This is a genomic window from Bacillus sp. FSL K6-2841, assembly GCF_037976435.1.
Classification (GTDB): Bacteria; Bacillota; Bacilli; order Bacillales; family Bacillaceae; genus Bacillus; species Bacillus pumilus.
Genome location: NZ_CP150266.1, coordinates 170841 through 228511 on the forward strand (window position 1 = coordinate 170841; position 57671 = coordinate 228511).

Sequence of the window (57671 nt, forward strand, 5' to 3'; positions counted from 1 at the left end):
CAGGGACGAAAGTCGGGCTTAGTGATCCGGTGGTTCCGCATGGAAGGGCCATCGCTCAACGGATAAAAGCTACCCCGGGGATAACAGGCTTATCTCCCCCAAGAGTCCACATCGACGGGGAGGTTTGGCACCTCGATGTCGGCTCATCGCATCCTGGGGCTGTAGTCGGTCCCAAGGGTTGGGCTGTTCGCCCATTAAAGCGGTACGCGAGCTGGGTTCAGAACGTCGTGAGACAGTTCGGTCCCTATCCGTCGCGGGCGCAGGAAATTTGAGAGGAGCTGTCCTTAGTACGAGAGGACCGGGATGGACGCACCGCTGGTGTACCAGTTGTTCTGCCAAGGGCATCGCTGGGTAGCTATGTGCGGACGGGATAAGTGCTGAAAGCATCTAAGCATGAAGCCCCCCTCAAGATGAGATTTCCCATTCCGCAAGGAAGTAAGATCCCTGAAAGATGATCAGGTTGATAGGTCTGAGGTGGAAGCGTGGTGACACGTGGAGCTGACAGATACTAATAGATCGAGGACTTAACCTTTATTCTAATGTGAAGTTTGAACATTGTTATCTAGTTTTGAGAGAACATTCTCTCCATCAGGTTTGGTGGCGATAGCGAAGAGGTCACACCCGTTCCCATACCGAACACGGAAGTTAAGCTCTTCAGCGCCGATGGTAGTTGGGGGTCTCCCCCTGTGAGAGTAGGACGCCGCCAAGCTTTTTGTTTATATCCTTCCAATGGAAGAAGTTACTTTATCATTCCGCAGTAGCTCAGTGGTAGAGCTATCGGCTGTTAACCGATCGGTCGTAGGTTCGAGTCCTACCTGCGGAGCCATGCTTCCATAGCTCAGTAGGTAGAGCACTTCCATGGTAAGGAAGAGGTCAGCGGTTCGAGCCCGCTTGGAAGCTTTCCTCTAAATTATAATGATGAATGTTTAAGGTTTCTCGATGATGAGAAGGCTTTTTTTGTTTGTTTTAAAAATGTTGAACTTGCTCAGTGACAAGTAGACTCATGAAAATGGAATAAATCGATTGATAAGGAAGCTTTGTATCAATTTTCTACGCATTCCTTCTTTTTGTTCTTGATTCCTTAGTTCCTTTCTTATATTCTTACTAAAGTGATGATATCCTCTCTAACAAAAGACTCTGTACGTTCCTCTTTTTCCCCGAAAGTGAAGCATTTTTTATTTTCCTTTCTTCATCCCAGGTTTGATTGATCTTCTTTTCCGTGTACGGTATGTATATAAAAAGGAGTAGATGGTTTGAAAGATTTATTTGTAAAGCAAGAATGGTTTGGGCATGTGCGTCAGGATGTGCTTGCGGGTATTTTAGTGGCTCTCGCTTTAATTCCTGAGGCGATTGCGTTTTCGATTATTGCGGGCGTTGATCCGAAGATTGGGTTGTATGCTTCGTTTTGTATTGCCATTGTGATTTCGTTTGTTGGTGGACGACCTGGTATGATTTCGGCCGCTACAGGGGCTATGGCTCTGGTTATGGTTAATTTGGTAGCCGATCACGGACTACAGTATTTGTTTGCGGCTACAATTTTAACAGGTCTGATTCAAATAGTGTTTGGACTTTGCCGAGTGTCTCGTCTGATGAAATTTATTCCGAGGTCCGTGATGGTTGGTTTTGTGAATGCGTTGGCTATTATGATCTTTATGGCTCAGCTTCCGCATTTCGTTGGGGAATCGATGGCTATGTATATCATGACGGGTGGTGCTTTGCTAATCATTTATTTATTGCCGATGGTGATAAAAGTGATACCTTCTCCTCTCATTGCCATTATTGTCATGACGATCATTGCTGTATTTGGACATATTGATGTGAGGACGGTTGGAGATATGGGAGAGCTTCCTAGTTCTTTGCCTGCTTTTCTGATTCCTCAAGTACCGTTTAGCTGGGAGACACTTGCTATCATTTTTCCTTATTCTTTAGCGCTAGCGATGGTTGGTTTACTTGAGTCTCTTTTAACTGCACAGATTGTTGATGATATGACGGAGACGTCTAGTCGTAAGAACAAGGAAGCGAGAGGTCAAGGGATTGCCAATGTGGTTGCAGGATTCTTTGGTGGTATGGCTGGTTGCGCGATGATTGGTCAATCAGTGATTAACACGAAGGCAGGCGGGCGTGGCCGTCTTTCTACCTTTGTGGCAGGTGCATTTCTAATGGTACTGATTTTTGTACTCGGAGATGTGGTGGTTCAAATTCCAATGGCTGCTCTTGTAGCTGTGATGATCATGGTCTCCGTTGGGACATTCGATTGGAGTTCCTTTCAGCAGCTAAAAAAGAATCCGAAAACAGATTCTATTGTGATGATTGTCACGGTGGTGACGGTGGTGTTAACTCATGATTTATCAAAAGGTGTTTTTGCAGGTGTGCTGCTTAGTGCGGTATTCTTTGTGGCCAAAATATCGAAGCTTCATATTACCTCTACAGAAAGACAAGCAGAGACTTGGGTTTATCGAATTAAAGGGCAAATTTTCTTTGCTTCTGTCACTGATTTCATTCAGGCGTTTCATCAGGGGACAGATCTCCAAGCCGTTGTGATTGATTTATCTGAAGCGCGTATATGGGATGAATCTGGCGTGGCAGCGATAGAACGTATAAAGGAGAAGTATCAAGCAGCTGGCGTACAAGTAGACATCGTTGGAATGGATACACAAAGTCGAAAACTTGTGAATCAGGTAAATGGTTCATAATAAGTTCTTTCTGTTTGTTACAATAGAAAAGGTAAGAAAGTGAAGGATGGGGGTGGCCGGCATGCTTGTGCGTTTGAACCAAGTGCTCGGCCGGATGATGCCGCTTATTACGCCCATTAGTGTGTTACTTGGTGTTTTATTAGCGGCTTATTTAAAGGATTTTACGTTTATGGTGCCTTGGGTATTTGCCATTATGACATTTTCAGGGAGCTTATCGTCTACTTTTTCATCTTTAAAACATACGGTGATGCATCCATTGCCTTTGATTTTATCGTTTATGATTTTGCATGTGCTGATGCCTCTTTATGCATGGTCAGCGGGGCATTTGATCTTTGCGGGTGATTCCATGACGATCACCGGTTTGACGCTTGCGATGGTGATTCCGACAGGTGTGTCTAGTTTAATATGGGCGGCGATGTATAAAGGAAATGTCGGGTTAACGTTATCTATTATTTTAATTGATACGTTGCTTTCGCCATTGATTGTGCCAGTAAGCTTGTCACTCTTCGTTGGTACACAGGTCCATATGGACATGTTTGCCATCATGAAAGGGCTGTTCGGTATGGTGGTGCTGCCCTCTATTTTAGGGATGCTCGTTCGTCAGTATGCAAAGCCATCGGTGACGAAAACATTGAGTCAGACCTTGGCTCCCTTTTCAAAATTAGGCTTGTTTGTTGTCGTATCGATTAACAGTTCTGTTGTCGCCCCATATTTGCGTGAACTGGATGCTGCATTTTTTAGCAAAGCAGCGACTGTCTTTTTCATTGCGATGAGTGGGTATGCTTTTGCGTGGTTGATTGGAAAGGTAATGAAATGTACTCAAGGAGAGATTGTGGCCATTGTGTATACAGGCGGCATGAGAAATATTAGTGCGGGAGCTGTGCTTGCTATTAGCTTTTTCCCGCCTGCTGTTGCGGTCCCTGTTGTGATTGGTATGCTGTTTCAGCAAGTGCTTGCTGCCTTGTTTGGTTTCTTACTCAATCGCTTTGAGCTGAAAGCACCTGCTGTGACTAAATCTTTATCATGAAAAGACCTCCATCCTATGAGATGGAGGTCTTTTTTCGAATTAATAGATGAGATATTTCTTCCGTGTCTTTTCGAATGATTTGAGGTCATGATGATAGTGCTTCATGATGTGTTTGACAGAGTTACCTTGATTGATTTCTTCTTTGATCCAACCATTTCCAATGAGTTTATCAAAGCTGCCAGTTTGAAGGAACTGAAAGTCTTTTGGATATAAATCATGTATGGCTTTGATGATGGATAACCCTGTTTTTACCGATTCAAATGAAGAGCGGTCTGTGACGTATAGCTGCACACCGTGTGATAGTTTCCCTGCATGTTTAGAAAAAGTGGGGGTGAATGATACAGGTCTAAATTTTACACCCTTTAGTTTTAATTGATTTAAATGATCTGCTAGCTCATTGCTATTGATATATGGAGCGCCAATGAGCTCGAACGGTTTTGTTGTTCCTCTTCCTTCAGAGACATTTGTGCCTTCAATTAATCCTGTGGCGGGATATACAAAGGTACTATCCACTGTCGGCATATTAGGTGAAGGAAGGACGAATGGCAGCTTCGTGTCTTCAAACGTCATGGAACGCTTCCAATTTTTCATTTTGATGACTGTGACATCAGCATTGATATGAAACTCTTTGTTAAAGAATGTTGCTAGTTCACCAGTTGTCATCCCATGTCTTAATGGTATTGGATAGAGCCCTACAAAAGAAGCGTGCTCAGGTTCTAAGACAGGGCCTTCTACTTTTAGTCCGCCAATGGGGTTTGGACGGTCTAGGACAACAAAGGGAATGTTGTTTTCTTTCGCAGCCTCCATCGCATAGGCCATCGTGTAAATATAGGTGTAATAACGAGCGCCAACATCTTGGATATCAAACAGCAAGACATCTACATTTTTAAGCATGTCAGGCGTTGGTTTTCTTGTTTTTCCATAGAGAGAGTATACAGGAAGACCTGTTTTTTCATCGGTATAGGATTCGACGCCTTCTCCTGCTTGTGCATCTCCGCGCACACCATGTTCAGGTCCATATAGAGCAGTAAGCTTGATATTTGGATGCTCAAATAGGAGATCGACACTGCTTTTCATATTTGCATCAATACCAGTTGGGTTCGTAATGAGGCCGACCCTTTTCCCTTTTAACCATGAAAGATTGCCTGAGAGCAGTGTTTCAATCCCTGTTTTAACTGTTGCTTTTCTTCCTTTTGTATCTGTTCGTTCTTGGTTTGCGGGGGAGGCGGCAGTCAATGTACTCATTATGAGAATGCTTGCGAGTATGAAGCTTGCTGTTTTTTTCAAGAGAATCCCTCCTATTTGATCTGTTTCCCTTTCAAGTTAAGTCCATAGCCGAATGGATACAGGATTTGATTTTGATGAGTGACAGATGGGATATCTACGGGTAGTTTGCCTTTAGGTGATGCAGTGCCAAATATGACTTCTAACCCAGCAGGAATATTTGGCTGGTTAAATTGTCCATTTGAGTAGCCTTTAAAACCGTAAACAGCTAGTAAGGCATCCGCCTCCTCAAAATTTGCCGCATCGTAAGGGTTTCTTAGGCTCATGATGACCATTTTTTTGTTTTGTGCTGCAGCTTCTTTCATGACAGCACGCGGGAAAGCAGTCGCCCATTTTTTCGGGTCCTGTACATTGTCATCAATCACACCATCATTCACAGCTGGATCATTTTGGACAACGTAAGAGCCAGTAATCACATATTCAGCACCTTGTATGAGTTTGGCTGTTTCTTTGGTGAAGGTCTTTTCCGCAAAAGCATATGATTGGATACGTACAGGCTTGATCTTTTTTTGTTTGATCAGAGATTCAATTGTGACAGACATAGCTTTTGTCTGATCTTCGTAAGGTGCCATGACCAAGATTTTGTCATTCTTTTTAGGCTTGAAAGGGAGGGTCTTATTGTTGTTTTTAAGCAGGGTGATCCCTTCACGTGCCATTTTTTGTTCTGCGTTCCGGTGCGACTTTTTCCCAACGACTTGAGTAGCTTTTTTGATTTTTTTCTCAAGGGTGATAGGTTTTTTGGAAGAGATGATGCCTCGTTTGATCTTCAATTGAAGGATTTTTTCAACAGATTCGTTGATTTGAGACATCGGAATTTCTTTCTTTACAATTGCCTGTTTTACAGCATTGAACACATTCTCAAGGTTTTTCTCTGTTTTAAGAGAAGTGACTGGTGCTGGCATGAGGGCGATGTCGACGCCAGCCTTAATGGCCATCACTACGGCTTCTTCCTGTCCGAAGTTATCTGCAATCGCTTTCATATTTAGGGCGTCTGTTACGACAACTCCTTGAAAGCCCATCTCTTCTTTTAATAAGTTTGTGATGACTTTTTTTGATAAGGTTGCTGGAACCATGATGTCCTCGCCATCTTTTTTGCTTTTATACGTTGTATTATCAATAGCAGGAAATTGAACATGAGCGGTCATGACCATATCCGCACCAGCGTTGATCGCTTGTTGAAACGGATACAGCTCCACCTTTTTAAGACGATCGAGATCATGTTCTACGAGCGGCAAGCCGTAGTGACTATCGACGGCTGTATCACCATGTCCCGGGAAATGCTTAAGTGTCGAAATGGTCTTTTCCTTTTGAAGTCCCTTCATGGTTTGAAGACCAAGCCTTGTGACAAGAGCAGGATCGGAGCTAAAGGAACGGACACCGATGACGGGGTTGTTTGGGTTATTATTCACATCTAGAACAGGAGAGAAGTTTGTATTGATCCCTAGTGCGTTTAATTCTTTACCGATGATTTTTCCTGTGTCGTATGCGTTTTTCTTGCTTCTTGAGGCACCAATCGACATATTTCCTGGGAAATGTGTTCCCTTTTGTAATCTTGTGACGATTCCACCTTCTTGATCAATTGAAATGAGTAATGGAATCTTTGGTGATGCTTTTTGAAATTCATGGGTGAGTTTGACGGTTTGTTTCGTATCAACGACATTCTCCGCAAATAAGATGACACCGCCCAGATGATATTTTTCTACAAGATGGGATACTTCTTTATTCATCTTTGTTAAGCCTGTAGGTGCGGATTCATCTTTTGTCTGCCAATTACGAAAGTCTGGCATAAGCATTTGACCTATCTTTTCATCCAAAGACATGTTTTGTACCATTTGTTTTGCGGTTGGAAGAGGCGCAGAGCTAACCTTTTCCGTTGGAAGGGAAGAGGTTAGTAGAGCTAAAACCAAAGCAGCGGGGAAAAGTGCTTTTAACATCGAATTCCTCCTTTTACTTAAAAGATTCGTAGATGGCGGTCATGATGCTTCCGTAAGTGCCAGTTGGGAAAAGGTCACCTTCAAATTGATTTGGGTTGGTTTCAGGTGAAACGACAGGCGAATGTTTCTTATTTGTCAGCAAGATGATACCTAGATTATGTTTTGGATCAATCAAAGTCATGGTTCCGGTCCAGCCAGTATGTCCATAGGCTTCGTTACTAGCATATTTTCCAAACATCCATTCCATGTCAGTATGACCGTTTTTACGCCAGCCTAGCCCGTATGTTGGGTTTGTATCAGAAGAGGCTGTAAAGAGATCGATAGAAGCTTGATCAAAGATGGTGGTTTTTCCATAGCCTCCTTTGTTCAGCATGAGCTGGAGCAGCACGGCCATATCGGATATGTTAGAGAAAAGTCCAGCATGACCAGAAATTCCTGCCATTGAGTAATATGCTTTCTCATCGTGGACTTCGCCTAGCAGGGTGTACCTGCGAATGTTTTCAAAATCAATGACACCATCTCGCGAATTACCTAAACGTTCGGTTGCTGCAAAATGCTTCGGTTTGAATCCTTTTTGCAGTGGATTGAACATTGTGTGTTTGAGACCTAGCGGCCGATAGATTGTCGACTCTACATATTGATCAAGAGGCATACCTGTTTTTTTCTCAATGATCATGCCTAACAGCATGTAATCAATGTCACTATAAATGTGCTGGGTGCCTGGTTTGTATTGTAGAGGCACCTTCGGCAGCCATTTCATCGTTGTCTTTCTATCTTGAGAGTAAAAGGTGCCGGCTGCTTCTTTGCTATAAAATAAGACACTGGAAGGGAGTCCGGCAGAATGGGTCAGAAGATCTTTTACACGGAGCTGATCTTTGCCGGTTACCTTTGCATCTGGTTCATCTTTAAAATCTGGCAGGATGGCTTGTATTTTTTCGTTCACATTCAGTTTTTTCTCGTAGACAAGCTTTTGCAGGGCATAGTTGGTCGCATACATTTTGGTATTGGATGCTAAGTCGAACAGAGTATTCTTTTTCATTTTCTTATAGGATTTGAGTTCCGTTGTGCCTTCGTATTTTTGCCTGTAGCCATAGGCTTTTTGATGAACGATTTTTCCGTCTTTGATAATGATGAGTGCAGCTCCTGGAAAACCTGCTTTGATATCGTTTTGAATCATGTGATCAACCTTCCTAAGCTGCCTAGAAGAAAAACCAACTTGTTCCGGTCGTTTTGCCTTTTTTAAGACGGGATATTCTTCAGGTGCTGTTTTAGACAAAGACGATACAGGATGGGAGCTAGTTGCAAATGTTTGTGCTGGTAATCCAAGGAGCATGAGCAGACTTGTTATTAAGAGAAAGTATTTCTTCAAGAGTTAGACCTCCTATTGCTTATTTTTCCTCAAATTCAACAGCCATATCATCATGAAAACCAAATAAGTATGTGAAAATAAATCCAGCGACATAAGCAATGAAGAGTCCGATTAAGTAAAGAAGCATTTGATGTGTGTGAACAATAAAGGTTAATGGAAGACCTGATACACCAATCGCTTTGGTTGCAATTTGGAAGTAGGCTTGAAATGCTCCCCCGATTCCAGCGCCAAGACAAGCGGTGAGAAATGGCCGTCCCAGCGGGAGTGTGACACCGAAAATGAGTGGTTCACCAATGCCGAGCATCCCTGAAGGAAGTCCACCGGCGATAGCTCTTTTGAGTTTTTTCTTTTTTGTTTTCATATAAATGGCGAATGCGGCACCTACCTGTCCTGCACCGCCCATAGCGAGAATCGGCAAAAGCGGGTCATCTCCTATGGAATTGATGAGTTCCATATGAATCGGTGTCAGTCCTTGGTGAAGTCCTGTTACAACAAGTGGAAGGAAGGTCGCACCAAGAACAAATCCAGCGAAGATTCCGCCCATATTTAATAGATAAGTTAATCCTGAGGTAATGGCATCCGATATAAATCCGCCGACTGGCATGAAGACAACGTACGTAAAAATGCCTGTAATAAGTAGTGTGATGGTTGGTGTGACGATGATATCAAGTGATTGCGGGACGAAGCGTCTGATTCTTGTTTCCACAAGTGCCATAAAGATGGCGGCTAGAAGAACACCGATAAGTCCGCCTCTGCCTGGTAGAATATTTGTGCCAAATAGCATAATGTCTGCGGAGGCTGGGTTAATAATGAGGATTCCAGCTAATGCGCCTAATGCAGGAGAGCCCCCAAACTCCTTTGCGGCATTTGTTCCGACTAATATACCGAGATATGCGAACAACCCTGAACCAATAACGGTTAAAATGATCGCCGCTTGAGATTTTTCATCAAGCCAGCCCGCTTGCACGATTGCTTTTGTAATCCCAGTAATAAGACCTGATGCAACAAGTGCTGGAATGATAGGAATAAAAATGCTGGCAATTCGTCGTAAGAACAGCTTGAACGGTGTGCGGTTCTTTTGTGAAATGGCTTGCTTGTTTTTTTGTGCTTCGTTGTTTAAATCATAGGAGCCAGAGGCATTTAGCAGTTGTTCAAATGCACTTGATACTTGGTTGACAACACCAGTACCTAAAATAATTTGCAGCGTTTCTGCCTCGACGACTCCAATGACGCCATCGAGTTCTTTGATTGCATTGATCTGAACTTGTTCATTGTCAATCGGTGTAATTCGGAGACGCGTCATACAATGTGTATGGGAAGAAATGTTTTCAGAACCACCACAGAGAGAAAGAATGTCTTTCGCCAACTGCTGATATTTCGTTTGATGACTCATGTTGAATCCCCCTTTGTTTTTCGTTTCATGGAGCGGATGGCATGTCTTGTTTTGTCAATATATTGCGCTGTCTCTTCATATTGACGGGAAGCTAAGCTGAGGAACAAGACATCAATTAAGTAGAGCTGTGCCATTCTAGAGGAAGTGGCTGCACTGCGAAAAGGTGCTTCATTGGAACCGGACGTCGATAGATGAACGTCACATAAGGCAGAAACGCTTGTTTGACCTGGATGCGTCAAGGCAATGGTTTTCACTTGATTGTCTTTTGCGAGCTGAAGGGCTTGAATGATGTCTAATGTTTCTCCTGAAAAGGATATACCGAACACGATGTCATTCTTTCCTGCATTTGCGATGACCGTTGATGCGATGTGCATGTCAGTGAAGGCAGTCGCTGCATAATTGATTCTGAGAAATTTCTGCTGGGCATCCGCTGCGACGATGCCGGATGCACCGACGCCGATAAAATGGATTTGGTTTGCATGCAGCAGTAATTGAACAGCCTTTTCTAACGCATCTGCATTTAAAATAGAAGCAGTGTCCTTAATCGATTGAATCGAGTTTCCTGCTGTTTTTTGAATAATGGATTGAATCGGTTCATCTTGTTCGATATCACGGTAGCCTTGTTTATCGCTATGCATCAAGTCGCCTGCGATTCGCATTTTTAAATCGTGATAGCCATCCAGCCCGAGAGATTTACAAAGGCGGATGACTGCAGAGCTGCTTGCACCGGCTGCCTGACTGATCTCGTGTACTGTGCTTTTAATGACTTTGTCAGGATGGGCAAGGATATAGTCTGCAATGATTTTTTCAGATTGGGGGAGCTTTGCTTTCATTGTGTGTAGTAGGGTGAGTCCACCTGCTGACATGAGCTCTGCCTCCTTTAGGATTGATGATGTGCGATGGCTTTGTCGATATGACCATTCGTTTTGTTGAGTAAATCCTTGGCTGCTTTCTTGTTTGTGTTTGTTTGGAGCATGACGATGGCAGTTTTGACTTCTAAGTCTGCCGAATCAAGCGTTTTCACGGCTTGTTCGTAGGAAGCGTTTGTCACATGTTGAATGATGGTGATGGCGCGTTCTTTTAATTTATGATTGCTGACTTTTACATCAACCATCAAGTTTTCATATACTTTCCCTTGTCTGATCATGACAGAGGTGGAAAGCATATTTAAAATCATTTTATGAGCGGATGCGGCTTTCATTCGTGTTGACCCTGTGATAGCTTCTGGTCCTACAACGACTTCAATGGCGCAGTCTGCCAGTTCGCTAATTTTTGCCTGTTCATTACAGCTGAGGGCTACTGTTTTTGCGCCGATGGATTTAGCATAGTTTAAAGCGCCAATGATGTAGGGTGTCCTGCCGCTTGCGGCGATACCGACGACTGTATCTTTTGATGTTAGGTGAATGTGTACTAAATCCTGTTTGCCGGCTTCTTCACTGTCTTCCACATCTTCGGCAGCATGTGAAAAAGCAGAGTCTCCGCCTGCCATGATGCCGACAATCACATCAGGTGAGACGCTATAGGTAGGAGGACATTCGACAGCATCCATCACGCCAAGTCTGCCGCTTGTCCCGGCCCCTAAATAAACGAGTCTGCCCCCATTTGAAATGGATTCATAGGCGAAGTCACTTGCTGTTTTGACATGTGGTAGGACACGGTTCACAGCTTGAGCGACCTTCATATCTTCTTCATTGATCATCTGGAGTATTTCAAGCGGATCTGCTTGTGATATTCCCATTGTGTTTGGATTTCTTGATTCTGTTGTCAAAGAACGCAATTGAGATGGCTGCATGCGACATTCCTCCTTATTTCTTCATTTTCAGTATATTCAGTATGATATGAAATTTCAACATTATATTTAAATACTGAAATTATATTTCAAACAAAAAGTGGTGCTAATTGAAGGTAAATAGTTAGAAAATAAAAAAAATAAAAATCCCCTTTACAAAAGGGGGACAACCTGTATATAATAACTTTTGTCAGCTTCACGGAAACAGTCAAACTTGACAAATTGGCCCGTTGGTCAAGCGGTTAAGACACCGCCCTTTCACGGCGGTAACACGGGTTCGAATCCCGTACGGGTCACCATGATGTGGAGGATTAGCTCAGCTGGGAGAGCATCTGCCTTACAAGCAGAGGGTCGGCGGTTCGAGCCCGTCATCCTCCACCATATGCCGGTGTAGCTCAACTGGTAGAGCAACTGACTTGTAATCAGTAGGTTGGGGGTTCAAGTCCTCTTGCCGGCACTGTTTTTTCTTTATCAATTCCATATGTGGAGGGGTAGCGAAGTGGCTAAACGCGGCGGACTGTAAATCCGCTCCCTCCGGGTTCGGCGGTTCGAATCCGCCCCCCTCCACCATTTTTGGGCTATAGCCAAGCGGTAAGGCAACGGACTTTGACTCCGTCATGCGTTGGTTCGAATCCAGCTAGCCCAGTTAAGACACCTTTTTTAAAAAGGTGTCTTTTTTTTATGTTGGCAGGCGGAATGTATAACTATTCAAAATATTGTTGAGTTGAGTCAGAAGGCATCAAGAAAGTAAACTATAAGCATGAACGGAAAGGGGATGTACATATGGGAGATCAAAAGAAGGTCACGATTATCGGGGTGCCGATGGATTTAGGGCAAATGAGAAGGGGCGTCGACATGGGACCGAGTGCGATTCGGTGTGCAGGCGTAAAAGAAAAATTGGAATCGCTTTCATTTGATGTGGAGGATCTCGGAGATATTCCGGTTGAACAAAGAGATGATGAAAAGGGTTTATATACAAGTGAAAAGCTAAAAAATTTAACGGAGAATGCTGGTGCGAATCAGCTGCTCGCTGAGAAGGTTGACAGTATTGTGCAATCAGGTTCATTCCCGCTCATTTTAGGCGGTGATCATAGCATTGCCATTGGCACACTTGCAGGTGTATCCAAGCATTATGAAAACTTAGGTGTCATTTGGTATGATGCACACGGTGATTTAAATACAGAGGAAACCTCTCCTTCTGGAAATATACATGGTATGCCGCTTGCAGTCAGTCTCGGCCTTGGCCATGCTGATTTAACGAACATTGGCGGTTATTCTCCAAAATTGAAGCCTGAGAATGTTGTTTTAATTGGTGCTCGATCCTTAGATGAAGGAGAGCGGGCATTGATAAGAGAGAAAGGCATTAAAGTGTATACGATGCATGAAATAGATCGTTTAGGAATGACAAGGGTCATGGAGGAAGCCATTTCATATTTAAAGGAAAGAACGGATGGTGTCCACCTGTCGCTTGATTTAGATGGATTAGATCCAGCGGAGTGTCCTGGTGTAGGAACTCCTGTGGCGGGCGGCATTAGTTATCGGGAGAGTCATCTTGCTATGGAGCTTTTAGAGGAAGCGGGTATTTTGACTTCCGCTGAATTTGTTGAGGTGAATCCGGTTTTGGATGAAAAAAATAAAACAGCCGAGGCAGCTGTTGCGTTGATTGGTTCGTTAATGGGCGAAAAGCTATTGTAGAGCGGGACTTGTTCCCGTTCTTTTTTGTTTTGGATAAATTTAAGGATATATTAAGGTTTTTACTGGTGGATATGCGTAACACGCTGTCAAAAATTTGTTACACTATTTTTTAGAGGAGAATGAAACCTTTTGGAAAGAGGTTCGTATACATAAAGACCGGTGAAGGCAGAGGTTGAATATACTATGGACACAATGATTAAAAAGAGAATTAAGCAATTGAAAAAAGGCGACCAGAACGCATTTGCAGACATCGTAGACCTGTATAAAGACAAAATTTATCAGCTGTGCTATCGTATGCTTGGGAATGCACACGAAGCAGAGGATATTGCACAGGAGGCGTTTATTCGTGCCTATGTGAATATTGAAAGCTTTGATGTGAATCGTAAGTTTTCTACGTGGCTGTACCGCATTGCAACCAACCTGACCATCGATCGTATTCGCAAAAAAAAGCCGGATTATTATTTAGATGCAGAGGTGGCAGGAACAGAAGGATTGAATATGTATTCTCAAATTGCTGCTGATGGCATTTTGCCAGAGGAAGAGGTGGTGTCTCTTGAATTATCGAGTACCATTCAGCAAAAAATTCTAAGATTACCCGATAAATATCGTTCGGTCATCGTATTAAAGTATATTGATGAACTCTCGTTAAAAGAAATTAGTGAGATTCTAAATATACCAGTTGGTACGGTGAAAACGAGAATACACAGGGGTAGAGAGGCTCTCCGGAAACAGTTGAGAGACCTTTGAGTGAGGTGATTTTGATGAGCTGTCAGGAAAAAATCGTCCTGCTTATGCATCAGTATTTAGACGGGGACATTGAGCCCCAAGACGAAAAAGAATTAAAAAGCCACCTGCAATCGTGTGAGGAGTGCCGTACTCATTTTCAACAAATTGAGAAATCCATCGCGCTTGTGCAGAGTACATCTCATATAGAAGCACCAACTGATTTCACTGCAAAGGTGATGGCAGGTCTTCCAAAGGAAAAAAAGCGTGTGTCGATTCAAAGGTGGATCAAAGCTCATCCGCTGATGGTGGCCGCTGCCCTCTTTCTCATTTTGATGGGAGGCAGTTTGTTTACAAGCTGGAATACCGATCATAATTTCAGTGTGTCGAAGCAGCCGAATCTCGTCGTTGTAAATGATACAGTGACCGTACCTAAAGGGGAAACTGTAAAAGGTGATGTCACTGTCAAAAATGGCAAGCTGATTGTAGAAGGCAAGGTTGATGGAAATGTCACCGTCGTCAATGGGGAACAGCTGACTGCTTCTGCCGGACAAGTCACTGGTCAAATTAATGAAATTAATGAAGTGTTTGATTGGATTTGGTACAAAATGAAATCCACAGCACAAAATGTGATGCGGGTCATTGGACCAGAGGAGCAAAAGTAATCATACGGGTCGAGAGCAGTCTCTTTAGGGACTGCTCTTTTTCTATATAATAGGTCAGAATGTATGCGAACTAGCACGTCAGCCATATATGGCAACTGTTTTCCTTGCTGAAACAAAATGTGATATAATAGCCACGCTATGTATTTACACATAGGCTCTTTTTTTATTAAAAATGCATCAAACGAAGAATAACTGAAAATTCTGGAGGACGAGGAAATGGCTTTAGGGGATATTCCTTTTTTGCAGTACCTCGGTAATGCTGTTGATATTCTCGTTGTTTGGTATGTGATATATAAATTAATGATGGTCATCCGCGGAACAAAAGCGGTTCAGCTTTTAAAGGGAATTGTGGTCATTGTTCTCGTCAGGATGGGAAGTGCGTATCTCGGTCTTAACACACTTCAATGGCTGATGGATCAAGCGATTACGTGGGGATTCCTTGCGATCATTATTATTTTTCAGCCAGAGCTAAGGAGAGCGCTTGAGCAGCTTGGGCGCGGCCGTTTCTTCTCAAGAAGCGGGACACCTGTAGAGGAACAGCAGCAGAAAACGATCGAGGCAATTACAAAAGCAATTAACTATATGGCAAAACGCAGAATCGGCGCGCTGCTGACAATTGAGCGTGATACTGGGATGAATGATTACATAGAGACTGGAATTCCTTTGAATGCAAAGGTGAGTTCAGAGCTGCTCATTAATATTTTCATTCCAAATACACCGCTTCATGACGGTGCTGTCATTATGAAGCGTGATGAAATTGCAGCTGCGGCTTGTTATTTACCGCTCTCAGAAAGTCCTTTTATCTCAAAGGAACTAGGGACGCGTCATAGGGCGGCAGTCGGAATTAGCGAAGTGACAGACAGCTTGACCGTCATCGTTTCTGAGGAGACAGGCGGCATTTCTGTCGCAAGAAATGGTGATCTCCACCGAGAATTGACAGAAGAAGCGCTTGAAGAAATGCTGATTGCTGAATTTAGTAAGAACAGCAAAGATGCTTCCTCGACCAAATGGTATTGGAGGGGCAAGAAAAATGGATAAGATTTTGAATAATCGCTGGGCCGTAAAGCTTCTTGCATTGGTCTTCGCTTTATTGCTGTATGGTGCAGTCAATTCAGCGCAAGCGCCCACGCCGAAAAAAATCGGTGAATCCTTTTTCCCAACATCGACGACAGATGAAGCAACCCTGACTGACATTCCTGTTAAAGCGTATTATGATGATGAGAAGTACGTCGTCACTGGTGTGCCGCAAACAGTTAATGTGACGATTAAAGGGTCAACGAGTGCTGTGAAAACAGCAAGACAAACAAAGAATTTTGAAATATATGCAGATATGCAGAATTTATCCACTGGTACCCATAAAGTGGAGCTGAAGGCAAGAGATGTATCAAAAGGACTCACGCTATCGATCAATCCATCTGTGACGACGGTGACGATACAAGAAAAAACAACAGCAGAATTTCCTGTTGAAACCGAATTTTATAATCAAAATAAAATCAAAGACGGCTATTCACCTGAACAGCCTATTGTGAACCCGAAAAAAGTCACAGTCACTGGTTCTAAGGACGTGATCGACAAAATTTCTGTCATTAAAGCATTTGTGAACCTGGAGGATGTCGATCAGCAAATTGAAAAGGAAGCGAAGCTCACTGTGTATGATAGCAGCGGGAACGAGCTGCCAGTCGAATTGAGTCCGTCTGTGGTGAATATTACAGTTCCCATCTCAAGTCCAAGCAAAAAGGTTCCGTTTAAAATAGAGCGGACTGGCAGTTTGCCGGATGGGATCAGTATCTCAAGTATTGAGACAAGCCCGAGTGAGGTCACAGTGTACGGCTCTCAAAAAGTGCTGGATTCGCTTGATTTTATTGATGGCGTCAAGCTGGACCTAAGCAAGATCAAAGATGATACGGAGATTGATGCCGAGATTCCCCTGCCAGATGGTGTGAAAAAGGTATCGCCCGAAACAGTGAAGATCAAAGTGAAGGTTGCAACAGCGCAAGAAAAAAAGATCGATAATGTACCAATCTCTGTCGTAGGTCTGAGCAAGGATCTCACCTCTGATTTTGTGACCCCATCTTCTGGACGGCTCACATTAACAGCAAAGGGATCAAAGAGTGCGATTGATAAACTAAAGGCTTCAGATGTTGAAGCCTATATCAATGTCGGGGACTTGAACGAAGGAACACATGAGGTCACAGTTCAAGTGAACGGTCCTCAAAATGTGACGTGGACATTATCGAGATCAAAGGTCAAAGTGAAACTGACTTCTACTGAGACAGAAGATCAGCCAGCGTCTACAAATGATCAGAAGAAACCATCTTCTGATGACGGTGATCAGGAAGAGAAGAGTAAAGAAGATACCACGCAAGATAAAGCAAAGAAAGAATCAAGTCAAAGACAGCGGATCAAAGAAGATAAAAAAGAGGACGAAGCGTCCTCTTGAATGGTAAAAAAGGAGCGATTGAAACATGGGCAAGTACTTTGGAACTGATGGTGTAAGGGGTGTGGCGAATAGCGAATTAACGCCAGAGCTCGCATTTAAAATTGGGAGATTTGGCGGCTATGTGCTCACGAAGGATAAAGAACGTCCAAAGGTACTCGTTGGGCGAGACACACGTGTATCCGGTCATATGCTAGAAGGAGCGCTCGTTGCAGGCTTACTTTCAATTGGGGCTGAAGTGATGCGTTTAGGTGTGATCTCAACACCTGGCGTGTCTTATTTAACGAAAGCGATGGATGCAGAAGCGGGTGTCATGATTTCTGCTTCTCACAACCCAGTTCAAGACAACGGGATTAAATTCTTTGGCGGTGACGGCTTTAAGCTGTCTGATGAACAGGAGAATGAAATCGAGCAGCTGATGGATCAGCCGGTCGATCAATTGCCACGCCCGGTTGGAGCGGATCTTGGAACGGTGAATGACTACTTTGAAGGCGGTCAGAAATACTTGCAATTCTTGAAGCAGACAGCAGACGAGGATTTCACAGGTATTCACGTAGCGCTTGACTGTGCACATGGTGCAACCTCTTCTCTAGCGACACATTTATTTGCGGATTTAGATGCGGATGTGTCCACAATGGGAACATCACCAAACGGATTGAATATCAATGATGGTGTAGGCTCAACTCATCCAGAGGCGCTTTCTGCTTTTGTAAGGGAGAAGGGTGCAGATATTGGTCTTGCATTTGATGGTGACGGCGACCGTTTAATTGCGGTCGATGAAAAAGGTGATATTGTAGACGGCGATCAAATTATGTACATATGTGCACGTTATTTGAAGGGCGAAGGCCGATTAAAGGATGACACTGTCGTTTCCACGGTCATGAGTAACCTAGGTTTCTATAAAGCGCTCGAGAAACAAGGCATTAAGAGCATCCAAACCGCTGTTGGTGACCGTTATGTGGTTGAAGCGATGAAAAAGGATGGGTATAATGTCGGTGGTGAGCAATCAGGCCACTTGATTTTCCTTGATTACAATACGACAGGTGATGGCATGCTTTCTGCGATCATGCTTGTCAATACACTCAAAGCAACAGGAAAAACATTGTCAGAGCTAGCAGCTGAAATGGAGAAATTCCCGCAGCTTCTAGTGAATGTGAAAGTGTCTGATAAATATAAAGTAGAAGAAAATGAAAAAGTAAAAGCAGTGATTCAAGAGGTTGAAAAAGAGATGAACGGTGACGGCCGTATTCTTGTTCGTCCATCTGGAACAGAGCCGCTTGTACGTGTCATGGCAGAGGCGAAAACAAAAGAGCTATGTGATGAATATGTGACTAGAATTACCGCTGTTGTGAAGGAAGAAATGGGTATTGAGTAATAGATAGCAAAGCAAATCGCTAGCAGCGGTTTGCTTTTTTTTCGAATAAACGTCATAAATGGATGGATTTGTACGAATCTTATACGCGAGGGCAATTTACTGTTGTCTTCATACATAAGAGAGCACATCAAAGGTAGAACGAGACAAGCCTCATCGCATATAGTGTATGGAGGTCTTACTTTCTTGAAAGGGATCACCCGCTACATTGTGATTGACGGAGGTCAGACCTTATAGTACAATCATCCTTGTGTTACTGGATTTTTATTCTATCAGGAAAGGCAGGGTAGATGTTCAGAAACTCTCTTATAATTATAGCGCCCGAACTAAGCGATCGGACGAAAGATGCTTAGTTGACGAGGATGGAGGTTATCGAATTTTCGGCGGATGCCTCCCGGCTGATCAAAAAAGAGATCACAGCCGTAAGTGTTTCTTTAAAGCAAAGAGGTGACTCTTTGTACAAAGGGAATACACATGATCTCCCAAATTAAACATGTAGAGAGGGACGAAGAAATGTCCCTTCTATTGTAGTAGGCTTTCTTTGTCCCTTTTACATGATCGGGAGGAAGAATATTTATGTGTGGAATCGTAGGTTATATTGGTCAGAATGATGCGAAGGAAATCTTATTAAAGGGTTTAGAGAAGCTTGAGTACCGCGGGTATGACTCAGCAGGTATCGCTGTGGCAAACGAAGAAGGCGTGCATGTGTTCAAAGAAAAAGGACGTATCGCTGAGCTTCGTGAAGTTGTTGATGCAAACGTAGCATCTTCAGCTGGAATCGGACATACACGCTGGGCAACACACGGTGTACCAAGCCATCTAAATGCGCATCCGCATCAAAGTGCTTCTGGCCGTTTTACGCTTGTTCATAACGGTGTCATCGAGAACTATGTACAATTGACACGCGAATATTTACAAGACGTCACACTAAAAAGCGACACAGATACAGAGGTTGTTGTTCAAGTCATCGAACAATTTGTGAACAGAGGTCTTGATACAGAGGAAGCTTTCCGTCAAACGCTTCTTCAACTAAAAGGCTCTTACGCAATTGCTCTTTTCGATAACGAAAACAAAGAAACAATCTATGTGGCGAAAAACAAAAGCCCATTATTGGTTGGTTTCGGAGAAGATTTCAACGTTGTCGCTTCTGACGCAATGGCGATGCTTCAAGTAACAAACGAATATGCGGAATTAATGGATAAAGAAATGGTCATTGTCACAAAAGACGAGGTTATCATCAAAAACCTTGACGGTGATATCATGACACGTCCTTCTTATATCGCTGAGCTAGATGCAAGCGACATCGAGAAAGGCACATATCCTCACTACATGTTAAAAGAAACGGATGAGCAGCCGCTTGTCATGCGCAAAATCATCCAAGAATATCAAGACGAAAACGGCAAGCTGTCAGTCGCTGGCGATATCGCAAGCGCAGTAGCAGAAGCAGACCGCATTTACATCGTGGCTTGTGGAACGAGCTACCATGCAGGACTTGTTGGTAAACAATATATTGAAGACTGGGCAAAAGTACCTGTAGAAGTCCATGTAGCAAGTGAATTCTCTTACAACATGCCGCTTCTATCGAAAAAGCCGTTGTTCATCTTCCTTTCTCAATCTGGGGAGACTGCGGACAGCCGTGCTGTACTTGTTCAAGTCAAAGAGCTTGGTCATAAAGCATTAACGATCACAAACGTACCAGGATCTACGCTTTCTCGTGAAGCGGACTTCACATTGCTTCTTCATGCAGGACCAGAAATCGCAGTGGCTTCAACAAAAGCCTACACAGCGCAAATCGCTGTTCTTGCGATCCTTGCATCCGTTGCAGCTGAATTAAATGGTCAATCTCTTGACTTTAATCTTGTGAACGAGCTTGGGATTGTGGCAAATGCAATGGAAGCCCTTGTCGATCAAAAGGATGAAATGGAACAAATCGCTCGTGACTTCTTCACAGTGACACGTAACGCATTCTTTATCGGAAGAGGACTTGATTACTATGTGTGCCTTGAAGGCTCACTAAAACTAAAAGAGATCTCTTACATCCAAGCAGAAGGATTTGCTGGCGGAGAACTCAAACACGGCACAATTGCTTTAATTGAAGAAGGCACACCGGTCATTGCCCTTGCAACACAAGAGCACGTGAACCTCAGCATTCGCGGGAACGTCAAAGAAGTCGTTGCACGTGGTGCAAACCCATGTGTCATCTCACTAAAAGGCCTAGAAGACGAAGGCGACCGTTTCGTCCTTCCAGCTGTACATCCAGCACTTGCACCACTTGCATCTGTTGTTCCATTACAGCTAATCGCTTACTACGCAGCCCTTCACCGCGGGTGTGATGTGGATAAACCACGTAACCTTGCGAAGAGTGTGACGGTGGAGTAGGTTTTAAATAAAATCTGATTTTTTAAACCCCTTTAGATATAATTATCTAAAGGGGTTTTTTTGTGTCTAAAGAACTAAATGAAATGAAAGATAGATTCGATAAGATCTTACATGTTCAAGGGAGCAGAATCGTTATGAGTGAATATTTAAAAAAGGAGAAACGGGGAATTGTTTTTTTCTTCATCGTTTATATTGCATTGTTTATAAGCTCTTATTTGTTGATTGGCGGGCCTGCTACCGTGGAAGGACCGATTTGTGTATTTCTAGGATTCTGTTTCGTTCAATTTCATAAATATAGAGCCTTCAAAAAAGATGCAGGTAATAAAAAGGGAATAGGCATACTAAGAGAGCAGCATATAGAGAAGGCCATACAGCTTGAATATTTTAAAAAGAAAGCGAGAAAAACACATGACCAAACCTAAAATCTATACAATGAGCTTTGCAAAAGTCTATCCTCTCTATATCGCAAAGGCAGAGAGAAAAGGACGAACAAAGGCTGAAGTCGATACGATTATTTGTTGGTTAACAGGGTACAGTCCGGAAGAGCTGGAGGAACGGGTGGATCAACAGATAGATGTTGAAAACTTCTTTGCGGAGGCTCCTGAGCTTCATCCTTCTCGCAGTTTAATCAAAGGAGTCATTTGTGGTGTTCGAGTAGAAGACATTGAGGAAGAAACCATGAAAAATATTCGGTATCTAGATAAGCTGATTGATGAGTTAGCGAAAGGAAAGACGATGGAAAAAATTTTGCGAGGTTCATCATGACCATCACAAGCAAGCCCAGTGAATAACCTTCACTGGGCTTTTTTATATTTATAGACCATTCGACCAATAAAAATAAAATCCATTTGAACGAATTCCCTCTTGATGTCGTCAAAAGAAGTGATATCAAAAACAAATTGGCGTTTGAAAAGGGAGTGGCGTGATGGACATGAAGATGATTTTACCTCTCATTTTGCTGCAAGCCATTTTAATGGTGATTGGATTGTTTGATTTGCTGAAAAGAGATCCATCGAGAATCAGGGGAGAAGTGAAGTGGGTTTGGGCTTTGGTGATTGTGTTTGTGGCGAGTGCCGGTCCTATTGCGTATTTCATTTTTGGCCGTAAACAATCTTAAAAGGGGGGATTCGCTTGAATATGTTGGAGTGTCACGGGCTGACGAAATCGTATGGACGGCATGAAGTGTTAAAAGATGTCTCGTTTTCTGTTGGGGATGTTGGATGTGTTGGCTTTTTAGGAGCCAATGGAGCGGGGAAGACAACGACGATCCGGATCTTGACGGGGCTTGCTCGTCCTACGACTGGTGTCGTAAAGGTGGCGGGTATGGATGTGACAAAGGAAATGGATGACATCAGTCATGTGATTGGATATTGTCCGCAGCAGCCTGCATTTTATCAAGATATGACGGGGCAGGAGTGGATGCATTGGGTTGGCGGGTTATTTCATTTAGAGAAAAACATCATTCGTTCCAAAACAGAGGAGCTTTTGAAGCTTTGCCGTGTGTATGAGGCGAAGGATCGCGTTATTGGCAGCTATAGTGGAGGCATGAAGCAGAGACTTGCCATTGCGCAGGCACTGATCAACAGCCCAAAAGTCCTCATCCTAGATGAACCTGTGTCGGCACTTGATCCCATGGGGAGAAAAGACGTCCTGACGTTGATTGAGCGTTTAAAGCATGAGATGCTGATCTTTATGTCGACCCATATTTTAGATGACATTGAACGAGTGGCCGATCATATTATCATGATCAACAGCGGCAAAATTGAGATGTCCTCTTCGATGAAACAGATCAAAGAAGACTATATCCAGCCAGTGATTGAATTTCAATTAGAACAACAGAATACGAAATTAGTGGCTTTGTTAAAAGAACGGGATTGGGTGGAGGATTGCATTGAGACAGGGGACGGTTATCAGGTGCGAGTGAGCAATCAACAAAGGGCATTGAAGGAGCTGCCTCGTCTCATCGCTGAAGCTGGTGGTGTTCTCCTCCATTATCGCCTATCTAAGCTGACGCTTGAAGATATTTTCATGAAGGTTGTGACGGCATGATGATGTTGAAAAAGGAATTTAGGGAGTTATTCACTAGTTATAAAATGTTGTTTGTACCAATCATTTTTACGATTTTAATGATCACACAACCTATTACACTCAAAATGCTGCCAGATCTATTGTCGAAATCAGCGAATTTACCTGAAGGCTCCACATTTTATATACCAGAGCCTAGCGCTGGTGAGGCTTTAGCGAGTGCATTGAGTAAATTTGATTCACTCGGCGTGTTCATCCTGATTATGATCGTGATGGGGACGATCGCTGGAGAGCGTGCCTCTGGGGTGACGGCGATGATTATGGTGAAACCGATCAGTCGAATGAGTTATTATGCCTCAAAAATATGTGCCTATGCCTGTTTAACTTTGTTTAGTTTGGTAGTGGCAGTGCTTGCCTCCGTTTACTATGTGGACATCCAATTTGGGCATGTGGATTGGGTCAATGTGTTAAAAGGAACACTTCTTTATTATCCAAATTTATTGCTGATTGTGGTATCGACCATTTGTGCTTCGGCGTTCTTTCAACGTTCTGTCACAGCTGGCGGTGTGTCGCTTTTGATCAACCTTATTTTATTTACCGTTCCTTCATTTTATGAGGATACATTAGGGAAGTTTGCACCGAAAGGCGTCACAAGTGCGGCTGAGGAGATGATTCATAGAGGGACTTATTCGGATCAGGCACTTACAAGCTTTCTAGGTGTATCGGTATTGATTGGTTTCTTTTTTCTCATTGGATGGTTTCTTTTTAGAAGACAAGAATTATAGAATTAATGGGGAAAATATCGAAGTGGAGTATATCTTAAAAAAGAATAGTAAATTATTGTTTTAGTACATTTTACCTAAAAATCAAAAAATAAACAATAAAGGTTTACAACCTATTTATTGTAAATTATAATTTTGTTTATCAGATTATTTCGATTTTTAAGGAGTTTGTAATGCTAAAAAAAAACCCGCTTATCATTATAATTGCTACATTTTTCAGTTTTGTTGGTAATGGCATGCATTTTATAGCTATATCATGGCTTGTTTATGATATTACTGAAAATCCATTATATGTTAGTGTTCTTGTGGCATTGTCCGTTATCCCTGGTATTTTCACATCTTTTTTTGCAGGTACAATTTCAGACAAATTCAATAGAAAGAAAATAATGTTATATATGGACATTTTCAGGGGGATTATTGTTTTTATACTTTTCACTATTAACTATTTTTCAAAAGTGGAAATTTGGCATTTATTCATAGCTACAATTTTAATCACTGCAGCGAGCAATTTCTTCTTTCCCGCATTAAAAGGGATATTAAAAGAAGCTATTCCTGAAGATGACTTTCTGAGAGTTGTTACAGCTAATTCTACTGCACTTCAAATGGGGACTATTTTGGGTGCAGGCTTATCTGGTTTTTTAATCTCAATATACTCCCCATATACTGTATTCTTTATTGACGCTTTAACTTTCTTTTTATCAGCTATTTTAATTTCGTTTATACAATTACAAAGAGATACCCTCTCTATAATGGGAAAAGAAAATGAAAGAATTGATTTTATCAAAGATTTCAAAATAGGCATTCACTATTTAATTTCAAAAAAAACTTTAATGTTTTTATATTTAATGGGCTTTCTACCAAAAGTTATTTTTGATGTAATTAACTCTCTGTTAAGTGATTATACTGTTAAAGATTTAGATTTAGGAGCAAAAGAGTATGGTCTTTTAGATGCAACTTTTGCACTAGGAAGCGTTTTGATAGGGATATATGTAGTTACTTTTATTAAAAAAGATAAAGTGGAAAATATTATTTATAACTATTCTTTTCTGGGTATTGGATTGAGTTTATTTATTATAGGTTTTTCATTAAACTTCTACATGAGTCTAGTAGGTCTATTTTTGTTGGGGGTTACTACCATGTTTGAGGCGGTATCTAGAAGAACCTTAATTATGAAAAATATTGATAAAGACTTAATTGGGCGTGTAGAAAGTTTTTACTGGATAATAATTTCAACTCTAACTCCATTATTCGCTGTGTTTTCTGGTTACTTTGCTAAATATATTGGAACTTCAAATATACTATCTGTACTCGGAATGTTGTCTATAATATTATTTTTAACTGCATTTAAGGGAGGAAAGAAAAATTTCCTTAAATTAGAATGATGTGAAGTTAAATAATTTGTTTTTAATTAAAGGAGGTGAATATAATGGGGAATTTTGCACATGTTGAAATACGTGATTTTTCTGATGCAGAATCTGTAATTACACCTGTAATTCAGGTATCTAAAAACGAAAAAGCACCAACGTTAGATCAAATGATTGATAATATCGATGAATTATTTGAACATCAAAAATTCTATGCGCGATGCACGTGTGATGTTAATGCACATCTCTAATCAAAGTTTTTAATTTGGAATAGGGAGCTTATGGCTCCCTTTTATAATTTATGGAGGCAATGATAATGAAAAAAACAGCAGATTATAAAAAGAATTCAAATAAAATTCTTTTGACAGATCGTTTAGATAGGAAATTTTATATAGAAGCCAAGCCAAACGAATTATTTTCATCTATACTAAATAGAAATCATATTCCTTTGGATGCCGTGATAGTTAGAAGAAATGGAGAAGTGATTGATGATTGGCTTATGAGGTATTCTCCTAAAGATAATTATATAATTGAGATGGTAAGAGCTTATCATCTACCTGATTTTTTATCTTTATTAAGGTTGTGGGATACAAATATATATCAACAACCGATAAAAGCTGATGATCATGCCTACTATACAAGGCGACATTTTTTACACGATAGTCAAAATGGTGATTATAAATCTACGCAGTCGACGTTTAATAAGCGAGATTTTGTAGCATATATAGAGAATCTTTTTGCAGATGGTGTTAAGAGGGAAACATTAATTGATGAAAACGAGCATATTTCTTTGGCGATATCTGGGGGCAGAGATAGCCTTGCATTAGGGTATCTTTTAAATAATACCAGAGAATCTCTACCTGGTTTTTCAGTTTCATCAATACATGTAAGTACTTTCTCAAAAGAAAAAGAAACAAGTTTTGCAGCTGAAATAGCTCAAAAATTTGGATATTCACATAGAAATATTTCAGAAAATGAGGTTAGAAATATTTTTAATTTTAAAATACCAACATATGAGGTTATGGAAAAAGTAAAGTATGATTATAATAAGGCTTATTCAATTGGAACAGCACATGCAATTATGCGAGGAGTAGTCGAGTACTATTCAAAAGTAAACGGGATTAATAAAATTGCTTTTGGGTTAATGTGTGAGGATATAGTAACTTCAATATTGAAATCTAAGTTTATAGGATCACCTTTCCTAGGACCTTTTAAAAGGAAATGGGGCGAATTCGAATTAATTTATCCTCTATGGTCAATTACAAAAAAGGAACTTACTTTATATTTGGAGGCTATAGTTCCAGAACACAACACTCAAGGAAGCCCAACACAATTTGATCGGGGAGCCCTAGATAGAGATATCTACTATTTATTAGCTGATACTTTAACAACTATTTTCCCAGGTTCTGCTTATCAATTGTTTAAAGGTCATCAGAAAGAAACTGAATATCATAATATCTCATTGGATTATAAAAAGTGTGAAAACTGTCACAGTACTTTCAATGATTCATATAAAGTTGATTCTAATATGCACATTGCTGATAGTTTATGTGATTTGTGTAGATTATTAGAAAAAATGAATTTAATTAAATAAATTATTCATAAATATAAAGGAGAATTGTAAAAATGTTTAGGATAGAAATTGAAAGTGATTTATCACTCAAAATTTTAATATACAAAGATGCTCCTTTTCTAAATATATTAATTGAAAATAATAAAGAACATCTTGGTAAATGGTTGCCTTGGGTTTATTCCAATAATCAAATTTCTCACACAGAAAACTTTATAAAAAAAGCAAATGAATTATTCATGACAAACAATGGATTTGAAGTTGGGATTATGATCAATGATGAACTTGTGGGAGTTTTTAGACTTACTCTAAAAGGAAATATAGGAAATATAGGATATTGGATTTGTGAAGAATATGAAGGGAAAGGATTTATTAGTAAAGTAGTTAATTATATAATATCATTAAATTATTATGAACTAAAAACTTATGAAATCATATGTCCAGAGAATAATTTTAGAAGCAGAAAAGTAGCGGAACAGAATGGGTTCACATTAGATTCTGATAATGTACAAACACATAATTCATTTGGTTATCACCTAGTTAGATATAAAATGAATGTTCAGTAAAAATTTGTGAAAGAAAACGTAAAAAATAAGCATTGCTGTATTCTCTTAGATATCATGCAAATGAAAATAAATCTTTGTAGTATTATACGGGACAGTTGCCAATAGCCAGTTCTTGTCTGCTATCCTACGTGATGGGACAGCTTAAGTCATGTTTATCCATTCCAACTGGTCACGTCTTTTCTTTTTGAAACGCCTTATTTATTTGAGTTCACTAGAAGCACGTCAATCTGAGCAGGAAAATAAATTTTGATATGAAGGATATAAATTGATTGTATTTGAAAAGAGGTTTATCAGTGCGAACATCACGTAATCCTGAGACGGTTCATCCCCAAGTTGTAACCTATATTCATCAGATATAGAAACAACAGGACCACAGCGGTAGTTAACTCTATCAGGTCAAGTAGGGATGGAGGCGAATGGAACAATTCCAGAGAGTCCATTAGAGTAGCTCGAATTAGCGTTAGAGAATGTGAAACGAAACGTAGAAGCGGCAGATATGACGGTGGAGGGCATCACGAAACTAGTATTTTATCTCGTAGGAGTGTTCGATGCGGAGAGCAGACAACGAATCATGGGGCAGTTTTTAGGCGATCATCTGCCTTGTATGACGATGATTTATGTGGTGGTATTGGCTTCACCTGCTTTAAAGGTCGAGGTAGATGCGTGAGCTTGTCGGGAGTTTTAATTGGTAAAAGATTGGGTGGTTGATGCTCAATCTTTTTTGTTTTGTGAGGTTTTAAGGGTTCTTGTCAGGGTGGATATCGATCCGATCTCATTACATTTACATGTCATCGTAAAAAACATTCAATAGTTAGTAAGTATCAGGGAGGAGAGCGTGTAGTTCTTATCAAATAAAGGATTAAAAAGAAACGCCATTTCTTTCGAAGGTGTGGGGGCTGTTTTGCTAATTCTCATGATGCTGAAATGACTGCCGATTTCTGCAGACTGGGAGTTGCCTTTGATTTTGTTTGGATTGGGGATTTTGTTTTATGTGAAACGTGTGCTTTGGAAGGGAGAAAAGAGTCATCATTCATAAGTATGATACCTAGGATGTATATTCTAGGTTTTTTTATTAAATTTACCTTAAAACGTATGTTTTTACATGGGTGTAGAGACCAATTTTTTGAAAGTGTGGTAGGATATATATGCTTTTATATTATTCGGAGGAGCTGTCGTGTTGAAGGGATCTAGGGTTGAGTTAATTGATAGTTTGCGTGGTTTTAGTTTATTAGGTATTTTGATCGTGAATATGCTTAATTTTCAATATGATTATGATTTTGAGAAAATGTTTGATTCGAGCTTTTGGGGGCAGGAATTTGGCGTTTATGTAACGGAAATTTTGTTCCAGGGGTCGTTTTATCCGATTTTCTCCTTTTTGTTTGGGTATTCTTTTATCAAACTGATTGAATCCACTAAGGCCAAGGGGCTGAATACGAATGCTATTGTCGTTCGCCGCGGCTTTGGTCTTATTGTGCTTGGGATGCTGCATTACATATTTATTTGGAATGGTGACATTCTCATGTATTACGGTGCATGTATGTTTTTCTTGCTGATGTTTTTAAGCAGCCGGATCAAAACGATGCTGATTTGGTCAGGGGTGTTAGGTGCCTTGTCATTGGTGGTTTTACCATATCTGATGACCTTTGTTTATGGAAATGATGATTTGTTAACTGATGTGTATGCGAAGGGTGCATACGGTGATATTTTGTTGAGCCGGATTACGATTGAAGACGATATGATGATTGTGACCATTATTATGGCGATCGTGACCATTACGCTGATGCCAATCCTAGGTTTTCTATTCGGTACGATCATGGTGGGTCCATTTGCACTGCTTGGCATGGCCATTGGGAAAAAAGGTCATTTGACAGAAGAAGATCGAGGCATGGCTTATCGTAAAGGCTGGGTTGGGATGATTATCATCGGGCTCGCCTTAAAATGTGCGACGTTCATTGATGCCCCTTGGAGTGAAATGGTGATGACGTTAGGTGCCTATGTGCTGGCGATCGGTTATATTCAAGCCTTTATTGTGTTTTACTATTCAAAGGCAGCCCAAGGCCTCAAACGTCTACTTGCAGGGCTTGGCCGTTTGTCCCTATCAAATTATTTGGCGCAGTCGATCATTTGTACAACGATTTTCTATTCTTATGGACTTGGTCTATTTGGACAGATGGGGTCAATGTTTGGACTGCTGCTCGCTGTCGGACTTTACACAGCACAGCTGTTCATCAGTTATCTCTATTTGAAAAAATGGAGAAGAGGTCCGGTGGAGTGGATGATGGGAAAATGGGTGTATTGGAGATAAATTTTTTGGGGAAAGCCGCATAGCTGAAGAGCTGTGCGGTTTTTTTAGTTGAATTGCAATCAAAAAATGGTTGATTATTCTCCTAGTGTGTATATAATGTATATATAGTGTATATACAATATTTCGTTCCAAACACCAGTACAGAAAAAAAGAGGTTTTTATATGCAAATTACGATTTCAAACCACTCTAAGGAGCCCATCTATGAGCAAATTACGAATCAAATTAAATCGATGATTTTAACGGGTGAGCTGGCGGAGGGCGCGGCGCTGCCGTCTATTCGAAAGCTGGCGAAGGATTTACAAATCAGCGTCATCACAACAAAGCGAGCATATGAAGAGTTAGAGAAGGCAGGATTTATTTATTCGATTGTCGGTAAGGGATCATTTGTTGCCGAGCAAAACCTAGAGGTCATGAGAGAGAAAAAATTGAAGGTGATTGAGGAACAGCTTGGAGCGGTTGTTACAAACGGCAAGGAATTAGGCTTATCTTTTGATGAATTGCAGCAGTTATTAAAGTTCTTGTATGAGGAGTGAGATGAGTGGAGCATGTGATTGAATTCAAAGGAGTATCAAAACGGTTCAAAGACTTTTCTGTGCAGAATCTTGATTTACAGGTCAAAAAGGGCTTTGTTACTGGGTTTATTGGAGAAAATGGCGCCGGTAAGTCGACGACGATTAAAATGATCATGAATTTATTAAAACCAGATTCGGGTGAGGTTAAAATTTTTGGATTAGATTATCGCACCCATGAAAAAGAGATTAAGGAACGAATCGGCTTTGTTTACGATGCTAACGTTTTTTTCCCAGGATTGAATTTAAAAGACATCAAACGAATTGTGGCACCTGCCTATAAACGCTGGGATGATCAGCTTTTTTATCAATATATTGAACAGTTTGGTCTGCCGCTGAATAAAGCGATCAAAACATTTTCAAAAGGGATGCAGATGAAGGCGTCACTTGCGATTGCGCTGTCGCATCATGCCGAGCTGATTATCATGGATGAACCAACTGCTGGTTTGGATCCGGTTTTTAGAAGAGAGCTGCTCAGCACGTTACAAGAATTGATGATTGATGGAAATCGGACGATCTTTTTCTCGACGCATGTGACGACTGATTTAGATCGCATCGCGGATTATATTGCGTTTATACAAAATGGAAGATTGGTCTTTCAACAGTCGATTCATGAAGTGGCTGAAAGTTATGCGCTGGTGAAGGGGAGCCTGGAGTTATTGGATCGAGATACAGAAAAGGCGTTTATCCATATTCAGCGTACGGCAGCCGGATTTGAAGCATTAACAGATCGGATTGATGAGGTGAAACTTATTTTTGGGGATGCTGTTGTGATTGAACCGGCGTCGCTTGAGGATATCATGTTTTATTTGAAAGGCGGGGTTGCGCATGTTTCATTTAATTAAGCGTGATGTGATTTTGCAAAAGAAGCAGTTACTTATTTTTATTCCGTTTATCTTATTTTTCATTTTCATGGATGTCCATCCAGTATTAACGTTTCTAGTTGCTAGTGTCTTCATTCCATTTAACACATATGCTTATGATGAGAAGGCAGAAACGAATATTCTCTTAAATTCTTTGCCGTATACACGGAATGAAATTATTGCATCCCGTTATCTTGGTGCCGTTTTTTATATGGTCATTGCGATCGGGCTGACAAGTGCTGCTTTCTTTAGTTTTGGGAAGCTGTTTTCAATAACGGATATTGCCCTTGGCAGCGGGTTGTTTTTATTGTTTGCGGCGTGTACCTTTCCATTATTTTATATCTTAAAGCCTGGTTATATCACAACGGTAGTGCTCATTGGCTTTATCCTATTATCTGCTATGGGACCGCCTGTTGTTCTATATTTAGCAGAGCAATTCAGTGGGATCACTGATTTTATCATGAATTTATCGATCCCGATTGTATATACGGGGTCAACTGTGCTGATTATGCTCATCTACTTGCTGTCTTGGGGACTTTCTACTGCGATTTACCAGAGGAAAGTGTTTTAAATCAGATGATCACATCATTTATAGAGAATCATTCATTTTGAGGTAGGCCTTTCAAAATGGATGATTCTTTTTTGTATCCGGTGAAATTGACATACAGAAGAAAAGAGGTTATTGTTAATTAACATAATGTTAATTATTTTTAACATATTGTTAAATAAATCATCCTTTAAGAAAGGAATTTGAAATGGAGATTAAAAATAGAATTAAGGTATTACGGGCAGAAAGAGACTGGACACAAAAGGATTTGGCAGAGAAGTTAGGTGTGACTCGTCAAACTGTGGCAGCGATTGAAAATGGTAAATATTCTTTGTCTTTAAAATTAGCCTTTCAAATTGCTAGGACATTTGAAGTTGATTTGTATGACGTATTTCAAGAGGTTAACAAGGAGGAACAACAATGATAACGACGATCATACTTTATTCTCTGATTACCCTTTCTGTTTTAAGCACGGCCTTTCAATTTAAGAAAAACCGTGAATATAAACATGATGAACGAGGTCAATTTATTTTAGCGAAAGCAGGAAGTTTTTCTATTGTAGGTGTTGCTTTAGCTTATCTATTAGTTGTTATCATTCAATCTTTGGTCCATCAATTTTCATCTCCAACAGAGTGGTTTTATATAGCGATTACGTTTATGTATGTATCAAGTGTTTGCGCAAATACAATTGGCATCATCTATTGTGAAAGAAAATATTAATTTTTTTCGATGGATGTAAGCTAGAGTTCTTCGTCATGAAGGGAAGAGAAAACCAATGAAAAAAATATTGAGAATTATGTTGATCTCCATAGGCACCATTATCACGGTCATGGTTGTTTTTCTAGCTACTGTTTATTTTGTAAACCTCATTAGTAATGAACGGGAGAAAGGGAAAATAGAAGCTTATGGGCAAAAGGTCTTGGTGGATGGGAAGCAAATGAATGTGCTCATTCAAGGCGATGGGAAAGAAACGATTGTCCTTCTCCCAGGTTATGGAACTGCTTCACCAGTGCTAGATTTCAAGCCTCTAGTAGATGAATTATCACCTTATTATAGAGTCGTAGTGATTGAACCATTTGGATATGGTTTGAGTGACGATACAGATAAAGTACGGACAAGTCAAAACATTGTAGATGAAATTCATGAATGTTTGCAGAAGCTCAACATTAAAAAGTATACGATGATGGGTCATTCGATCTCTGGCATTTATGGATTAGAATATGTGAATCAATATGAAAATGAAGTCCAAGCATTTGTTGGAATTGATAGTAGTTTTCCTAAGCAGGAGGATGCAGATGAATTGCCAGTCTCCAGCTTACAGCTACTTCATCAATCCGGCTTTTACAGATTGATAGTGAAAATGAATCCAGATCAACTGGTGATGCCTAAAGTAGATGATCACACAAAAGCTCAGATTAAAATGCTGACTTTCCGAAATTTCTTGGATGAAAGCCAAGCTAGTGAGGCAGATAACTTTAGAACCAATTTTAAAAACGCTCAACGTCTACATTTCCCTAGGAAGCTCCCTGTTGTTTTCTATCTAGCAGATCAAACGGAGAAAGAAACACCAAACTGGAAACCAATGCATGAACAGCTTCTGAAAAATGTAGATCACGGAAAAGTAGTTACTTTCAAAGGCGGCCATTATTTGCATCATACGAAATCAAAGGAAATCGCAGCTGATTTTAGAGAATTTCTATCTAACATCGAGAGTCACCGTTAGTCATATACCTTCCCCGCATCATCTAGTTACCCAAGTTTATTGAACAATATTTTCATTTTCTCGTGTTAAAAAAAGAGACTGTGTGAGCGGTCTTTTTTTTATATACAGAACCTATATTGACAGTTTATCATGAAGTAGATTAAAATACATACCAACGGTCGGTATGTAAAAAGGAGGCGTTTTATTTGGCTAGAAATAAATATCCAGAAAAGACAATCAAGCAAATTTTAGATGTGTCGACGAAGCTGTTTCAGGAAAAAGGATTTGAAAAGACGAGTTTGCAGGATATCATCCAAGAATTGAACATGTCTAAAGGGGCTATTTATCATCATTTCAAATCGAAGGAAGAAATATTACGTGCCGTGATGGAGAGGCAATTTCGTCATGCGACTGAGAAGCTTGAAGATCTGATTAAGCATACAGAGGCAGCGCATGCGAAAGAGAAGCTGCAGCGTATTTTAGAGCAGCTAGTGGCAGATCCAACATCTCATTCGATTGATGGGATCTTGGTTGACCAGATCAAAAATCCGCAATTTGTGGTTGAGGGAATGAAGGCAGGCGTCAATCAGGATGCGCTTAAAATCAAACATCTTATTCTTGAAGGAATTGATGATGGTTCGATAAAGACTACATTTCCTGGGGAGGTGGCAGAAGTGTTTATGCTACTCGTCAATATATGGCTGAACCCTACGCTATTTGCTCGTGATGAGCAGGAAACTAGTCAGCGTTTACTGTTTTTACAACAGATGATGAAAGGTCTCGGAGTGGATGTGGTGAGTGATCTATTTATTCAAAAGGTCACAGCGCATTATGCTGGGATTGGTGGATATGATCAGCCTGGAACCTAAATGGTCAGATAAGAGACAAAAGGAAAATTCATTTCATAGGAGGATGCCTTATGCTTCACTTCGTAAAACTCGAGCTAAGAAAAAGCCATATGAAACATTATATTCAAGCTAGTATAATTGTCAGTATTGTACTGCTGGTGTTTATTTATTTTGTTGCGTTTGTTGCACAGGTTGAACAGGAAATCAGTTTTCAGCAATATCGGAATATCTATTTGTTGACCAGTATAGTATGGATGATCTTTTTTTCGATCGTCACAGCCATGATGTATTGTCGAGAAATAGTGGCTGCATTGAAAGAACAAGAACCTCATTCATCTAGTATGAGATCATCCCTCCTTTCGAGAATGGTTTGGATGCTCTGCTTCTCTACAATTGTCATGCTGTGTAGTATCATTCCTTCATTTGTTGTGTTTAGTGTCACTGAAACGTTCTTCCCCATTGTTCAGGATGCGCTGACAGCTGATGTGATGTTCACTGTGATCAAAACGTACCTAGTGTTTACTTGTTGTATCAATGGTATTGGCATGATTGCGATGAGAGTGGGGGTAATGAAAAGGTCTATTTTCATGACCATTCTGACTGCGATTGTTCTATGTGCTGTTTTAGGAAACGTATTAATCGCTGTTTATGGAAATGATCAAATGAATGTCATTTTGTCAGGAGTCATGATGATAGCTGTCCTTATAGTGATCTTGGAATTATGGGGCCGCATGACCCGGCTTCAAGCGAGATAAGCGAGTACACAAGGAGGGAGACATATGGAGCATACGATTCTAATTGAAGAGAAGGTCGTAGAATTATCGCTGGATTGGCTGCTCGGAGAGGTGTTTATTCAACACCATGATCATCCTTATCTCATCATTCGTCAAACGGCCAATCAAGTGTTTCCAAAACGTTATTTGATGCATCATCAAGTAAGAGATGGACGATTGTTCATTAAAGATAGACGGAAAAAAATACTCAGCTTAGGGCTTCAGCTTTATAAAACCAATGTCACTATTTTTCTCCCTAAACGACGATTACAGTCCATTTCCATTCGTTGTAAAGGAGCAAATCTTCAGGCAGAGAGATTGAAGGTGGAACATGTCTCTTGTCATTTAACGTCTGGAAAAACGATGCTATCAGGTGACATCAAGCATCTCCATTTAGAGACTGTAGGTGGGCTTATTTCTAGTCGGCAGCTTACCGTACAAAGATTATTACTGCACGCCACATCGTCAAAAATTGAGTTGGCGGGTGCCTTTTCGGACGTTGATCTGCATGTAACAGGTAGAAGGATGCAGATTCATTCTACAAACATGCTAAATTCACTTAAATCTACTTCAACTGGAGCAAATATCAAATTGGTGATACCGGAAAATGATGGATTTACTTGTTATGTAAAGAAAAGATCCGGCGCTTTCCGGAATGACTTTTCTTGTCATCGAGAGAAGGAAAAAATGGTGCATAAAAATGGACTGCGTTCCTTTGAAGTTGATATAAGGGGCGGTCAGTTCCTATTAAGTGATCAGCTTTAAAGTGACTTACATCCTTTGATTCAATATATCAATATAAAACAATTTGAGTATCTTCTTATGTCGGAATATTTTGATAATAGTGTTTCTCTCAAAAAAACAATTGTTTTTTAAGGGTAGATTTATTATGATAATATACATCGAAAGATTGATGTTTCTCAATCAGAATGAATATTCTGATTTTCATTTTTTTTTATGTTGTTTGTTGATGAGGGGGAAGAAAAGTGGCTCAAAAGGAATTAAAAAGAGGGTTAAGTGCCCGCCATATTCAAATGATCGCACTCGGCGGCACGATTGGTGTTGGCTTATTTATGGGGTCAGCCAAGGCCATTCAATGGACAGGTCCATCGGTTCTTCTCGCGTACGCAGTATGTGGTATCTTTATCTTTTTTATTATGCGTGCGATGGGAGAAATGTTATACGTTGAACCAAGTACAGGTTCATTTGCTACATTTGGTCATCAATATATTCATCCGCTTGCGGGTTATATGACAGCTTGGAGTAACTGGTTCCAGTGGGTCATTGTCGGGATGTCGGAAATTATTGCCGTAGGCGCTTATATGAAATATTGGTTCCCAGACCTGCCAGCGTGGATTCCAGGATTAATTGCGATGATTATTTTGGGAGCTGCCAATTTGATTTCGGTTAAATCGTTCGGTGAGTTCGAATTTTGGTTTGCAATGATCAAGATTGTGACGATTATTTTAATGATTATTGCAGGTCTAGGCATTATTTTCTTTGGATTTGGAAATGGCGGGACGCCTATTGGCTTGTCTAATCTGTGGGCGCACGGCGGGTTCTTTACAGGTGGATTTACCGGATTCTTGTTTGCATTGTCGCTCGTCATTGCTGCCTATCAGGGTGTAGAGCTGATTGGGATTACAGCAGGTGAAGCGCAAAATCCAGAAAAGACGCTGACCAATGCCATCAAAAGTATCATCTGGCGTATTTTGATTTTCTATATCGGTGCGATCTTTGTCATTGTGACAGTGTATCCTTGGGATCAGTTGAATACCCTTGGCAGTCCATTTGTGGCGACGTTTGCGAAAATTGGGATTACAGCCGCCGCTGGTATTATTAACTTTGTTGTCATTACAGCAGCGATGTCAGGCTGTAATAGTGGGATTTTCAGTGCGGGACGTATGCTTTATACATTAGGTGTGAATGGGCAGGCGCCTGCTTTCTTCACCAAAATTTCGAAGAATGGTGTGCCGTATTTTGGGACATTCGCTGTGCTGATTGGTTTAGCAATAGGAGTTGTCCTCAATTATGTTGCGCCACCAAACATTTTCGTCTATGTGTATAGTGCGAGTGTACTTCCTGGTATGGTGCCATGGTTTGTGATTTTGATTAGTCATATCGGCTTTAGAAAGGCGAAGGGAGCTGCGCTTGATCAGCATCCATTCAAGATGCCACTAGCTCCGTTTTCTAATTATCTGACAATCGGCTTCTTACTGATGGTGCTTGTATTTATGCTCATTAATCAGGATACGCGTATTTCTCTGATTGTGGCAATTGGGTTCTTAATTGTAGTAACGCTTAGCTTCTATGTTTTTGGGATCGGGAAACGGAAGCCGATCCAAGATGCTTCAGTTGATACAAATTCAAAGTAACTAACAATCTTATCACTTAGCGGAATGCCCCAAAAGTTAGAGAAAACTAACGATTGGGGTATTTTTTGTACGATTGAATTTTCACAATGGGCACACCGAGAAAGATAGAACATTTTATTTTTACATAAAAAAGCTGCTTAGCTTTTAAGAGATTGCTAAAACAGCTTCATTAAGATACTTATATCTTATTGATTCATTTCGTACGTATCTTGCGGTTTTTCATTGAATTGGGTTCGAATCAAGATAGATGTTAATAGAACGGCGATGATCCCAATGCCTATTAGATCTGTTAACAAACCTGTATGAACTAAAAGGGATGCTCCTCCAAAGCTGAGGATTCTCTCATAAAAGAACAAGTCTCTTTTGAGCCAGCCGGTTAAAGCAGCAGCGAAAAAAATGACACCGATACAAGCGCCTGTTACAGCCAGTGCTATTTCTACTGCACTACCCTGTCCTAATAGTTCCGGCCCGAACACAAACATGTAAGGAATAATAAATGAAACTAAACCTACTCGTGCAGACGTAAAAGAAGTTCTTAAAGGATCACTTCCAGCAATTCCTGCAGCTGTATACGATGCAAGTGCGACAGGCGGTATTATTGGAGCGAGACTTGCAAATAATAGATAAACATGTGTGCTAGTAGAGGATCAATACCTAAATCAATTAAAGCCGGTGCAGTGAGAACACCTACAATGATATAAGCAGCTGTAGAAGGTAAACCCATCCCCATAATGACACAAGCGATCATCGTTAAGAAGAGAGTGAGTAAAATGCTGTTCTGACCGAGGTTCATTAGCAGAGATGTTAATGTTACGGCAGTACCAGTTAAGTTAATCACCCCTACAACAATTCCTGCAATAGCACATGCCATTGAGATGAGCAGCATACCTTTTGCACCTTGCTCTAAAGCCTCAAGGAAAAATTTCCAGTCGATCTTTCTAAAATAGATGACGATATAAGAGAGAACTAAGGCAACAATGGACCAAAAAGCGGCAAACATCGGTGATGCATTTAAGACAACTAATAGATAAACGAGCGTTCCTAAGCCGATATATAAATGAAAACCCTTCCAAAAAACTTCTTTGAAAACAGGCAGCTCTTTTCTCTCTATTCCTTTCATTTTAGCTCTGCCCGCATCAAAATCGACAAAAAGGAAGACTGATAAAAAGTATAGTATGCCAGGGATAAGTGCAGCAAGAATGATCTCTCCATATGAAATCCCTGTAAGTTCGGCCATAATAAAAGCGCCTGCGCCCATCACGGGAGGCATAATACTTCCTCCAGCAGAAGCAACTGCCTCAATAGAAGCGGCCATACGAGGCTTGAATCCTACTTTCTTCATTAAGGGGATGGTGAACTGTCCAGTTGAGGAGACATTAGCCACGGCACTTCCAGAAACCGTGGCCATCAATGCACTCGATATGACGGATACTTTGGCGGGACCGCCCTTAAATCGACCGCCAATGATAAAAGCTAAGTCTATAAAGACTTTCCCTGCCCCGGTTGTATTAAGAAAGGCTCCAAAAATAATAAAGAGAGCGATGAATGTGGCAGCGATTCCTAACGATGTTCCCCATAACCCTTCAGTGGATAAATACATTAAAGAAATGATTCTCTCTAGTGAGATATCTGATGTCTTTAAAATTGAAGGGAAGTAATGTCCAAAGTAAGCATAGAGTAAGAACAGTAAACCTATTAGCGGTAAAATAAAGCCAGTCACTCTTCTTGCTGCTTCTAGTATAACGATGATTAAAGTGATGCCAAAAAACATGTCATATGCATTGGGCGCTCCTACTCTTAAAAGTAGCTGATCATACGTATAAAAAATATAGATTCCAGAGCTGATACTGATAATAATACAAAGGGTATCAAGCCAACGTAATTTTTTGTTAGCTAATGGCTTGATTAGGAATACTAGCAGTAGAACAACGGTTAAATGAACATTACGTTGAATCATGGCTGTTAGAACACCGAATCCCCCTGTGAATAAATGAAACAGCGATAGCATGATTGAGATCATTAGAATAACTCTTATAGTAATACGTCTAGCATTTTCTGGCTGATCTTTCGATTGAACATTCTCCATAAAGACTCCTCCATTTCTCTTCTATTAATCGATTATATTTGCTTCTTGAAAATATTTTTTTGCTCCTGGGTGAAGCTCAATTAATGTTTTTGCCGCAGTCTCTTTATTTAGCTGTCGTAGTGTTGAGACAGTACCTTGTAGATTATCTAAGTGATCAAAAACAGTTTTGGTCAATTGGTACACATCATCTTCAGGGACATCTTTATTAACAAATAAGCTGACATCGACTGATATGGTTTGAATGTTGTTATCTACACCTTTATAAGTTTTAGCTGGAATTTCAAAAGGATAAAGAGAGGGATAGGCGCTGTAAATCGTATTCACTTCATCATTTGTAAGCGGTATCATTTTTATATCTCGAATATTTGCTAGATCCATAATCCCTGGGGTTGGTAATCCAGTCCAAACAAAGATAGCATCAAGCTGACCGTCTTTTAATCCATCTACACTTTCTGAAATCGAAAGGAATTGTGGTTTAAAGTCTTTATCGTAATAAAGGTCTAGAGCATTTAGTACTTGCTTTGTCCGCACTTCATTCCCACTTCCAGGTGTGCCTACAGCAATTTTCTTCCCTTTTAAGTCATCTATTGATTGGATATCTGAGGATTCTAAAGCGACGATGCCAAGTGGCTGCGAATAGATCGTAAAAACACTTCTTAAAGAATCTTTTTGTGGATTCCCTTTAAACATTCCTTTTCCTTCATAGGCTTCTAAAGCAACATCTCCGCCAAATAAAGAGAAGTCTGCTTCTTTTTTATCCATGAGACGTATATTTTCTATTGCTCCGCCTGAAACTTGATTTGTGAGATTGATTGGGACATCGCTTTCATTCATTGTTTGCGAAAAAGCAGCACCGATTGAATAGAGTACACCGGAAGTGCCACCAGTTGGAAACGTGTAATTTGACCCTTGCTGATTCTGACACGAAAATAAAAGTGTCACTACACTGATAAAACTAATCAACATCATCATTTTTCTCATGTTTTTCCCCCCTCAACATAGGTTATATGGTAAAACGCTTTCATTTCTCTGTTTATATCGATATTCGGTTTTTTGATCCGATATTTGTAATATAACATCAAAAAATAATCAAAACAATAAAATCTTAAAATTCTGTTTATTTATGAATCATTCATTTTAAATCATGCTGAATGATCATCATAATGATTATGAAGATGTTACAATGGAATTGGATTACTATTGTTTAAGGAGATGTCTATCTATGACGGCCAATAAATCATTATCACAAACCCTACAAAGGGGACTCATGATATTAGATTTGTATACTAAAAGTGAATCTGAATATAGTGTTAAAGAAATTTCTGACATATTGAAATTCTCGCCAACTATCGGTTTTAGATTGGTGAATACACTTGTTGGAATGGGATACTTAACAAGAAACGTTTCAAATGGAAAGTATCGATTGGGTATGTCCTCCTATAGGTTGGGTATATTTGCCAATCCGAATCCGAAGTTGGTTGAAAAATCACACCCATTTTTAGAGAAAATTTCTTCCGAGACGAATGAAACCGTCAGTATAAATGTACTTGATCCTGTAAAAATGGAAGGAGTTTGTATTGCCTCAGTAGAGAGCAAAGACAATATCAAATTTTCTTCACCGGTAGGGCTTAGTAGACCGTTATATAAGGGTGCATCAAGGAAGACCATCTTGGCATACCTGACTCCTTCACAGCAAGAATTAGTGATAGATGAAGCGGAAAAACAAGGATTTCAACAGATTGAGAAATTGAAAAAAGACTTACAGCTAATTAAGAAAAATGGCTATTGCTGCTCCGAAGGGGAAGTTACAGCAGGTGCCTTAAATGTATCATCTCCTATTTTGACCAAAGAAGGTTTGATTTTGGCTAGTATTGCTATTCATTGTCCTTCCTATCGAAAAAAAGAAGATACGGTAAAAAATTTCACAATGCTTGTAAAAGAAGCTGCTCAAGATATATCTTCTCTAATGAATAATTATGATGAGTAGTATGATCTTTCCATAGAGCATAAACGCTTTATGGAAAGATCACGTTTATTTTTGTAGATAGTGAAAGAAACCTTCACCTGATTTTACACCCAACTTTCCTGCCTTTACATATTTAGTGAGTAATGGACTAGGTCTATATTTTTCTCCCAAAGTTTGATACAAATATTCCATATTTCGAAGTCTAGAATCTAAGCCCACTAGGTCAGCCAGAGCTAGTGGCCCCATCGGGTGGTTTAGGCCTAATTTACAGGCTTTATCAATATCCTCGGCAGATGCAACGCCTTCCATTAACATATTCATTGCTTCGTTCCCAATTAAGCAGTTCATTCGGCTTGTAACGAATCCTGGAAATTCATTTACTTCGACATATTCTTTCTTTAATTGTGTCGTCACTTCTTTTACAAAGTTTACTGTTTCGTCTGAGGTATCTAGTCCTCGTATAATTTCAACAAGTTTCATTTTGTGTACAGGATTAAAAAAATGCATTGCTACAACTTTCTCTGGTCGAGAGGTGATTGCGCCAATTTCAGTAGGGCTCATTGTAGACGTATTGGTAGCGAGAATTGTCTCAGGCTTCGTCAGTTGATCAAGTTCTTTGAATACATCTAATTTGACAGCCATGTTTTCAACCACCGCTTCAATCACTAAGTCAGCGGAGCGAACAGATTCTTCAAGACTATCTGAATAGGAAATCCTTTGTAGGGTCGGATGAATATCCTTTGTTTTAATAAAATTCCTCTCTGCGCTTTTTTCTAATTCTAGTTGAATAGAAGATTTTGCTTTTGATAGAGAAGATGCTTCGATATCGTATAATAGGACGGTAAATCCATTGGACGCAGCTGAATAAGCAATTCCTCTTCCCATCGTACCAGCCCCAATAATAGAGATTTGAGTCATTTTATACACTCCTATACTTGTAGATTTTCAAATATCGTTGTGATTCCTTGCCCGCCAGCTGTACAAAGTGTGACAATCCCATACTTCGTTCCTTGTCGCTCCATTTCATGGATTAGCTTTGTCGCAAGAATGGCTCCTGTAGCTCCTATTGGGTGACCTAATGCAATTGCTCCACCGTTCACATTAATTTTGTTTATATCTAATGCTAATTCTCTAATGACAGCTATCGACTGCGCGGCGAAAGCTTCATTGAGTTCAATAAGACCTATATCACTGATAGAAAGGCCGCATTGAGCTAATGCTTTCTTAGTCGAGTACACAGGCCCAATCCCCATATATTCAGGTGAAACCCCTACAGAAGCTTGTGCAATAATGCGAGATTTAGGTGTTAGATCATATTTTTGAGCAATCGACTCACTCGTTATTAATAAAACAGAAGCGGCATCATTACGACCACTTGCATTACCGGCGGTAACAGTACCATCTTTTTTGAACACTGGTTTTAGATGAGATAGTTGTTCAAGAGAGGTGTTTCTAGGGTGCTCATCCTTCTGAAATAGAGTGGTATTCTTTTTTGAGATGACTTCATATGGGATGAGCTGGCTGTCAAAACGTCCATCATTTATGGCTTTATTCGCTAACTCTTGACTTCGTAAAGAAAATTCATCTTGTTCGGATCTCTCAATCTGATATTGTTCTGCCAAGTTTTCAGCAGTTTCCCCCATTGTTAAGTATCCGTATTCTTCAATAGGCTGAGAGTAGGGCTGACTTTCTGTGTTAGGATCTAAAAGCACCCCGTTTCCTGAACGATAGCCAAACCGAGCGTGTCTCAAGTAATAAGGAGCTGTACTCATGCTTTCAGCGCCCCCAGCTACAATGACCTCGTCCAGACCATGTTGTATTTGTAAGTCAGCACTGTTAATGGCCTGCAAGCCAGAACCGCATTGTCGATGAATGGTATAGCCAGAGGTCTCAATTGGAAATTTTGCTCGAAGTAATGAGAGCCTAGCCAGGTTTGATGAATCTGCACTTTGCTTTGCTTGGCCTAGGATCACCTCGTCTACTAATTCTTTTGGAAGTGAAGTTCTTTCAAATAATCCAGTCATGACTTTGGCTGCAAGCTCATCTACTAAAGCGTCCTTTAAACCACCGCCTAATTTCCCAATAGGTGTTCTGACTGCATCGATAATGACACTTTTATTCATATTAAACCTCACTCTCATTCTGCGGATTGACATCTCGATCATAAGCAGGTGTTCTTTTTTCTAAAAAGGCTTTGATTCCCTCGGTTTTATCTTCCGTAGAAAAGGCTATTGATTGTGCAAGTTTTTCTAACATAAACGCAGTATCTATATCTGAATCATAGCCTCGATGAACGATCATCTTCGCTAATTTTAGAGCGAGAGGACCTTTTGATAAGAGAGTTTGGATCATGTCTTCTTTTGCTTTATTTAATTGAGAGAGAGGACATGATTGAGCAACTAAACCAATGGCTTTTGCTTCTGTTCCAGTGATTAATTTTCCGAGAAGAATCATTTCAAGAGCTCGACTTTTCCCGATCATTCTGCTTAGCCGCTGAGTTCCCCCAGCTCCCGGAATAACGGCTAAATTCAATTCAGGCAGTCCAATTTTTGCATGGTCAACGGCTATTCTAAGATCACACGCTAGTGCAAGTTCACACCCTCCGCCTAAAGCATGACCATTTATAACAGCTAAAGTCACTTTATCTGAGGCTTCAATTTTTTTATAAACCCCTTGCATTCCTGGTTTTAAACAATCTAACGCTTTTCTATCATTCAACTCGTTGATATCTGCGCCGGAGACAAATGCTTTCTCTCCTGAGCCGGTAATTACGATGATTCTGATTTTCTCTTGTGCATTAAGCATATCTAAGGCTTGTTCGAGCTCCTGAAGCGTTGCATAATTTAGTGCATTTCTTACTTCTGGACGATGAATTGTTATCGTTCCTACCTGTTCTTGAACATCAACAAGTATATGTTTAAACATCCAATCAACCTCCTTTCAAAATAGTTGTCTATTTACCTTTCCAAATCGGCTGGCGTTTTTCTAAAAAGGCTTGTGTTCCTTCTAATCTATCTTCGCTTTCATATACATTAGGTCCAATATCCATTTGTAGTGCATGGAAGAGGGGAACGTCCATTGATTTCCATATCGTTTCTTTTATACGCTGCACAGATAAAGGCGCACAAAGACAAATTTCCTCAGCTAAATCCTCAGCTCTTTTCATCAGGTCTTCGATAGTTGGTAAGACTTCATCTATCAGTTGTAGATTATAAGCTTCATCTGATTTTATTAGGGCCCCTGTAAAAAGGAGTTTTGCCGCAGTACTTGGTGAAATAAGCTTAGGTAAGATCGTTGCTCCAAAAGTAGCCCCCATTCCTCTTTTTGCTTCAGGTAAACCTAGTTTGACACTTGAAACAGCTAGTCGAATATCACTTGCCAATGTAATCTCAAAGCCTGCTCCTACAGCGGCGCCATTAATCGCTGATATGACAGGCTTATACGTTTCGATGATGGCATTAAATAACCGGCCTCTAAGTGGCTTCTTTTTAAATGCCTCAGGATTTGATTTTGCTTCACTTAAATCTCTGCCACTGCAAAAAGCTCTTTCTCCAACACCTGTTATGATTAAAACCCTGGCGTCTTTATCGTTTTTATACTCTTCTAAAAATTCCAAAAATAGATCAGACATTTTTGAATCGATGGCATTCATCTTGTCTGGTTTATTGATGTATAGGTAAGCAATCTGCCCCTTTTTTTCATAGTGAACAACGTCCATAAATAAACACTCTCCTTTAAACTAATTGCCCTGAAAAACGGCTTTTCTTTTCTCTTTAAATGCCTGTACGCCCTCCTTGTGATCCGAGGTTTCTTTGATAACAGCATAATGAGATGAAATGAGGTCTAAAGCTGCCTCTAATTCCAATGACTCCGCATATTGAACAGCGCGTTTGGTCATTCGAATGGCGATTTGTGGACCAGAAGCGATGTGCTCTGCTAATTCTTTTGTTTTCTCTTCGAATTGGTCTTGTGAATAAACATGATTCACGAGGCCAATTGCTAGTGCTTCATCAGATGAAATAAAGTTCCCCGTCCATAAAAGTTCTAAAGCTTTCGCTTTACCGACAATTCTCGGTAAAAAATAAGCACCGCCATCTCCAGGAACAAGGCCAACCTTGACATACCCTTCACTGACTTTCGAGTCTTGAATCATCACACGCATATCACACATTAACGCCATGTCCAGTCCTGCACCTACAGCGGGGCCATTAATCGCTGCGATAACAGGTTTATCAATATGTTTAAGGGTCAATGGGATACGATGGATATTTTCCCATAACTTATTTTTATTATCTAAAGGAGTTTGGTCTTGTTTCATCCCGCCAACATCCCCACCTGAACAAAAAGCATTGCCTGCTCCAGTGACTACAATGACATGGACATCGTCATTATCTTTTGCCTCTTCAAGCGCACAAACCCATTCGCTAATCATTTCTGCATTAAATGCGTTCTTTTTATCAGGCCGATTCAGGGTGATGGTTAATACATGGTTTTTTATATTTGTTAAGATGGTTGAAGTCATAATGCCCTCCTTTGGTTACTTATTTTGTAACTCGTGATTTTTTGTACGAATAATACCTTCATGGTTGAAAATTTCTAATTGTTCATCCGAGTAGCCTAATAAGTCTTTTAAAACCTCTTCTGTGTGCTCGCCGATAATAGGCGCTGGTAAAACTTTTTCTAAAGGTGAATCGGATAGTCTAATCGGGGAACCTGGTACCTTAATGTTTCCTTCAACAGCATGAGAAACTTCTCTTATCATTTCGCGCTCTATTAGATGCGGATCGTTTGCTACCTCATCAATTGTCTGTACAGGGGAATGAGGTATGTTCGCTTCAATAAAGAGCTCCGCAATCTCATTTTTATTACGTTTCGTTGTCCAGCTACTGACGATGTCATCGACGATAAGTGTGTGTGCAGATCGATCAATATTTGTCTCGAATCGTTTGTCATCTAAAAGATCTTCTCTATCTATAACGGTTAAAAGTGATCTCCATTGTCTGTCAGCGACACATAGAATAGCGATATAGCCATCTTTCGTTTCATACACATTATAGGGAGCTGTCGCCATCCCACTATGCTGATTGCCTGTTCTTTCGGAAAATTTCTCCCCTTGGCTGTAATATGCACCTAAAGCAGAAGCGAGTGTCGGATAGACTGAATCATGCATGGAGACTTCCACTAACTGACCTTTTCCGGTTATTGTTCTTTGATAAAGTGCGGTCGTTATCCCCCCAAATAGATGAATTCCCCCTAAGAAATCGCAAATGGCTGGTCCTGCCTTAACAGGAGGTTTATCAGCAAAGCCAGTTGTCGCCATAACTCCTGCCATTGCCTGCACCGTTAAATCCATCGCCGGTCTTTTTGCATAAGGACCACTAAGCCCATAACCTTTTCCAGAAGCATAGATAAGACGAGGGTTTACTTCCTTTAAAACATCATAACCAAGTCCTAATCGATCCATGGCGCCGAGTGAAAAGTTCTCAACTAATACATCAGATTTCTGCACTAAATCTAGGAAAATTTCTTTACCTTGATCGGTTTTTAAATCGATTGATACGCCGTATTTATTTGAATTCAACATAAGTAATTCATGGCAGTCCCCTTTTCGCCTAACCCTTAAGTTCTCTCCCTTTAAAGGCTCTACTTTAATTACTTTTGCTCCTTGAAATGCTAACATTAGCGAGCAGTAGGGGCCGTTATAAATTTGACCAAGGTCTAAAACAGTAATACCTTCTAACGCCTTGTTCATATGAACTCCTCCTTAAAACGCTTTCATTTTAATACGATAAACGGATCGTTATTTCAATTATCGTATAAATTCAATTTATCATAGGTTGCTTGATCATGCAATAAGAAGAAAGAGGCATGTATGAAGACAAAGGTGATATGCATAAAAAATAACAAAGCAGTCTATTAGTTTTGTTACTAATAGACTGCTTTGTTAACAAATAAGATGAGACTATAGTGAAGCTTTTACACGGTTAAAGACATCTGGAAAGTTGGTGAACAGACCGGTGACGCCGTATTGCATTAAACGGGTCATGTCGGCTTCGCTGTTGACCGTATAGGGGTGGAGGAGGAGTCCGTGGCTTCTGACCTGTTGTACGTTTTCAAGTGTCAATGCTCTGAAATTCGGTCCGACACCCACTGCATAAGATTTAATGAAATCGAGCTGATCATCTGTGATGGACGTCATTTGGGTTCTGTCTAAAAGCTGTACTTTTGGAAGGCGCGGAGCTAATTTCTGTAGCTTTAGCAGGCTGTCTTGGCTAAAGGATTGAATGATGACCTGCCCTTTTCTTGTGTGTTTCCCGAGAAGATGATGTTTTTTTAGGGTCGCCAATAGCTTTTCTTCCATTTGCGGATAGATGTCTGGTTTTTTTGTTTCAATATAATAATTTTTTCGTTTGCCAAAATAGCGCAGTACTTCATCTAATGTGAGGACTCGCTGTCCGATATAGTTGACATTTTGTCTGTCGGGATTGGCTTCATTAAACCATGTACCAGCGTCAAGCTGTTTGATTTCAGCAAGTGTGAGGTCTTTGACCCAGCCTGTTCCGTTTGTGGTTCGGTCAACGGTTTCATCATGCATCACGATGAGATGACCATCCTTTGTCATTTGAAGATCGAGTTCGAGGTAATCGGCATTCATTTTTGTGGCGAGTTTGTAAGAAGCCAGGGTATGCTCTGGTGCATACCCTGATGCTCCGCGATGTGCAACGGTTAGAATACGATCTGGAGATAAAAGGTTTTCATGTGCCGATACGGTGGCCGGCACCCATGCAATAGACAGTAAAGCAAAAGAGAGCAACACGAAAGCAAGTAATCTACTTTTCTTCATATTTTATCCTCCTTTTACGGTAACTGCCTTCATCATAAGAAATAGATGTAAAGGGCATGTTGGGCGGATATGAATCTTTTATGTGATTTTCATTAAGCTTGCTCTACGCGCTTCCCTGTATTCCAAGTCATCGCTAGGAAGACAATCGCGAGCACACAAGAACTAACCAATAAAATAAAGCCTCCTGTCCAGTCGTAATGGTCTACGACGACGCCCATCATCGCATTGGCGAAGGCAGAGCCGCCAATATAACCGAAAAATCCTGTGAGTCCGGCCGCAGTGCCAGCCGCTTTTTTAGGAGCAAGGTCAATGGCTTGAAGTCCAATGAGCATGACAGGTCCGTAAATTAAAAAGCCGATGCTGATGAGGGCGATGTTATCGACCATTGGATTGCCAGCAGGGTTTAACCAGTAAACAAGCACCGCAATTAACACACCAGCCATAAAGAGGACGCCTGCTGGTGCGCGGCGGCTTCTAAAGAATCGGTCACTAATCCACCCGCACAATAATGTGCCGGGAATGCCTGCATATTCATAAAGAAAATATGACCAGCGTGAATGCTCTGGTGAAAAGCCCTTTGCTTCTGTTAAGTAGGTCGGCGCCCAGTCCACGACACCGTAACGAACGAAGTACACAAAGACGTTGGCGATGGCGATATACCAAAGGAATTTATTGTTGAGTACATACTTAAATAAAATCTCTTTCACTGTTAATTCTTTTTCTTGATCTTCGTACTGCTGTGCCGGATAGTCATTGCGATATTCCTCAATTGGCGGAAGACCAGCGGATTGCGGGGTATCCCGGACGAGAAGAATGATCACGAAGGAGACGATAATGGCAATGATGGCAGGGAAGAAAAAGATACTTTTCCACGTCGCAAACAGCACGATCCCTAAGGTGATGAGCGGTGCCAGAATTCCCCCGCCGATATTGTGAGCGACGTTCCAAATGGACATTTTCGTTCCACGTTCACTAACCGAAAACCAATGCGCCATCGTCCGTCCGCATGGCGGCCACCCCATGCCTTGGAACCAGCCGTTTAAAAACATGAATAAGAACATGATCCATACACTTGACGTCACCCATGGAAATGAGACAAATAGGATATTGATAAGGGCTGATAGAAAGAGTCCGGTGGCTAAAAAATATCTTGGGTTACAGCGGTCTGAGATCATCCCCATGATGAATTTACTAAAGCCATAGGCGATAGACACAGCTGCGAGTACAAAGCCTAATTCACTTTTCGTGAACCCTTCTTCTTGTAGATAAGGAATAGCAAAAGCGAAATTTTTCCGCAGCAAATAGTAGCCCGCATACCCGATAAAGATCCCTAAAAAGACTTGAAGCCGCAGCCGCTTATACGTCTCATCTGTTTTGGCATCATCGAGCCTGTCGATATGCGGAGCGGGTTTAAACCATTTGAACATAAAGATCCTCCTCTTGTCGTTGTCCGACTGACTGAATCAAAAGTACGAGATCGGCGTTTGATCTTGTACTTTTTAAGAGACAAAAGAATTGATAACGCTTTCTTTTGTACTCCCATCATATCGGATGGAAGAGACGTTTATGATGAGGCTTTTGTCATTATTTTGGAAAAACAGTTCATCAAGTAACGAAAAAAATCCGCACAATGGCGGATTTTCCTTAGCTGTTACAGAGACACATTAATTTTCGCAGATTTCTTAAGCTTTTCAATTTCTTTTTGAACTTCTTTCTGCTTTTCTTGGGATTCTAGCTGCTTTTTAATTTGTGATTTAACTTCTTTGTACTCTGGTGCTTTTTGCTTTTGTTTTTTCATTTCATCTGCGTATTGATCATAGTACGCTTTAACATCCTTTTCAGAGACGGACGCTGATTTGATTTCTTTGTCGACATACTGGCTGTATTTGATGCTGTCAGCAATGTCACTTTTCAGCTGATCCATGGTGAGTCCGCTTTTCTTAAGGGCTTCTTCAAACTGAGCGTTGTCTTTGAATTGTTTCTTTTCTTCTTTTAGCTGTTTATCTACCTGTTTGTCAGAGGCTTTAATGCCCTTCTTCTCAGCATCTTGCAGGATGAGTTCTTGACCTACGAGCGCATCAATGGTTTGTTTCTTGACTGCTTTTGCGCCTTCTTTAGATGTTGGGTCTTGCCCAGATTGCTGAAGCTGTCCTTGAATGGTTGATAGAGCGCTATTATATTCATTACCTGTGATTTTGTCTTGGTTGACGGTCGCAACGACCTTTTGATCATCGATTTTTTGTGCGTCTAATTTCTTTTGCATCTCTTCCATTTGCTTTTGCTGTTCTTTTTGGTCAGCCTGTGTTGTTTCCTTGTTTTTGGCTGAATCGTTTTGCTTATCTTGTTTGGCATCGTTTGACGAGCAGGCTGCAAGCCCAACAGATAACAAACATGCGATGAGTGTGTATGATACCTTTTTCATCATTTTCTCTCCCTTCGGTATGAGAACATCTAGTGCGCATTCTAACCGTTTTTTAGGAAAAATAAAACCGTACAGACAATTTGTTAGCGGATTGACATGTTTTTTATCTGTTTGTCCTCATTTTGTCTTCTCATAGTCATCTCATGACAAACTCAATCGTGGAATAATTGTTCCATCGCTTCGTCGAGATTGGTGATTGGCTGGCGGCAGCTGTAGTTTTCACAAATATACACGGTGGTTTTGCCATCCATTGTTTTGTAATCTTTTGTAAAGGGCGCGAGCTTCGCTAATTCTTCCCCTGTTTCGGCAGTCAATATGATATCAAATGGCATGAAGCGTTTTTGAAGCGCCTGTAAAAGCTGTTCTTTTTGAGGATCGCCGTTTTTTCCGAGAATGATGATTTCTCTTTTCGTTGCATATTGAGCAAGGAGTCCTTGCAGAAACGCTGTGTGCCCGCTTGGATAGGAAGAGATATCGACATAAAAGGCTTTGAACATTAACTCTAATGTGTCCAGCCAATCCTGACGTCCGGTCAATCTGCTTAGCATGAGAAGGTGCTTGAGTGCGGTGCTGTTGCCAGAAGGCATGGCGCCGTCGTACACTTCTTTTTCTCGAACGATGAGCGCTTCCGCATCTGAACCTGAGAAGAAAAAGCCCCCTTTTTCCTTGTCCCAAAACAGCTCAAACATGTTCTCGGCAATGGCTGTCGCCTTTTCCAGCCATGCTAATTCAAAGGTCGCTTCGTATAATGACATATACGCTTTTAGCATATGCGCATAATCCTCGATAAAGCCAAGATGCTTTACGTCACCTTCTCTATATCGGACCATGAGCCGCTCATGTTGGACGAGGTGTGTTTCTAGAAAAGACATCGCCTGTTTCGCCATACCGATCGCTTCCTCTGCATCAAATACTCTTCCAGCTTTGGCGAGAGATGAGATCATGAGCGCATTCCAGGATGTGAGCACCTTGTCATCGATAAGCGGTGCAGGTCGCTGCTGTCTGACAGATTGTAAAATGTGCCGAGCTTCTTGCAGCTTAGACTGAAGCGTATGGTCATCAATTGAAAAAGAGGCTTTGATGTCATCAAAAGAGGTGGAAATGGTATGAGGGATGTTCGCCCCTTCAAAGTTCCCCTCATCTGTGATGTGATAGACAGCGCAGAATAATGCGCCGAGATCCTCGCCTAAATGAGTCATGATCTCATCTTTTGACCAGACGTAATATTGCCCTTCTTTCCCCTCAGAATCTGCATCTATCGCCGAATAAAAGGAGCCATCCGGATTCATCATATCTCGCTTGATAAAGTGAATCAGGCGGTGGACAAGCTTTTCATATGCAGGTTGTTGAGTGAGCTGATACGCTTCTGTGTAAGCCTCCATCAGCAAGGCGTTATCATACAGCATCTTTTCAAAATGCGGTACAAGCCATTTTTCGTCTGTTGAATAACGAGAAAAACCTGAACCCACATGGTCGTATATACCGCCATTTGCCATTCCATCTAACGTTTTCGTGACTGCATATAAAGCATTCTCCTGCCCAGTCCATTCATAATAGCGCATCAAGAATGAAAGCATATGAGGTGCAGGAAATTTTGGCGCGGAACCGAATCCGCCGTGCAGCGTATCAAAGCTGCTCATGAGCTGATAATAGGCTTTATGGATCGCCTCTTGGGTGAGCGTATTTTCCGTCTGCCCTGCTGCTTTAATCCGCAAGTTATTTGTCGCTTTCTCAGCCAATGATTCAATATGATCCCGGTCGTTGTGATACGCATCCAGCAGTTGTGTCAGTGCCTCGATAAAGCCAGGACGTCCGTAAGCACTCCTTTTTGGAAAATACGTCCCCGCATAAAAAGGCTTTTGATCAGGCGTGACAAACACGTTGAGCGGCCAGCCGCCTTGTCCCGTCATCATCTGACAAACAGACATATACATAGAGTCGATGTCTGGACGCTCCTCACGATCGACTTTAATGGAAATGAAATGCTCATTTAAGATGTCAGCAACTTGTTGATCTTCGAAGCTTTCGTGTGCCATGACGTGGCACCAGTGGCAAGTTCCTTTGGCTATCCATACCCAATCGATACGAAAACAGGTTTGTTTTCAAGTTTCGCTTTTTTAAATGCTTCATCTGACCATGTGTACCAGTTGACTGGATTATATGCGTGTTGGAGTAGGTAGGGGGATTTTTCAGCGATTAATCGGTTGGGTATTTTTTTGTTTGGCATGGGATCACCTTCTTTCGTATAGAAAAATTATTATTTAATCAATTATGTGCGATCTTCCTAATTTTATAAAGTAATTCCAACGATAACTTTCCTGAGGGTATTCTTTACTTAAATCTTTGCATATTATGTCTAATAGCGTGAAAGTTCTTCTATAAGTAAAATTCCAATAAAATTTACTGAAAAAAAGCAGTCTAAAAGCAAAAACGCTATGGAAATTATTATCGATGTTTTCAATCCATTTAAGCAACTCAAAACATTTTTTCCTACGGTTACCATGTACTCTGATAGCAAAGTTAGAAAAATTATAGAGATTGTCATCAATTGCACTAACACCGCACTTATTTAGAATCTGATAAAAGTGAAAATGAAATATTATATCTTCTGTTATTTCAGGCATTTTTATTTTTAAGTCATTAGATATTTTATTAAAGTTTTTGCAAAACTCGTACAATAATATGAATTTCAAGTGGTTGGCTTGTATCCAATTTTCACACTGGTGGAAATTTCTTGTGATATGAAATTGACTTATTAAATCATGTTCAGCATATTTTAAATTTTGACTAATGATTTTCATTATTCCTTGGAATTTTTCATTTGGATCATTAAGTTTGTGAATTTCTTCTTCTGTAACTCTATCTAAATTCATAAGTTTACTTTTATAAATAAAGAAACGATATTCGTGAAATGTCAGCTAAAAAAAATTAAAGCACATGATTAAGGTCTAATTTCTTTACCGATCGTTCTCAAATTTGATATACTTCAAACATGTTAGATCTAACTGTTTTGCTACTCAAAAGAGAATGATCATTCTTTAATTATTTCAGAATGAGGGAGGGATGAATGTATAAGATTGTGCTTCTAGTACATCAATGATTCTCAGTCCTTTCCCTGAATATGTTCGAAGGTGGGATTATATGGCTAGAAATAAAGAATTTGATGAAAAGAAGGCATTAAGAAAAGCAATGATTCTTTTTTGGGAACAGGGCTATGAAAAAACATCCATTCAAGACTTGGTGGATCATATGGGCGTTCACCGCAGAAGTATTTATGATACATTTGGCGACAAACATACTTTATTTATGCGAGTCTTAAATCATTATGTAGAAATAATGGAAGGCCGAATGAAGAATGAAGTGAAAACAGAATTAACAGTGAAGCAGTCGATACGAAAATTATTTGAAATGGTGATTGATTCGACACAACAGCAGCCAAAAGGGTGTTTAGCTGTTAATGCAGCTGTTGAGTTATCCCTAATTGATGAAGAAGTAGCGAAAAAAACGACAGAGATTTTTATAAATACAGAAGCCTTATTATTTGATTTGCTAAAACATGGTCAAGATCAAGGTGAAATTCCTAAACACAATGACATCAAAGGGCTTTCTCAATTTATTCATAATTCACTCGTAGGAATACGAGTATTAACAAAAACGACAAATGATAAAGAGAAATTAGAAAGTATTATTAATTTCACTTTGTCGACACTAGACTAAATCTATTTTGTGATATCGATTAGTTAATTAAAAATATGGTTTCGAGGAGAGAATGATATGAAATACACAGTTATTACAGGAGCAAGTTCAGGTATAGGATATGAAACTGCATTGGAATTTGCTGCTCGCGGCAAAAACTTAATTATTGTAGCTAGAAGATTAGAGAAATTAGAAGGGCTTAAATCAGTAATTCATAATATAAATCCTGATTTAGATGTTATTATTCATACAAGTGACCTATCGATAACAGATCAGGCATACACACTGTATAACAGTTTAAAGGAGTATCAAATTGAGACGTGGATTAATAATGCTGGTCTTGGTGAATCTTCTTCTGTGACGGACCAGAATTTAGAGAAAGTAGAATCCATGTTACGTCTTAATATAGAGTCGTTGGCGATTCTTTCCACACTATTTGTGCGAGATTATTCTCATGTAGAGGGAACACAATTAATTAATGTATCCTCCGCACTTGGATATGCGACTTATATTGGTGGTATTACCTATTCTGCATCTAAATATTTTGTTAGTGCATTTACAGAAGGGCTTGCAAAAGAACTAGAGCTTAAAAGTGCAAAAATGAAGGCAAAAGTTTTAGCACCAGCAGTGACTGAAACAGAATTTGAGAAAACTGCACAGGATGTAGAAGAATTTGATTACAAAAACTTTATGCCAATGTATCACACAGCTAAGCAAATGGCTGGTTTTATGATGGAACTTTATGACAACGATAAAGTCGTAGGTATTGTAGATGAAAGCTACAATTTCAATTTAAGAGATCAAATCTATCCAATACTAGGCGTTTAATGTATTAACAGAAAATAACGTTTTGGGGGTGGCTGATAAACATAGGTTCTTTGCAGTAGCGATTCAAAAAATTTAATTATTTGAGAATGATCGTTCTAAAAAAACAGTACCAATTGAATAAAAAGATAATGTTGTGAGTATTTAAGGTTTGGGTGGTGGGTTGATCTTAAAATAAGGTTCCCTCCACCTAAACGATTGGAATAATATAAGATCTTTATAAAAAGAATTATATTGAGGGTAGAAAAATGAAGTAGACAGTGAAAATAATAAAAATAAGGTAAAGAAACTTAATTAAAGCAACTCAACGGAAGGGTGCTAATAAAAATGGAAACACTCATGAGAGCAGCTCAGATCACCAAATATTCAAAAAAACCCCATGTCCAAATTAATGACATTCCAATTCCAGAGATCGCTGACAATGAAGTCTTGGTAAAGGTCAAAGCTGCGGCGGTCAATCCACTCGAAATGTTAATTATTACAGGTAGCGTGAAACTGATTCAAGATTATGAATTCCCATTAACGCTTGGTAATGAATTGACAGGTGTTATCGAAAAAGTCGGAAAAATGTGACAGAATTTCACGTAGGAGATGCCATCTATTCACGTCTCCCTCTCGAAAAAATTGGTGCTTTTGCGGAATATGCCGCAATTGATGCTGCCGCAATTTCACCCATGCCAAAAAATTTGTCTTACGTGGAAGCCGCTGCTGCACCACTGGCTGGACTCACAGCGTATCAAGGTCTACATGAAGAACTTGAGGCACAGTCAGGTAAATCTGTTTTTATTCCAGGTGGATCAGGCAGCTTTGGTCAAATGGCAGTACCAATCGCAAAGGCAATGGGCCTAAATGTCATTGTTAGTGGCAGCTCAGAAGCGCGCGAACGCACTTTGGAAATGGGTGCAGTCCAATATTTGGATTATACAATAGAAAACTATGTTGACTTGTTGTCGAATGTGAATTACGTAATTGATACATTGGGACCTAAAGAATTTGACCGTGAATTGAGTATAATCAAACCGGGTGGAAAATTGCTCTCCCTTCGGACAGGTCCGAATAAACGTTTCGGGAAAGATCGAAATTTCCCAAGATGGAAACAAATAATATTTTCTCTTGCTGGTGCAAAGTATGACCGCAAAGCCAAGAAACAAAACGTGGAATACCATTTTATTTTCGTTCGTTCTGACGGCGTACAACTTAAAGAGATTACAAAAATCATTGAAGAAAACAACATTGTTCCAGCAATTCATCGGACATTATTTACCATCGACAACGTAAATGAAGCGCTAAAACTAGTCGCAAATGGACGACCAAAAGGGAAAGTGATTATTCAATTTTAAGGGGAATATGAAGAAAGCAGTCAAAAGTTGAGATCATTTATGTAAATGTAAAGGATTTTGAAACAAACCGAGAGTTTTGTTGATTAAGAAATGGAAAAGATAAAAAGCCAGGTCAGATCATAGAAAAACTTCAGCAAGTCGGAGTCCTGTATGATAAAACATGGAGAACTAACCATTTCAAAAATGTTGGAATGAAAATTGAGACAGATGGTTATTTTAAAAGACATGCCACCAGTGGCAAGTGGCATAGCCGATGCTTACCAGCAAAGGCTTGTTTTCTTTTTTTGCTTTATCAAATGCTTCTTTTCCCCATGGATACCAGTTAACTGGGTTATGGGAGTGTTGGAGAAGGTATGGAGATTTTTCAGTGATTAATCTGTTGGGTTTATTGTTAGTAGACATGGAATCTCCTCCTTTCATATTTATTTATCAAATCTTTTTGAGTGTAAAGGGTGATGGGCTTAAGGAATTTCATTTGAATTTAGATAGTACTACTTCAAAAAAGTTACGTAGGATAATAACCGATAGTTCTTTATTTTCTAAAATTTTGAAACTGAGCAAAAATCAAAAAACTATAATTAGGTCAAAGATTTATAGGGACTGCTGTGGAAATTTTAACTTTCGATAGATCTGTTTTCAATTCTTTTATTCACTTCATTAATTATGAAAACCTATATTAATGCCTTTTAAATGGAATTTATTACTATATTTATCTTTGTGTATTTAATCATTAATAACAAGCTGTTATAATAGCTTTGTGTTTTTATGAAAATATGTGTTAAAAGTGGTGTTGGAAATAAATATATACTATTCATTCTAGTAATCTCTTCGTTTGGTGGAGAGGCACTTTTAGCACATTTAATTTCAATAGGTCTAGCGGTGACTATTACAGGAGTTACTTATGTTGCATAATCTGAGTTTAAGAAGCATAAAAGCACAGACATTCAAAAAATCTAAAAAATGGGTATATGAGAAGGTGTAAATATGTTAGTTATTGATCAAAATCCAAAAGGTGAGCAGTACTCCAAATTAATTGATTTGGCTTTCGAAATTTGTGATGAGTTTCATTTAGTTTTAAGAAAAGATATGGGATCTTTAAAATCTTTTGATCCCTTCCTAAAAAAACTTGAAAGTTCATTGAAAGAGATGAAAGAACAATCAGAATGGGCTAGCACAATGCTATTTAACAATACAGCAAAAGTTTATTACTATTATACAGATAAAAATGCTAAGAGTATTCTAAAAGAATTCGCAAATTCTTTATATGATTGGGAGCAACCAAATTTACCAGAAGACTTGTCCTTCTTCAAAAATGGAGAAGAATGGCTGGTTACATCTTCTCATGAAGAAGAAAGTTATATAGATACGGAAAATGATACAGAGATACAAAGGATATTAAGTATACCAGAATTAAAAATACATATGGAAAAATGGGATTAAGG

The 57671-nt window shown here is 40.1% G+C and carries 53 protein-coding genes, 7 tRNA genes, 2 rRNA genes and 4 pseudogenes (1 of these 66 only partly in view); 44 read left to right on the forward strand and 22 right to left on the reverse strand.

Going from position 1 to position 57671, the window contains the following annotated elements; genetic code table 11:
• The 6 genes from MHH68_RS00980 to MHH68_RS01005 form a co-directional block, all read left to right on the forward strand.
• Positions 1-532 (forward strand): 23S ribosomal RNA (locus MHH68_RS00980) (it extends 2399 nt beyond the left edge of the window).
• 61 nt (positions 533-593) lie between these two features.
• Positions 594-709: ribosomal RNA gene (rrf, locus tag MHH68_RS00985) — 5S ribosomal RNA — on the forward strand.
• A gap of 42 nt (positions 710-751) precedes the next feature.
• Positions 752-826: transfer RNA gene (locus MHH68_RS00990), tRNA-Asn, on the forward strand.
• A 1-nt stretch (position 827) separates the two neighbouring features.
• A tRNA-Thr gene (locus MHH68_RS00995) sits at positions 828-900 on the forward strand.
• A gap of 353 nt (positions 901-1253) precedes the next feature.
• Entirely contained in the window at positions 1254-2693 is a 1440-nt protein-coding gene (locus MHH68_RS01000) for a SulP family inorganic anion transporter (protein ID WP_339164722.1), read from the forward strand.
• A 61-nt stretch (positions 2694-2754) separates the two neighbouring features.
• The gene (locus tag MHH68_RS01005) at positions 2755-3720 is read left to right on the forward strand and encodes a bile acid:sodium symporter family protein (RefSeq protein ID WP_058015143.1); all 966 of its coding nucleotides are present in this window, start codon (positions 2755-2757) and stop codon (positions 3718-3720) included.
• A 39-nt stretch (positions 3721-3759) separates the two neighbouring features.
• Here the strand turns inward: MHH68_RS01005 and MHH68_RS01010 are convergent, their stop codons facing one another.
• The 6 genes from MHH68_RS01010 to murQ are packed head-to-tail and all read right to left on the reverse strand — an operon-like array spanning position 3760 to position 11492.
• Entirely contained in the window at positions 3760-5007 is a 1248-nt protein-coding gene (locus MHH68_RS01010) for a DUF1343 domain-containing protein (protein ID WP_339164725.1), read from the reverse strand.
• Between the two features lie 11 nt (positions 5008-5018).
• Positions 5019-6938 carry a glycoside hydrolase family 3 protein gene (locus tag MHH68_RS01015; RefSeq protein WP_339164727.1) on the reverse strand — a complete coding sequence of 640 codons (1920 nt, stop codon included), beginning with the start codon at positions 6936-6938 and terminating at the stop codon, positions 5019-5021.
• Between the two features lie 13 nt (positions 6939-6951).
• Positions 6952-8307, reverse strand: coding sequence for a penicillin binding protein PBP4B (gene pbp4b / locus MHH68_RS01020; RefSeq protein ID WP_144463221.1), 1356 nt, complete (start codon positions 8305-8307; stop codon positions 6952-6954).
• Between the two features lie 19 nt (positions 8308-8326).
• The gene (locus tag MHH68_RS01025) at positions 8327-9700 is read right to left on the reverse strand and encodes a PTS transporter subunit EIIC (RefSeq protein WP_058015147.1); all 1374 of its coding nucleotides are present in this window, start codon (positions 9698-9700) and stop codon (positions 8327-8329) included.
• Positions 9697-10566, reverse strand: coding sequence for a MurR/RpiR family transcriptional regulator (locus MHH68_RS01030; RefSeq protein WP_061406532.1), 870 nt, complete (start codon positions 10564-10566; stop codon positions 9697-9699). The genes MHH68_RS01025 and MHH68_RS01030 overlap by 4 nt, the downstream gene beginning before the upstream one ends.
• Positions 10567-10580: 14 nt before the next feature.
• Entirely contained in the window at positions 10581-11492 is a 912-nt protein-coding gene (gene murQ / locus MHH68_RS01035; RefSeq protein ID WP_339164730.1) for an N-acetylmuramic acid 6-phosphate etherase, read from the reverse strand.
• 221 nt (positions 11493-11713) lie between these two features.
• Here murQ and MHH68_RS01040 point away from each other — a divergent pair.
• From MHH68_RS01040 to MHH68_RS01200, 33 genes and pseudogenes are all read left to right on the forward strand, one after another.
• A tRNA-Glu gene (locus MHH68_RS01040) sits at positions 11714-11788 on the forward strand.
• A gap of 6 nt (positions 11789-11794) precedes the next feature.
• A tRNA-Val gene (locus MHH68_RS01045) sits at positions 11795-11870 on the forward strand.
• A gap of 3 nt (positions 11871-11873) precedes the next feature.
• Positions 11874-11946 (forward strand) — tRNA-Thr (locus tag MHH68_RS01050).
• Between the two features lie 28 nt (positions 11947-11974).
• Positions 11975-12059, forward strand: a tRNA-Tyr gene (locus MHH68_RS01055).
• A 4-nt stretch (positions 12060-12063) separates the two neighbouring features.
• A tRNA-Gln gene (locus MHH68_RS01060) sits at positions 12064-12135 on the forward strand.
• 137 nt (positions 12136-12272) lie between these two features.
• Entirely contained in the window at positions 12273-13184 is a 912-nt protein-coding gene (gene rocF, locus MHH68_RS01065; RefSeq protein ID WP_058015150.1) for an arginase, read from the forward strand.
• 183 nt (positions 13185-13367) lie between these two features.
• Entirely contained in the window at positions 13368-13931 is a 564-nt protein-coding gene (gene sigW, locus MHH68_RS01070) for an RNA polymerase sigma factor SigW (RefSeq protein WP_003217112.1), read from the forward strand.
• Between the two features lie 14 nt (positions 13932-13945).
• The gene (gene rsiW, locus MHH68_RS01075; protein WP_044139276.1) at positions 13946-14572 is read left to right on the forward strand and encodes an anti-sigma-W factor RsiW; all 627 of its coding nucleotides are present in this window, start codon (positions 13946-13948) and stop codon (positions 14570-14572) included.
• A gap of 216 nt (positions 14573-14788) precedes the next feature.
• Positions 14789-15610, forward strand: coding sequence for a diadenylate cyclase CdaA (gene cdaA, locus MHH68_RS01080; protein ID WP_008344027.1), 822 nt, complete (start codon positions 14789-14791; stop codon positions 15608-15610).
• Positions 15603-17012: a YbbR-like domain-containing protein gene (locus MHH68_RS01085; RefSeq protein WP_339164734.1), complete on the forward strand. Its 1410-nt coding sequence runs from the start codon at positions 15603-15605 to the stop codon at positions 17010-17012. Before cdaA ends, MHH68_RS01085 begins: the two co-directional genes overlap by 8 nt.
• Before the next feature lie 25 nt (positions 17013-17037).
• Positions 17038-18384 (forward strand): phosphoglucosamine mutase, encoded by a 1347-nt coding sequence (gene glmM, locus MHH68_RS01090; RefSeq protein WP_061406538.1) that lies wholly within the window; start codon positions 17038-17040, stop codon positions 18382-18384.
• Between the two features lie 573 nt (positions 18385-18957).
• Positions 18958-20760: a glutamine--fructose-6-phosphate transaminase (isomerizing) gene (glmS, locus tag MHH68_RS01095; protein ID WP_339164736.1), complete on the forward strand. Its 1803-nt coding sequence runs from the start codon at positions 18958-18960 to the stop codon at positions 20758-20760.
• A gap of 134 nt (positions 20761-20894) precedes the next feature.
• The gene (locus MHH68_RS01100; RefSeq protein ID WP_339164738.1) at positions 20895-21182 is read left to right on the forward strand and encodes a hypothetical protein; all 288 of its coding nucleotides are present in this window, start codon (positions 20895-20897) and stop codon (positions 21180-21182) included.
• Positions 21169-21525, forward strand: a complete 357-nt coding sequence (locus MHH68_RS01105) for a DUF2200 domain-containing protein (protein WP_339164740.1) — start codon at positions 21169-21171, stop codon at positions 21523-21525. Before MHH68_RS01100 ends, MHH68_RS01105 begins: the two co-directional genes overlap by 14 nt.
• 160 nt (positions 21526-21685) lie before the next feature.
• Positions 21686-21877 carry a PLD nuclease N-terminal domain-containing protein gene (locus tag MHH68_RS01110; protein WP_003217265.1) on the forward strand — a complete coding sequence of 64 codons (192 nt, stop codon included), beginning with the start codon at positions 21686-21688 and terminating at the stop codon, positions 21875-21877.
• A 14-nt stretch (positions 21878-21891) separates the two neighbouring features.
• A complete protein-coding gene (locus MHH68_RS01115; RefSeq protein WP_339164742.1) occupies positions 21892-22809 on the forward strand; it encodes an ABC transporter ATP-binding protein in 918 nt (305 codons plus the stop codon).
• Positions 22806-23570: an ABC transporter permease subunit gene (locus MHH68_RS01120; protein WP_339164744.1), complete on the forward strand. Its 765-nt coding sequence runs from the start codon at positions 22806-22808 to the stop codon at positions 23568-23570. The genes MHH68_RS01115 and MHH68_RS01120 overlap by 4 nt, the downstream gene beginning before the upstream one ends.
• A 170-nt stretch (positions 23571-23740) precedes the next feature.
• Positions 23741-24949, forward strand: coding sequence for an MFS transporter (locus tag MHH68_RS01125; RefSeq protein ID WP_058015157.1), 1209 nt, complete (start codon positions 23741-23743; stop codon positions 24947-24949).
• Positions 24950-24993: 44 nt separating this feature from the next.
• On the forward strand, positions 24994-25182 hold the full coding sequence (locus MHH68_RS01130; RefSeq protein WP_058015158.1) for a hypothetical protein: 189 nt from the start codon (positions 24994-24996) through the stop codon (positions 25180-25182).
• Between the two features lie 65 nt (positions 25183-25247).
• Positions 25248-26525 (forward strand): hypothetical protein, encoded by a 1278-nt coding sequence (locus MHH68_RS01135; RefSeq protein WP_339164747.1) that lies wholly within the window; start codon positions 25248-25250, stop codon positions 26523-26525.
• A 32-nt stretch (positions 26526-26557) separates the two neighbouring features.
• Positions 26558-27067 carry a GNAT family N-acetyltransferase gene (locus MHH68_RS01140; RefSeq protein ID WP_058015160.1) on the forward strand — a complete coding sequence of 170 codons (510 nt, stop codon included), beginning with the start codon at positions 26558-26560 and terminating at the stop codon, positions 27065-27067.
• 293 nt (positions 27068-27360) lie between these two features.
• A pseudogene (locus MHH68_RS01145) lies at positions 27361-27734 on the forward strand (RidA family protein).
• A 510-nt stretch (positions 27735-28244) separates the two neighbouring features.
• Positions 28245-29372 (forward strand): DUF418 domain-containing protein, encoded by a 1128-nt coding sequence (locus MHH68_RS01150; protein ID WP_216889182.1) that lies wholly within the window; start codon positions 28245-28247, stop codon positions 29370-29372.
• Positions 29373-29534: 162 nt separating this feature from the next.
• Positions 29535-29906, forward strand: a complete 372-nt coding sequence (locus MHH68_RS01155) for a GntR family transcriptional regulator (RefSeq protein WP_003217079.1) — start codon at positions 29535-29537, stop codon at positions 29904-29906.
• A 5-nt stretch (positions 29907-29911) separates the two neighbouring features.
• Positions 29912-30787, forward strand: coding sequence for an ABC transporter ATP-binding protein (locus MHH68_RS01160; protein WP_339164751.1), 876 nt, complete (start codon positions 29912-29914; stop codon positions 30785-30787).
• The gene (locus MHH68_RS01165) at positions 30771-31376 is read left to right on the forward strand and encodes an ABC-2 transporter permease (protein ID WP_058015162.1); all 606 of its coding nucleotides are present in this window, start codon (positions 30771-30773) and stop codon (positions 31374-31376) included. The genes MHH68_RS01160 and MHH68_RS01165 overlap by 17 nt, the downstream gene beginning before the upstream one ends.
• A gap of 184 nt (positions 31377-31560) precedes the next feature.
• Complete coding sequence (locus tag MHH68_RS01170; RefSeq protein ID WP_169057510.1) at positions 31561-31776, forward strand: helix-turn-helix transcriptional regulator; 216 nt, start codon at positions 31561-31563, stop codon at positions 31774-31776.
• Complete coding sequence (locus MHH68_RS01175) at positions 31773-32072, forward strand: hypothetical protein (protein ID WP_169057509.1); 300 nt, start codon at positions 31773-31775, stop codon at positions 32070-32072. Before MHH68_RS01170 ends, MHH68_RS01175 begins: the two co-directional genes overlap by 4 nt.
• A gap of 55 nt (positions 32073-32127) precedes the next feature.
• Complete coding sequence (locus MHH68_RS01180) at positions 32128-33075, forward strand: alpha/beta hydrolase (protein ID WP_339164755.1); 948 nt, start codon at positions 32128-32130, stop codon at positions 33073-33075.
• Between the two features lie 185 nt (positions 33076-33260).
• The gene (locus MHH68_RS01185) at positions 33261-33923 is read left to right on the forward strand and encodes a TetR/AcrR family transcriptional regulator (protein ID WP_339164756.1); all 663 of its coding nucleotides are present in this window, start codon (positions 33261-33263) and stop codon (positions 33921-33923) included.
• Positions 33924-33973: 50 nt separating this feature from the next.
• Positions 33974-34657 (forward strand): bacitracin ABC transporter permease, encoded by a 684-nt coding sequence (locus MHH68_RS01190; protein ID WP_339164758.1) that lies wholly within the window; start codon positions 33974-33976, stop codon positions 34655-34657.
• 24 nt (positions 34658-34681) lie between these two features.
• On the forward strand, positions 34682-35440 hold the full coding sequence (locus MHH68_RS01195; RefSeq protein ID WP_323641540.1) for a DUF4097 family beta strand repeat-containing protein: 759 nt from the start codon (positions 34682-34684) through the stop codon (positions 35438-35440).
• 221 nt (positions 35441-35661) lie between these two features.
• Positions 35662-37050 carry an amino acid permease gene (locus tag MHH68_RS01200; RefSeq protein ID WP_169057505.1) on the forward strand — a complete coding sequence of 463 codons (1389 nt, stop codon included), beginning with the start codon at positions 35662-35664 and terminating at the stop codon, positions 37048-37050.
• Between the two features lie 185 nt (positions 37051-37235).
• Here MHH68_RS01200 and MHH68_RS01205 read toward each other — a convergent pair whose 3' ends face one another.
• The 3 genes from MHH68_RS01205 to MHH68_RS01215 all read right to left on the reverse strand — a co-directional run bounded on the left by MHH68_RS01205 (position 37236) and on the right by MHH68_RS01215 (position 40117).
• Complete coding sequence (locus MHH68_RS01205; protein WP_339164761.1) at positions 37236-37532, reverse strand: hypothetical protein; 297 nt, start codon at positions 37530-37532, stop codon at positions 37236-37238.
• Positions 37533-37645: 113 nt separating this feature from the next.
• A complete protein-coding gene (locus MHH68_RS01210) occupies positions 37646-39136 on the reverse strand; it encodes a TRAP transporter fused permease subunit (protein WP_339164763.1) in 1491 nt (496 codons plus the stop codon).
• Positions 39137-39160: 24 nt separating this feature from the next.
• Positions 39161-40117 (reverse strand): TAXI family TRAP transporter solute-binding subunit, encoded by a 957-nt coding sequence (locus MHH68_RS01215; protein ID WP_169057503.1) that lies wholly within the window; start codon positions 40115-40117, stop codon positions 39161-39163.
• 241 nt (positions 40118-40358) lie between these two features.
• Between MHH68_RS01215 and MHH68_RS01220 the strand changes: the two genes are divergently transcribed.
• A complete protein-coding gene (locus MHH68_RS01220) occupies positions 40359-41123 on the forward strand; it encodes an IclR family transcriptional regulator (protein ID WP_169057502.1) in 765 nt (254 codons plus the stop codon).
• Between the two features lie 45 nt (positions 41124-41168).
• Here the strand turns inward: MHH68_RS01220 and MHH68_RS01225 are convergent, their stop codons facing one another.
• From MHH68_RS01225 to MHH68_RS01280, 12 genes and pseudogenes are all read right to left on the reverse strand, one after another.
• On the reverse strand, positions 41169-42020 hold the full coding sequence (locus tag MHH68_RS01225; protein ID WP_169057501.1) for a 3-hydroxyacyl-CoA dehydrogenase NAD-binding domain-containing protein: 852 nt from the start codon (positions 42018-42020) through the stop codon (positions 41169-41171).
• 11 nt (positions 42021-42031) lie between these two features.
• Positions 42032-43225 carry a thiolase family protein gene (locus tag MHH68_RS01230; RefSeq protein ID WP_169057500.1) on the reverse strand — a complete coding sequence of 398 codons (1194 nt, stop codon included), beginning with the start codon at positions 43223-43225 and terminating at the stop codon, positions 42032-42034.
• 1 nt (position 43226) lies between these two features.
• Complete coding sequence (locus tag MHH68_RS01235) at positions 43227-44027, reverse strand: enoyl-CoA hydratase/isomerase family protein (RefSeq protein ID WP_169057499.1); 801 nt, start codon at positions 44025-44027, stop codon at positions 43227-43229.
• A gap of 28 nt (positions 44028-44055) precedes the next feature.
• On the reverse strand, positions 44056-44820 hold the full coding sequence (locus MHH68_RS01240) for an enoyl-CoA hydratase-related protein (protein ID WP_169057498.1): 765 nt from the start codon (positions 44818-44820) through the stop codon (positions 44056-44058).
• 21 nt (positions 44821-44841) lie between these two features.
• Positions 44842-45624 (reverse strand): enoyl-CoA hydratase-related protein, encoded by a 783-nt coding sequence (locus MHH68_RS01245; protein WP_169057497.1) that lies wholly within the window; start codon positions 45622-45624, stop codon positions 44842-44844.
• A 15-nt stretch (positions 45625-45639) separates the two neighbouring features.
• Positions 45640-46854: a CoA transferase gene (locus MHH68_RS01250; RefSeq protein WP_169057496.1), complete on the reverse strand. Its 1215-nt coding sequence runs from the start codon at positions 46852-46854 to the stop codon at positions 45640-45642.
• Between the two features lie 210 nt (positions 46855-47064).
• Positions 47065-47946: a glycerophosphodiester phosphodiesterase gene (locus MHH68_RS01255; protein ID WP_323641545.1), complete on the reverse strand. Its 882-nt coding sequence runs from the start codon at positions 47944-47946 to the stop codon at positions 47065-47067.
• 92 nt (positions 47947-48038) lie between these two features.
• Positions 48039-49373 (reverse strand): glycerol-3-phosphate transporter, encoded by a 1335-nt coding sequence (gene glpT / locus MHH68_RS01260; protein ID WP_061406579.1) that lies wholly within the window; start codon positions 49371-49373, stop codon positions 48039-48041.
• 224 nt (positions 49374-49597) lie between these two features.
• Entirely contained in the window at positions 49598-50368 is a 771-nt protein-coding gene (locus tag MHH68_RS01265; protein WP_061406581.1) for a SurA N-terminal domain-containing protein, read from the reverse strand.
• Positions 50369-50520: 152 nt separating this feature from the next.
• Positions 50521-52404 (reverse strand): thioredoxin domain-containing protein, encoded by a 1884-nt coding sequence (locus tag MHH68_RS01270; protein ID WP_339164771.1) that lies wholly within the window; start codon positions 52402-52404, stop codon positions 50521-50523.
• A 35-nt stretch (positions 52405-52439) separates the two neighbouring features.
• Positions 52440-52595, reverse strand: a pseudogene (locus tag MHH68_RS01275) (DUF255 domain-containing protein); the annotation flags it as partial.
• Between the two features lie 34 nt (positions 52596-52629).
• Positions 52630-53241: a hypothetical protein gene (locus MHH68_RS01280; protein WP_339164773.1), complete on the reverse strand. Its 612-nt coding sequence runs from the start codon at positions 53239-53241 to the stop codon at positions 52630-52632.
• Positions 53242-53509: 268 nt separating this feature from the next.
• Between MHH68_RS01280 and MHH68_RS01285 the strand changes: the two genes are divergently transcribed.
• The 3 genes and pseudogenes from MHH68_RS01285 to MHH68_RS01295 all read left to right on the forward strand — a co-directional run bounded on the left by MHH68_RS01285 (position 53510) and on the right by MHH68_RS01295 (position 56229).
• Entirely contained in the window at positions 53510-54085 is a 576-nt protein-coding gene (locus MHH68_RS01285; RefSeq protein WP_058015174.1) for a TetR/AcrR family transcriptional regulator, read from the forward strand.
• A gap of 57 nt (positions 54086-54142) precedes the next feature.
• Positions 54143-54892 (forward strand): SDR family NAD(P)-dependent oxidoreductase, encoded by a 750-nt coding sequence (locus tag MHH68_RS01290; RefSeq protein WP_061406587.1) that lies wholly within the window; start codon positions 54143-54145, stop codon positions 54890-54892.
• A gap of 324 nt (positions 54893-55216) precedes the next feature.
• Positions 55217-56229: pseudogene (locus tag MHH68_RS01295) on the forward strand (NADP-dependent oxidoreductase).
• Positions 56230-56457: 228 nt separating this feature from the next.
• Here the strand turns inward: MHH68_RS01295 and MHH68_RS01300 are convergent.
• Positions 56458-56631: pseudogene (locus MHH68_RS01300) on the reverse strand (DUF255 domain-containing protein); the annotation flags it as partial.
• Between the two features lie 582 nt (positions 56632-57213).
• Between MHH68_RS01300 and MHH68_RS01305 the strand changes: the two are divergent.
• Entirely contained in the window at positions 57214-57669 is a 456-nt protein-coding gene (locus MHH68_RS01305) for a stage III sporulation protein AH (protein ID WP_339164775.1), read from the forward strand.
• The last annotated feature ends 2 nt before the right edge of the window (positions 57670-57671 follow it).

Bases quoted from the DNA above. Each gene is read 5' to 3' on its own strand.
- MHH68_RS01215 (WP_169057503.1), bottom strand. From the start codon at position 40,117: ATGAGAAAAATGATGATGTTGATTAGTTTTATCAGTGTAGTGACACTT.
- MHH68_RS01165 (WP_058015162.1), top strand. From the start codon at position 30,771: ATGTTTCATTTAATTAAGCGTGATGTGATTTTGCAAAAGAAGCAGTTA.
- MHH68_RS01220 (WP_169057502.1), top strand. From the start codon at position 40,359: ATGACGGCCAATAAATCATTATCACAAACCCTACAAAGGGGACTCATG.
- MHH68_RS01210 (WP_339164763.1), bottom strand. From the start codon at position 39,136: ATGGAGAATGTTCAATCGAAAGATCAGCCAGAAAATGCTAGACGTATT.
- MHH68_RS01270 (WP_339164771.1), bottom strand. From the start codon at position 52,404: ATGGCACACGAAAGCTTCGAAGATCAACAAGTTGCTGACATCTTAAAT.
- MHH68_RS01155 (WP_003217079.1), top strand. From the start codon at position 29,535: ATGCAAATTACGATTTCAAACCACTCTAAGGAGCCCATCTATGAGCAA.
- MHH68_RS01250 (WP_169057496.1), bottom strand. From the start codon at position 46,854: ATGAACAAGGCGTTAGAAGGTATTACTGTTTTAGACCTTGGTCAAATT.
- MHH68_RS01180 (WP_339164755.1), top strand. From the start codon at position 32,128: ATGAAAAAAATATTGAGAATTATGTTGATCTCCATAGGCACCATTATC.
- glmS (WP_339164736.1), top strand. From the start codon at position 18,958: ATGTGTGGAATCGTAGGTTATATTGGTCAGAATGATGCGAAGGAAATC.
- MHH68_RS01170 (WP_169057510.1), top strand. From the start codon at position 31,561: ATGGAGATTAAAAATAGAATTAAGGTATTACGGGCAGAAAGAGACTGG.
- MHH68_RS01285 (WP_058015174.1), top strand. From the start codon at position 53,510: ATGGCTAGAAATAAAGAATTTGATGAAAAGAAGGCATTAAGAAAAGCA.
- rsiW (WP_044139276.1), top strand. From the start codon at position 13,946: ATGAGCTGTCAGGAAAAAATCGTCCTGCTTATGCATCAGTATTTAGAC.
- MHH68_RS01015 (WP_339164727.1), bottom strand. From the start codon at position 6,938: ATGTTAAAAGCACTTTTCCCCGCTGCTTTGGTTTTAGCTCTACTAACC.
- MHH68_RS01235 (WP_169057499.1), bottom strand. From the start codon at position 44,027: ATGTTTAAACATATACTTGTTGATGTTCAAGAACAGGTAGGAACGATA.
- MHH68_RS01305 (WP_339164775.1), top strand. From the start codon at position 57,214: ATGTTAGTTATTGATCAAAATCCAAAAGGTGAGCAGTACTCCAAATTA.
- MHH68_RS01190 (WP_339164758.1), top strand. From the start codon at position 33,974: ATGCTTCACTTCGTAAAACTCGAGCTAAGAAAAAGCCATATGAAACAT.
- sigW (WP_003217112.1), top strand. From the start codon at position 13,368: ATGGACACAATGATTAAAAAGAGAATTAAGCAATTGAAAAAAGGCGAC.
- MHH68_RS01005 (WP_058015143.1), top strand. From the start codon at position 2,755: ATGCTTGTGCGTTTGAACCAAGTGCTCGGCCGGATGATGCCGCTTATT.
- MHH68_RS01280 (WP_339164773.1), bottom strand. From the start codon at position 53,241: ATGAATTTAGATAGAGTTACAGAAGAAGAAATTCACAAACTTAATGAT.
- MHH68_RS01240 (WP_169057498.1), bottom strand. From the start codon at position 44,820: ATGGACGTTGTTCACTATGAAAAAAAGGGGCAGATTGCTTACCTATAC.
- MHH68_RS01135 (WP_339164747.1), top strand. From the start codon at position 25,248: ATGAAAAAAACAGCAGATTATAAAAAGAATTCAAATAAAATTCTTTTG.
- MHH68_RS01290 (WP_061406587.1), top strand. From the start codon at position 54,143: ATGAAATACACAGTTATTACAGGAGCAAGTTCAGGTATAGGATATGAA.
- glmM (WP_061406538.1), top strand. From the start codon at position 17,038: ATGGGCAAGTACTTTGGAACTGATGGTGTAAGGGGTGTGGCGAATAGC.
- MHH68_RS01245 (WP_169057497.1), bottom strand. From the start codon at position 45,624: ATGACTTCAACCATCTTAACAAATATAAAAAACCATGTATTAACCATC.
- MHH68_RS01175 (WP_169057509.1), top strand. From the start codon at position 31,773: ATGATAACGACGATCATACTTTATTCTCTGATTACCCTTTCTGTTTTA.
- cdaA (WP_008344027.1), top strand. From the start codon at position 14,789: ATGGCTTTAGGGGATATTCCTTTTTTGCAGTACCTCGGTAATGCTGTT.
- MHH68_RS01100 (WP_339164738.1), top strand. From the start codon at position 20,895: ATGAGTGAATATTTAAAAAAGGAGAAACGGGGAATTGTTTTTTTCTTC.
- rocF (WP_058015150.1), top strand. From the start codon at position 12,273: ATGGGAGATCAAAAGAAGGTCACGATTATCGGGGTGCCGATGGATTTA.
- MHH68_RS01085 (WP_339164734.1), top strand. From the start codon at position 15,603: ATGGATAAGATTTTGAATAATCGCTGGGCCGTAAAGCTTCTTGCATTG.
- MHH68_RS01140 (WP_058015160.1), top strand. From the start codon at position 26,558: ATGTTTAGGATAGAAATTGAAAGTGATTTATCACTCAAAATTTTAATA.
- glpT (WP_061406579.1), bottom strand. From the start codon at position 49,373: ATGTTCAAATGGTTTAAACCCGCTCCGCATATCGACAGGCTCGATGAT.
- MHH68_RS01205 (WP_339164761.1), bottom strand. From the start codon at position 37,532: ATGTTTGTGTTCGGGCCGGAACTATTAGGACAGGGTAGTGCAGTAGAA.
- MHH68_RS01225 (WP_169057501.1), bottom strand. From the start codon at position 42,020: ATGACTCAAATCTCTATTATTGGGGCTGGTACGATGGGAAGAGGAATT.
- MHH68_RS01195 (WP_323641540.1), top strand. From the start codon at position 34,682: ATGGAGCATACGATTCTAATTGAAGAGAAGGTCGTAGAATTATCGCTG.
- MHH68_RS01265 (WP_061406581.1), bottom strand. From the start codon at position 50,368: ATGAAAAAGGTATCATACACACTCATCGCATGTTTGTTATCTGTTGGG.
- MHH68_RS01255 (WP_323641545.1), bottom strand. From the start codon at position 47,946: ATGAAGAAAAGTAGATTACTTGCTTTCGTGTTGCTCTCTTTTGCTTTA.
- MHH68_RS01230 (WP_169057500.1), bottom strand. From the start codon at position 43,225: ATGAATAAAAGTGTCATTATCGATGCAGTCAGAACACCTATTGGGAAA.
- MHH68_RS01120 (WP_339164744.1), top strand. From the start codon at position 22,806: ATGATGATGTTGAAAAAGGAATTTAGGGAGTTATTCACTAGTTATAAA.
- murQ (WP_339164730.1), bottom strand. From the start codon at position 11,492: ATGCAGCCATCTCAATTGCGTTCTTTGACAACAGAATCAAGAAATCCA.
- MHH68_RS01105 (WP_339164740.1), top strand. From the start codon at position 21,169: ATGACCAAACCTAAAATCTATACAATGAGCTTTGCAAAAGTCTATCCT.
- MHH68_RS01025 (WP_058015147.1), bottom strand. From the start codon at position 9,700: ATGAGTCATCAAACGAAATATCAGCAGTTGGCGAAAGACATTCTTTCT.
- MHH68_RS01130 (WP_058015158.1), top strand. From the start codon at position 24,994: ATGGGGAATTTTGCACATGTTGAAATACGTGATTTTTCTGATGCAGAA.
- MHH68_RS01110 (WP_003217265.1), top strand. From the start codon at position 21,686: ATGGACATGAAGATGATTTTACCTCTCATTTTGCTGCAAGCCATTTTA.
- MHH68_RS01030 (WP_061406532.1), bottom strand. From the start codon at position 10,566: ATGTCAGCAGGTGGACTCACCCTACTACACACAATGAAAGCAAAGCTC.
- MHH68_RS01125 (WP_058015157.1), top strand. From the start codon at position 23,741: ATGCTAAAAAAAAACCCGCTTATCATTATAATTGCTACATTTTTCAGT.